The organism is Microbispora sp. CSR-4, assembly GCF_008033685.1.
Classification (GTDB): domain Bacteria; phylum Actinomycetota; class Actinomycetes; order Streptosporangiales; family Streptosporangiaceae; genus Microbispora.
This window is the reverse complement of record NZ_VJVX01000065.1, coordinates 1-44,425: the sequence shown is the minus strand read 5'-3', so window position 1 is coordinate 44,425 and position 44,425 is coordinate 1. Positions and strand designations below refer to the sequence as shown.

Genomic DNA, 44,425 nt, shown 5'->3' with positions numbered 1-44,425 from the left:
GGACCAGCCCACTCGGACACCCCTACCGCAGCCCACTCCCGAAGATCATCCAGCCCGTCCCCGACCCCCAGCCCCGCACCTGGCCCGACGCCCCACCCGAACGCCTCCCCGGAGCACCAGACACGACCATGGCCGCACCATGCCCTCCCCCATCCCCAACGGCAGAAGGCCCGACACGACCAGCGACCAGGCAGACAACAAAGCAGACAGCCGACGCGGGCAGCCGCGGCAGGGAAGCACAGGACAACGGCACATCACAGGACGAATCGGGAGCAAGTCTCATCCTGCGCGACCTCGAGACACCGCCCTTTTGACGACTTGAGGGCGCTTCGGCCCTGGCACCGTTCAAGGGAGAAACCGTTCCCCGCATCCCGTTCAGGCACCCCACCCGCCGCCGCGCCGCTGAGCCCACGTCCGGCGCCGCACGCGGCACGGGCCCAAGCGGCACTGGCCCAAATGTCACTGGCCCGCGCGGTGCTGGCCTGGCCGCGCGGTGGCGAGCTACGGGAGGGTGGGCTGCGCTGTGGTGGGCTGCGCCGTGCTAGACGCCCGGTGGACTACGCCGTGCTGGACTACGCCGTGCTGGACCGCGCCGTGGTGGACGCCCGGTCGTGGACTGCGCTACGCCGAACTGCGCTATGCCGAACTGCGCGCTGCGCTGAACTGCGCGCTGCGCTGAACTGCGCCCTGCGCTGAACTGCGCGCTGCGGTGAACTGCGCGGCGCTGGCCCGCATGGCGCCGGCCTTGATGCGGGCCTGGCCCGAACGACTGTACGTAAGCGATCACAGCCCTTGTGAAACGGAAAGTGCTCTACAAGGTGCCGGCCATCGGCACATTCGTCAGCGAGCCGAAGGGATCAGTCGAGCCAGATCACGATGCCGGTCATGCCGTTGAGCACGGCCGCGGCACCCGCCCGGATCGCGCGCGCGGCGCGCTCGGGGGTGAAGCTCGCGGCGTCGTACGTGGAGGACATGCCGAGCCCCTCGCCCCGGAAAGACGCACCGGCCCAGTCGGCGGCGGTGACGTTCTCCGTGGGCTCGGCCAGTTCCGCGCCGACCACAAGGAACTGCTGGCCGAGGTGGTTGGCGGTGACCAGGGCCAGGGGGTCGATGAGGGCGTCGCCCGCGCTCACGATGAGGTCGGGCTTCATGCCGATCGCCTCGGTGATGGTCGCGATGTACCGGTCCGGCCGGGTGTCCGTGAGGGTTCTGAGGCTGACGCCTTCCTCGTCGGCCCACGCCTTCACCGCGTTCGCCAGCGTCGTGGTCTGGCGGTCCTCCCCCGCGGTGAGCAGCACCACGCGGTAGCCCTCCGGCGGATGCACCCCGTTCCAGGAGCCGGGCCGGGGCGTGATCGTGGCCTCCGGGGCGGGGGACGCGGACGGGAAGAAGCCCGGGCCGGGGGTGCCGACAGGTGTGGGCTTCGCGTGCGGCCGGGACCAGTCGTCGCCGGAGCCGCATCCGCCGGCCAGCAGGGCGGTCGCGACTGCCGCGGCCAGTGTGCAGGCAGGCAGAAGCCGAGAGCGCATGGGGATCGTCCTTCGGAGCGCCGGGAAGTGCGCCTACTTCCTACCGCATGATTCGCGGCCTTCCGGTGCCCGGGACGTCTCCGCCAGGCGTGGTTCCTCGACGGTTCTTTCACGAGATACCGCTCGTTCATTTCCATCGAGCAGATTTCGTACACCAAAGCCGAAAAGGAGCTATATGTCCCCCGCCGCTCGGCGTCGTGTCTGTGCTGTCCTCGCCGCCGCAGCCGTGGGCGTCCTGTTCAGCGCCCTCTCCACGCTGCTGGGCAGCGTGCCCGCCCTCGCTCACGGGTTCACCTCGACGGTGTACGTCAACCTCGTCTCGCCCCAGGCCGGGCACGTGCGCACCGAACTCGACCTGGAGTATGACCTGCTCGTCGTCTCCGCCGCCGACTACGAGAAGGACGACCCGCTCTTCAAGGAGGGCACCGCGGCGTTCGACGCCGACGACGCGGCACAGCAGGCCGCCGCGCTCGAGGCCCACTCGCGCTCGGTCGTCGCGTACGTCACCCAGCGCTTCGGCGTCACCGCCGGGGGCACGGCGTGCACTCCCGTCAAGGACGGCGGCTTCATGATCGGGCGGCGCGAGGGCGTCCCGTACGCCCGGCTGGTCCTCGACTACCGGTGCCCGGAGTCCGCCGACGCGCACGAGGTGCGCAGCGCGCTGTTCGCCGGCTCCGAGGGGTACGTGCGCGACAGCAAGACGATCGTCACCTACGACCTCGACCTGACGTCCGGAAGCACGGCCCTCGACGCCCAGCACCGGTCGTTCTCCACGCAGCAGTCCTGGTTCGAGCGGTTCTGGCAGTTCTTCCGGCTCGGCGCCGAGCACCTGCTCGGCGGGCTCGACCACATCCTGTTCCTGCTGGCGCTCATCGCGGGGTCACGCCGCCTGCGCGAGATCGTGCTCGCGGCGACCACCTTCACGCTGGCCCACTCGGTGACCTTCGTCTTCGCCGCCCTCGGCCTGGTGGAGGTGCCCGCGTCGTTCGTCGAGCCCGTCATCGCCCTCTCGATCGCGGTCGTCGCGGGCTGGCACCTGTGGCGCCTCTGGCGGCGCCGGTCGCACGCCACCGACCTGGAGACGGCAGGTCACGGCCACTTCAACCTCGACCGCGCGGGCTGGACCCGGCTCGCGGTGGTCTTCTGCTTCGGCCTCGTGCACGGCCTGGGGTTCGCCTCGGCGCTGGGCATCCAGCAGGCCTGGTCGTGGACGCTCCTGTGGTCGCTGCTCGTCTTCAACGTGGGCATCGAGGTCGTCCAGCTGACGATCATTGTGGCGGTCTTCCCGCTGCTCGCCGTACTGCGTCGCCGCCGGCCGATCGCCGGACTGTGGACGACCGGGGCGATCGCGGCGGGCGTGTCCGCGATGGGCCTGGTCTGGTTCGTGCAACGCGTTCTCGGAACCTGAGATCGCATCACATCTTCGATCAGGCGCAACGGTTCGCCCGCCCCGCGTTCACCAGCGCGACACCCAATCTCGCAATCGTGCAAATCGCTCGAATTCCCCCACACGGATGGAAAAGCATGAAGCTCGACAAGGGGACCAACAACCCCGGGCTCGTCCTCCGCCGGGCGGCCGTCACCGCCGCCGCGGCGGCCCTGAGCGCCACCGCCGTGCTCGGCGGCGGCCTCGTGACCGCGGCCCACGCCGACCCCACCACGACGGTCAGCGGCATCGTCCTCGGCGTGGGCGCCGACCAGGCGCAGCGGGTCGTGTCGTGGTACGCCTCGGAGGGCACCGCCCAGGTGGTCCAGGTCGCGCCGACCAAGAACCTCGTGCGCGGCGAGTTCCCCAAGAACTCCGTCACCTTCCCGGCCACCGTGACGGCGAACACCGTCAACGGCGGCTACAACGGGCACGCCACGATCGACGGCCTGAAGCAGAACACGGAGTACTCCTACCGCGTCGGCACCCCGGGCGCCTGGTCCCCGACGTACTCCTTCACGACCCAGAACTTCAACGGCAACGACTTCGACTTCCTGTTCTTCGGCGACCCGCAGATCGGCTCGTCGGGCAACACGGCGAAGGACGGCGCCGGCTGGGCCGACACCCTGAACGTCGCCCTCTCCGCCAACCCGAAGGCCGAGCTGCTGGTCTCGGGCGGCGACCAGATCGAGAGCGCCAACAACGAGACGCAGTGGAACGCGTTCCTCGCCCCCGACAAGCTTCGCCAGTATCCGTGGGTCGCCACCATCGGCAACCACGACGTCGGCGGCAAGGCGTACGAGCAGCACTTCTGGACGCCGAACACCGACCGTTCCACGCCGTACTACAACGGCGACGCGGCCACCCGCTCGGGCGGCGACTACTGGTTCACGTACAAGAACATCCTGTTCATCGACCTGAACAGCAACGCGTACGCCAACGGGTCCGACGCCGCGCACATCAACTACGTCACCGACGTGGTCAACAAGCACGGCCGCGACGCCAAGCACATCGTGCTGATCTACCACCACTCGATCTACTCGCCGGCCGACCACGCCAACGACGGTGACAACCAGCAGCGCCGTAAGGACTTCCCGACGGCCTTCTCGAACCTCGGCGTCGACCTGGTCCTGCAGGGTCACGACCACAGCTACTCCCGCAGCTACGTGATCAAGAACGGCCAGAAGGCGAACCCGGACGAGCGCCCCGGCGACACCGAGGTGTTCAAGGGCCCGGGCGGCGTCATCTACGTGACGGCGAACTCGGCGTCGGGGTCGAAGTACTACGACCTCACCGCTCCGAACACGACCAAGGACCCGAACTACGGTCCCGACCCGCTGAACCCCAAGAACCACTGGGCCAACTCGGTCGAGAACCAGGAGCACGTCCGCACGTACGTGCGGGTCCAGGTGCGCGGCGACAAGCTCGTCGTCGAGAACCTCCGCAGCGGCACCTGCGCCGCCCCCAACGCCGCGGTGGAGCTCGGCAACGTGGAGTGGTGCGGCCCGGACAACGGCGCGAGCGCCGCTCCCGGGGTCGGCTCCCTCGTCGACAAGGTCGTGATCCACACGAACGGCAAGCCCGAGCCCGGCAAGCCCGGACCCGGCAAGCCCGAGCCCGGCAAGCCCGAGCCCGGCAAGCCCGGACCCGGCAAGCCCGAGCCCGGCAAGCCCGAGCCCGGCAAGCCCGAGCCCGGCAAGCCCGGACCCGGCAAGCCCGGACCCGGCAAGCCCGAGCCCGGCAAGCCCGAGCCCGGAAAGCCCGGCCCCGGGGCCGACTGGCTCCAGTAGTAGACGACGACCGGGGGCGACGCGGGGGCCCGACGCGATGAGCGGACGGCCCCGCTCCCGGGTGGGTGGGCACCGAGCAGGTGCCCACCCCACGACCCATCGCCCTCTCCGCCGCTTCCCCAACCCATCCGAGGATCGATCTGATGCAGCCGTCACGACCCCGTACGACAACCGCAGCACGCTCCATCGCCCGGGCCGTCGTCGTGGCGCTGCTCGCCGCGTCCGGCCTGTTCGCAGCGGGGACGGGCCCCGCCGCGGCGGCGGACGGCGAGGTCTCCTGGACCGTCGCGACGGCGTCCAACGACTTCGGATCCGACCGGCCCGACTACAGCTACACGCTCGACCCGGGCGGGCGGCTCGACGACGGGATCGTCGTCGCCAACAACGGCACGACGCCGCTCCACCTCGACGTGTACGCCGCGGACGCGTTCACCACCGGGCAGGGCCGGCTCGACCTGCGCGGCAAGGACGCGAAGCAGACCGGCGTGGGCGCGTGGATCCGCACGGACCGCCCCGACGTCACCATTCCTCCCGGTAAGACCGCCGAGGTGCCGTTCACGGTCGCGCTCCCCGGCGACGCCGCGCCCGGCGAATACATGGGCGGCATCGTCACCTCACCGGCCGACGCCGGAGCGGCGGCCGGGCAGCGTCTCGGCATCCGGATCCGCCTGCGCGTGGGCGGAGAGCTGCACCCGAGCCTGTCGGTGGAGAACCTGCAGGTGCGCTATTCCGGCACGTCCAATCCGCTCGACACGGGCGACGCCACCGTCACCTACACGATCCGCAACACCGGCAACAGCATCCTCGCCGCTCGTCAGACGGTGTCCGTGGCCGGACCGTTCGGGCACTGGGAGGCCCGCGCGGGACACATCGACGACTCGCCCCAGTTGCTCCCGGGCGACACCTGGAAGGTCTCCGTGCCGGTGAAGGGGGTGACTCCCGCGCTGCGGCTGACCGGAACGGTCACCCTCGTCCCCCTGCTCACCGACGCGGCGGGATCGATCGCCCCGCTCGCCGCCGTGGACGGCACCGCGGGCGTGTGGACGCTGCCGTGGGCGCCGCTGCTCGCTCTCCTGGTCGTCTGCGGGCTCGTCGTCGCGGCCCTGGCCGTACGGCGCCGCCGGAGGACCGCACTCCCCCACGGGCCGGCGCACTCCGCCACACCGCTCACGCAGGAATAGACCGCTCACACAGCAATAGACCGCTCACGCAGGAACAGCCGGCGAGGCGTCTCAGAGCGGTTCCGCGGCGGCCTCGCGCAGAGGTGTGGCCGTCCTCTCCGGTGACAGGCCGGTGTGTTCGGCGGCGAAGGCCAGGATGTCCGCGCTCAGGGCGCGTTCCTTGCTCGCGGGCGCGGCGGCGTGGGCGGTGTCGGGTTCCCGGCGCATGAGGATCGGCCGGTCGCCGCCGGTGGCGTGCTGGAGGGCCGCGCACATCTTGGTGACATGGGCCTCCCCCGTCTGCAGATCGGTCACCGCGCCGGTGAAGAGGAAGGCCGGATAGCGGACTCCGGGCCTGACGTGGTGGTACGGCGAGTACGCCAGAAGCCATTCGAGCTGCTCGGGCCGCGCGGCGCTGCCGAACTCGTCGGTCCACGTGCAGCCCAGGCCCCATCGTTCGTAGCGCACCATGTCGCAGAGCGGGCCTTCCGCGACGACCGCGGCGTACAGGTCCGGTCGCCGTACGGCGGCGGCGGTGACCAGGAGACCACCGGCCGACTGCCCGTATATCGCCAGTTGGCCGGGGGTGGTCATGCCGGTCTCGACAAGCCAGGCCGCGGCGTCGTTGAAGTCGCTTATCGCGCGGTGCTTGTGCGGCCCGCGCCCGGCGTCGTGCCAGCGCCGGCCCTCCTCGCCGCCTCCGCGTACGCACGCGACCGCGTACGTGCCGCCCGCGCCGACCCACGCGGCCGCCAGGGGGAAGAACCACGGGCGCATCGGCATGCCGAAGCTGCCGTAGCCGTACAGGAGGGTGGGCCGCGGCCCCTGGTGCTCCTCCTCCGGTGTGAACAGGAACAGCGTGATCTCGGTGCCGTCCGCGGCGCGGCAGCGCACGTCGCGGCTGCGGATCCCGGGCGTACGCCCCGCCGTGGCGGCGCCCGTCTCCGGCTCCGTCACCCCGCGTACGGCGTCGTGGCGATAGACGACGGGCGGCGTGGTCGCGTCGCAGTAGGTGAACCACGCCCGATGGCCGTGGGGGACGCTCGTGCGCAGGGACGACACCACGCCCGCGCCCGGCACGGGCAGCCGGGCGAGCTGCCTGCCGTCGGCCAGGTCGTGCAGCGTCAGGGCCGAGATGCCGTGGCGGGCGCGCGCCACCAGCAGGAGGGGCCGCGCGAGCGCCGGGCCGTCCAGCACGACGCACTCGTCGAGGGGAGCCTCGGGGTCCTCGGCTATCAGCGTGCGCCAGGCGTCCGGGCCGTGGTCGTGCCGGTCCGCCACGCAGACGCGGCCGCACGGAGCCGCGTAGTCGGTGACGAGCAGCAGGGCGCCGCCCGGGAGGAAGCGGGGAAGGACGCGGGCACCGATGGCCTGGCCGTCCACGACCCTGACGAAACGCGGGGCCGCCGGGTCGGCGAGCTCCGCCACGTACACGTCGTTGTGCGCGGCGGGCCCGGCCGTCGCGGTGACGGCCAGATGACGTCCGTCCGTGCTGACCGTGAGCCCGTAATAGTGGTCGGGGGCGTCCTCGCCGCCGAACACCACCGTGTCGTCCTGCCAGGGCGTACCGATCCGGTGCAACCGCACCCGCCGGTGCAGCCGCAGGTCGCCGGGGGCGAGCTCCTCGTCGGGCACCCGGCTGACGTAGTAGAAGGCGTCCCCTCCCGGCAGCCAGGCGAGCGAGGTGTTGCGGGCGCGCGGCAACGGCCCGTCCACCACGTCGCCGGACCGTACGTCCAGCACGATGATGTCGCTGCCGGGTTGCTCGGCGACCTCCATCTGGACGGCGACGCGTTCGCCCTCGCGGGACGGCCACCAGGCGTACAGCCCGGTGTGGCCGGACGGATCGACGTCCGCCGGATCGACCAGCACCCGCCTGCCGCCCTTGCCGTCGACGACGAGCAGGCGCCGCTGCTCGTCCCCGCGGAGTTGCTCGGCGAGGAACATGAGCGAGCCCCGCACGATCGGAGGCTCCGACACCCCGAAGGAGGACACCTGGTCCATCAGAGACGCCCATGATCGCCTGTCACGCCATTGCTCGCGGCACGCCAGGAACAGGCGATCCTGGGCCGCCGCCCAGTCGCGTACGCGGGCGTCGTCGCCGTTTTCCAGCCACCGATAAGGGTCGGACACCGGGATTCCGAACAGATTCTCCACGAGGTCGCTGCGCCGAGCGGCAGGGTAGAACAATCGCGCCATGAAATCCCCCCGCCTTCAATGGATGCCGCCTTCAACGTGGGTTCCGCCTTCAATAGGTGCCGTGACAGGTCGAGGCACTGCGGCCCGTTCACGCCGCAGCACCTCGATTCACTCGGTTACGACTCGCCGCGGAGAATGTCCGCCTGCCAGCCGCGTACGCCGCCGATCCGGGCAGCGGGAGCGCCATCGCGATACGGCAGGTATCCAGTCATGTCGACCTCCTGGATCCGTCGACTCGCCCGATATAGGCGATTACGAGGGCAACCGTCCCCGTGCCCGGGATCGATAAACGCGAGCGCCGAATCCCGGCCTCCCACCACTGGGAATCGAAGAGCCGTCAATCATTTCGCCGTTAAATTCCCCGAAAGAAACGAAAGCCGCACGGGAATGCCCGTGGAGATCGGAGCCGTCCAAGATAGATCCCGGGCACGGCGACACCCGGGTGTGGCTTGGCCGGCACGGCCCGTCGCGAACCGTGGTCCCCGGTCAGAGCGCCCGGACGGCGGGTGAAAGGCTGGAAAGGTCCATCCGCCGGCGGAACGGGGCCAGCACCATGAGGGATATCCGCACGGAGAGCCGTCGCGGCGGGACCGAAGACCTCGACGAGGCGGCGGCCACCTTCGAGGGCCTGCGGCCACGCCTGTTCGGCATCGCCTACCGCATCCTGAGCAGCGCCACCGAGGCCGAAGATCTGTTACAGGACGTCTGGCTGCGCTGGCAGGCGTACGACCGCGACACCGTGGCCGATCCGGGGGCGTTCCTGGCGACCGTGACCACGCGCCTGGCCATCAACGCCCTCCAGTCGGCTCGCGTTCGCCGCGAGACGTACGTCGGCCCGTGGCTCCCCGAACCCGTCGACACCGGCAACGATCCCCACCTCGGCGCCGAGCGGGGCGAAGCCCTGAGCTTCGCGGTCCTGCTCCTGCTGGAGAAGCTCTCGCCCACAGAACGCGCGGCGTACGTGTTGCGAGAGGCGTTCGACTATCCCTACCGGCGGATCGCCGAGATCATCGAGGCGAGCGAGGCCGCGGTGCGGCAGCTCGTCAGCAGGGCGCGCAAACGCATCGTCTCCGAGCGCCGGAACCCGGTGACCCGGGACGAACAGCGCAGACTGCTCACCGCCTTCGTCGCCGCCGCCCGCGTCGGCGACCTCGCCAAGCTGGAAGAGCTCCTCGCCGCGGACGTGATCAGCTACTCCGACGGCGGCGGCGCCGTACGGGCCGCGCGCTTCCCGGTGGTCGGCGCGTTCCGGGTCGCGAAGTTCATCAGGGCGTTCGCGAGCCGGTTCTGGGCCGGGGTCGAAGTGGAATGGGCCGACGTCAACGGGCAGCCGGCGGCTCTGCTGCGCCACGACGGCGAGCTGTTCACGGTCCTCACCGTGAACGCCTCCGAGGAGGGCATCGACCAGGTGCTGTGGCTGATGAACCCCGCCAAGATCGCCCCGTTGTCCGCCGCGAGCTGACCGCCCGTCTCGTCGCGGGCGCGTACGCCGGCCCGCGCTCAGGTGGGGAACTCGACGTGGGCCAGTTGCTCGGAGACGGTCCACAGCCGGGCCGCGTCGCGCTCGACCTGGACCGATTTGTAGGGGGGCAGCTCCGTCGGCCCGCCGGTGAACTGGCCGAAGCCGTCGGGGCCGTAGAACCGGCCGCCCCGCGCCTGCGGGCTCGTGGCCGCGTACAGGGCCGGTCGCAGCCCGGCGTCGACCGTCTGCACGAACAGGCCCAGCCGGAGGAGCAGCTTCATGAGCCTCTCGTAGGGCGCGGGGCGGGTGCGGCCCAGGTTGGGGCCGGACGCGTAGAGATTGGTCAGGGTCGTGCCGGGGTGCGCGACGTTGCTGACGATGCCCCATCCGCCGGCCTTGCTCCGCCGGTCGAGTTCGAGCCCGAAGAGGAGATTGGCCAGCTTCGACTGCCCGTACGAGCGGACCGGCGAGTATTTCCGTTCGCTCTGCAGGTCGGCCCAGTCGACGGCGGCGGAGCGGGCGGCGCTGCTGGACATCGTGGTGACCCGGGCCCCGCGCAGGCGCAGCAGCGGCAGGAGCCGTGCCACCAGCGCCATGTGGCCGATGTGGTTGGTGCCGAACTGCAACTCCAGGCCGTCCACGGTCGTCTGCCGGGCGGCGGGGGCCATCACTCCGGCGTTGTTGATCAGAATGTCGATCGGGCGGGCCTCGCGCCGAAGGGTGGCGGCGAGTGCCGCAATCGATTCCAGCGAGGCCAGGTCGAGCTCACGCGTGGAGACGGTGGCCTCCGGCACCACCTCATTGATCTTCTTGACGGCGGCGGTGCCCTTGTCGGGATTTCGGACCGGCAGCACGACCTCGGCCCCGGCTTGGGCCAGTTTCATGGCCAAGCCGAGACCAAGCCCGTCGCTGCCGCCCGTCACCACGGCCACCTTGCCCGCCAAGTCGGGCACTCTCGCGGCATCCACTACGCACCTCCTGGTCAACAGAGAGTTCCGGTCCGCCGACAAGACAGGACAGAAACGTCATCTGTGACACGCCGCGAGCCGGCGGCAGAGGGTGGGGCCGGTGCCGGCTACTCCGCCGGCGCGCCGAAGACGTAGGTGCCGGGAGCGTCCGGGTTGCCCCCCGCCCAGTACGCCGTCCATGTTGCCGGGCGTCACCGTTGGTGACCATATGCACCAGGTGACCGATTCGCTACTGATCGTGTCCGGCCGACGAGGAACACAAGCGGAGTCCATGAACGGCCCAAACTAACGGCCGGGCAGGCGACCCGGGCGCGTCGCCGTACGGCGCCGAAAAGTTCACTGACTAGATTCACACCGCGGGCCCGCCGGGAGACCGCATGAGCGGCCCGGGGAGATTCCATGATCGCGCACGCGCGCATTCCCTTGCCCAGGAAGATCCGGTGGTCGTCACCGGCGCAGCAGGCCCAGTGCCGATGAGAGAGGCCATATGAAGCACATCCGGCTCACCAGGTCGCGCCCGCCCTATGCGCTCGCTCGCGCCCTACTGACGATCATGCTCGTCGGCGTCACGGCGTTTCCGACCGGCGCGAACGCGCTCGCGGACGGCGGCAGCAAATCGGACATCCGCGTCATGACGCAGAACATGTATGTGGGTGCCGACCTGCTGCCTCTTGCCCAAGCACAGACACTGGACCAGTTCAAAGCGGCGGTGACACTGGCGTACCGGCAGATCCTGGCGTCCCAACCGGCTGAGCGCGCCGCCGCGGTGGCCCGGGAGATCGCCCGGGACAAGCCCGACCTCGTCGCCCTGCAAGAGGCCGACATCATACGCACCGGGAGTCCGCCCGCGACGAATGTCAGCTCGGACCAGCTCAAGTCGCTCCTCGCCGCGCTCGACCGGCTCGGGCTGCACTACGAGGCCATGGCGATCATGCCCGAGCAGGACGCCGAGGCCCCGACCACCCTCGGTTTCGACGTACGCATCAGCGTGCGCGACCTGATCATCGCCAGGGTCGACCCGGGCAGGCCGGTCAAGGTGTCGAACATCCAGGTGCAGCCGTACGTGGTCGACCGGGTGTTCCCGACGCCCCTCGGCCCCTTCGCCAGCCGTAGCGGCTGGGCGTCGGTCGACGCCACCATCGGCGGCCGCACCTTCCGGTTCGTCACGACGCACCTCGAACCGACACCGCCGTTCATCACGCAGCGCACGCAGGCGCAGGAGCTGATCGCGGCCGCGACGAACACGAAGCTTCCGGTGGTGCTCGCCGGTGACTTCAACACCACGGCCAACGACCCGCAGAACCCGACGTTCCCGACGTACCAGTTCCTGCTCGATTCGGGGTTCACCGACGCCTGGCGCGTGAAGCACCCCACCGATTCCGGCCCCACCTGCTGTCAGGCGCCCGACCTGCGCAACCCGGCTTCCTCCCTGACCTTCCGCATCGACCTGGTCCTGTTCCGCGGGGACTTCCGCGTGAAGGACATCCACCGTGTCGGTGAGGAGCAGAGGGACCGTACGCCGTCGGGGCTGTGGCCGTCCGACCACGCGGGCGTCGTCGCGACGCTCCAGTTGCCGCACCCGCGTTCCCGCTAGAACGGCGACCCGGATCCCCGCGACGATCGTCGCGGGGATCCGGGGCTTTCAGCCTTCTGCCGGGAGGGCCGGGGACTGCTCGTGGGGCAGCAGGTAGCGCCACGAGAGCACGAAGATCTTCCCCGAGCCGGTCGTGAAGAGCGACCGGCCGTACTCCTGCCCGGCGGGAACCGCCTTGGTGATCGCGCTCGCCGCCGCGCCCTCGACGTCCTTCTGCCAGACCGGGTCGATCGTGCCCGAAGGCTCCGGAACGCCCTGGGGCCACGGCGACGGCTTGCCCTCCGCCGACTCGGCCCCTTCGGCGACCACCCGGACGCGGGTGCCGGCGTAGTCGGCGCCCTCCTCGGCGGCCCGGGTCGCCAGGTCCTCCATCGTCTTCTTCGCGTCCATCAGCTCTTTGGGGTAGAAGTCCGCGAGCTGCTGCAGAGCCGGAACCCGGACCTCCAGCATCTTCCCGTCCTTCCCCCGTACGCCGAGGACGGTGTCCGGCAGGTCCGTCACCGACGGCGCACCCGGCTTCGGCGTCGCGGTCGGCGGCTGCCCGGCCAGGTCATTCTCCAGCCGCGTGACCACCTCGCCCGCCTCGGCATCCGTGAGCGTCATCTGCTTGCTCGCGTCAACGATCACCAGCCCGTCGCCGTACAACACCACCCTCGGCGGACGCAGCACGTTCATGGTCGCGGTGACGAACCCGCCTTCCGCGCCCAACACGGCGACCGGCTGCGCCGGCCCGTCGTCGGCCACGGCGGCCGCCGACGTGTCCGGTTCCACTCCTCCACAGGCCGCGGTCAGCGCCATCACCGCCAGCAGCAGAATCATTCTCAGTCTCATGCTTCACACCACGTAAGGGCCCTCACCTTGGTTCATCCTCGCGGTGTCCCCGTTCCGGACCGCTCCCCGACATGCCCGCGTACGGGGTTTCTCGAGAGAATGGCGCGGGAACCACGTCGCGGCGTGTAGTGTCGGAGTACAGGTTGTGTCGAAGTCCCAGTATGCGTTGAAGCGCTTGCTGAGTTACTGACAGCGAGCGTTACCGTACGGAGCCGAGGCTTTCCCAAGGCGGTCGGTCGCAGCAGCCCGAGGACCACACCCGTGGCTCTCGAGATCGTCTAATCAAGGAGAAAGCAGCATGGCTCAGGGAACCGTGAAGTGGTTCAACGCCGAAAAGGGCTTCGGCTTCATCGCCCCCGACGACGGCTCCGCGGACGTCTTCGTCCACTACTCGGCCATCGACGCCGGCGGCTACCGCTCGCTGGACGAGAACCAGCGGGTCGAGTACACCGCTGGCCAGGGCGCCAAGGGCCCGCAGGCCGAGCAGGTCCGGCCCATCTGAGCGACGCTTCACACCGCCACCGCCGGGCACGCCGAGGCGTGGCCCGTGCTCTGACGGCATCCGGCCCCGGGCTCCTCACGGAGCCCGGGGCTTCGTCATGCGGACTCACGATCTTTTCGGCTCTGGACGTTCGGGCCAGCGCCGCTGTCATTTCGCCATGATCGCCCACGGGTCCGAGTCCCCCTGTACGAGGCCGACGGCGTCGAAGACGGCTGCGGTCACGGCTTCGGGCTGGGACGCCCCGACGGCGTGGGAGGCACCCTCGATCTCATGGGTTCCGCGCGAGCCGGCGCGTTCGGCCATGAACCTCAGCGCCCCGGCCGGGATGTTGAGATCGCGATCACCGTGGACGAACCAGGACGGCTTGGCACGCCAGCCCGGCTCGCTCACCGTCAGCCTGTCGGTCAGCGCCCGTTCGGTTACCGGCCGCTGGGTCGCCGCCATCAGGGCGGCCTCGTCGGCGTCGTTGCCGGACGCCACCTGGCTGATCACCATGCCGCCATAGGAATGGCCGACCAGGACGACCGGCCGTCCGATGCCGGCGATCACGTCGCGCACGTAGGCGGCGTCTCCCTCCACGCTGCGCAGCGGGTTGCCCGCCGCGACAGTGGTCAGCCCGCGGCCGTGCAGACGCTGGATAACGCGGTTCCAGCTCGCCGACTCGGCGAAGGCACCGTGGACGAGGACGACGACGGGCTGTTCTGTGGTGGTCATGGGTTCGCCTTTCCGTAGGTCAGGGCGGCCTCGAGGAGCATCATGAAGTCGTGCGGGGCCGCGTGCCGGTTCAGCGGGCGGACGTGGCGGCGGCGATGACGCTCACCACGGCCTGTGGCCGGGACAACATCGACAGGTGGGACAGCCGTCACATGCGACTGTGGTGGCGACGCCGTCCATGGCCAGCCGGGTTGCTTCCTTGGTAAGGAACATGAGCGTGGGACGGCCCTGCTCGGCCGCGCCGAGCGCGACCAGGAACGCCACAGTGACCCGCTCAGGGTCCTCCAGTCCGGTTGTCAGGCTGATGACAGCTTTTCCGGCCATGATCTTCTTCTTGTCCTTCGTCGAGAGCATGTATCGGTGCCAGTGAGTCAGGGAGCGGGTAGCGGTCCACCACACCGTCGACGAACCTGCCCGCTCGGCGCTGGGGACGGTTGGTGGAGGTCATCGGGACATCCAGAGCGGATTGAGCTACGAGCCACCTGCGTCGCCCCGCTGGCGTGAAAAGGCCTCATCGGTTGCCCCGACGGCCGCACGGACACCTGGGGGCAGCTCGCGGAAGACCGGATCGGGGACGGCGCCGACCGCGGACAGGAGGCCGCTGAAGAACCGGCGCAGACAGACGGCGAGGACGATCTGGAAGATGTCGGCATCGGCCAGGCCGTGCCCGCGCAGGACCGCGATGTCCCCCTCAGTCACGCCGGCGGGATCGGCGGCGACGCGGTCCGCGAAGTCCATGGCCGCTACATCCACCGGCGGCAGCCCCGCATCGTGATGGTCAGCCATGATCGCCCGCAGGGCCACGTCATCGTAGAACCGCTCAAGCAGCGCGGCCGCGTGCGCGAGACCGCAGTACGTGGAACCGAGGCGGCGGGCGGCCGTCAGGGTGACCAGTTCGTACCGACGCGGATCCATACCGGCCCTGACCGCCTCCCCGAGCCGCAGCCATGCGTGATAGACCTCAGGCCGCAGCGCCAGCACCCTCAGATAGTTGGGCACGTATCCCAGGGCGGGCCGCTCAGCTTCGTAAAGGGGTGATTCGCCAGGCGTGCTGAGATAACTCATGTCTCCCCCTTGGGACGGCATCTCAGCGCAGAACGGTAGGTCCTCGCGACGATCCGCGATTGGGGAGAATTCCCTATTTTGCGGGCTTCCGGACTAGGTTCAGCCGGTGCGCCGCAGCAACCGCCTGACCCCGGTTGGCCACACCGAGCTTGTCCAGCACCGCGGAAACGTGGTGGTCGACGGTCTTGACCGACAACGACAGGCGCCCGGCTATCTCGGCATTCGACAGCCCTTCGGCCAGCAGCGCGAGCACCTCCGCCTGGCGCAGCGTAAGGCCGCCGGGGTTGGCGGCCGTCGTCCGGCGAGGGCCACGCGGCACGTGAGTGAAACCGCGCCTTCTCAGCTCCGCCCGCAACCGCACCGCCACCCGCGTGGCCCCCAGCTCGTCCAGGACTCGCAAGGCTTCGGCCGCAGCGCCCTGATCACCGCCCGCCAGTGCCTCGACACGCATATACGCGGCCCCGCGCCGCGCCCACTCCGCAGCCGCGCCGGCCCAGTCTTCGTCGATCATCATCTGGTACGGCCGGGCCCCCGCACCGGGCAGCCCGGTATCTCCGGCCCGCCACAACCGATAGGCCAGCTCCCCGATGTACACCGAATGGTTCGCCCTGACGGCCAGGTCCAGGCCGTGTCGGGCCTCCTCGGCGGCACGCTTGGCATCGCCGTACAGCAGGAAGTACTCCGAGCGGGCCGCCGCCACCGGGCAGACCCGCTGCACCTCACCGGTGCGTTCGGCCTGGCGGGCGGCCTCGTCGAGCGTGACCCGCGCCTCGCGTTCGCCACGGGCCGCCTGAATCCGGCCCCGCGCCAGCAGCGCGGGAACCACGGCGACCCCGGCTCGGACCTGCCGATCCAGTGCCGCGTCCGCATCGGCCAGAGCGCCTGCCCAGTCACACCGCACCAGCCGCACCCCCGCTCGCACCCCGAGCAGGTACTGGACGTAGCCGTCGAGGTCCTGTTGGGTGGCGTACGCCAGCGCATGTTCGACCGCCGGTGCGGCGGCTTCGTACTCGGCCAGTTGCACCAGCGAGGTCGCCAGGTTGACGAGTGCCCGGGCGGCGTGATCGGCCAGCCCGAGGGCTGAGGCGCGCTCGTGCACCTCCCCCAGCGCCGCGACCGCGGTTTCGTCACCGCCCGTGAGCCGGGCGGTGCTCACGTTGATCTCAGCGTGGACGGAGGTCTCTACATCCCCCAGCCGAACGGCCAGGGTTCGCGCCCGCTCTCCCCACGAGACCGCCGCCTCCCGCTCGCCCGCAAGCATGTGCAACTGGGACCGGTTGCTGTAGGCCATGGCCAGTTGCCGGCCCGGCAACTCGGTCTCGAGAACTGTGATCGCCCGCGCGGCCGCCTCCCAGGCCTGCCCCGCGTTCCCCGCCCACCAGGCCAACCGAGAGATCCAGCGCAGGTTCTCACCGACCTGCTCGGGTTGCCGCAGATTATCCCGTGCGGCCAGCGCCGCCCACCTGGCCCGCAATCCCTCCTCGGCCAGCCCGGCCAGGTACGCCTGGAACGCGTAGGCCTCCAGCAGCTCGGCCTGCTGCTGGGCCGGTAGCCGATCTGCGTACAGGGCCGCTGACCGATAGTGCGCCGTCGCCTCTCGATGGGCGCCCTGCCGGGCAGCGCCGGCCCCCGCCACCTGCCCGTACCGCAGGACCGCGGCCTCGTCCCCCGCTTGGGTAGCGTGGTGAACCAAGCGGCCCGGGTCGACCTCGGGGACCCCGGCCAGCACGCCCAGCACCCGCCGGTGCAGCGCGGCGCGGCGCGCGGGCGGCAGCGCGTCCTCCACCGCACTCCGCAGCAACTCGTGACGGTACGACACACCGACACCGGACGGCACGAGCACCCCGGCGTCGACGCATATGTCGACCAGGTCCGGCACTCCCGCCACGACAGCGGCGTCGGCGCGAGTCGGGATCACCGACACCAGATGGGCCAGCTCCCGGGCGGGCCGCGGCAACAGCCGCAGCCGGTCCAGGACAAAGTCCTGCACGGTGGCCGGCACCGCCCGCCCCTCCGCCTTCAACAGTTCGGTCACCAGCAACGGGTTGCCGCCGGACAACCGATAGACCAGCTCCGGATCCCGCCCGGTCCGGTATGCCTGATTCGCCACGCACTCCCGTGACAGCGGCGACAGTGACACGCGTCGCGTGATCGCGCCGGGCAGGGTCGCAAGGGCGCCCCGCAGCGGGTGCTCGACACCCACCTCATCGTCACGGTAGGTCACCACGAGCAGGACCGGGATTCGACCGATCCGTCGGCCCGACCAGATCAGCCAGTCGAGTGTGGCCTCGTCAGCCCAGTGGGCGTCCTCCACGACAACGACCGGGCGCGCGCGCTGCGGCGGACCGGAGATCTCGTCCAGAAACGCCGTGAAGAGCTCCTCCTGCGCGGCGCCGGCGTTCAGCCGCTTGGCCAGGACACCTCTGGTCTGGCGGCCGATGTCGTGCAGGGGACCAAGGGCCCGTGGAGTGATCAACCGGTCGCAGCCTCCCCAGAGCGCCCATGCCGCCGGCCCGCATCGCCGGACGAACTCGGTCACGAGCACGGACTTGCCGATCCCGGCCTCGCCGGCCACCACCGCCACGCGACCGCCGCGGGCGCTCTCACGCAGAAGGTCGCCGAGGAGATCCAGCGCCCCGGAACGCTCCCACAGCTCCATGCGAACGATAGTAAAGTCAAAAACGCCGCGGAGCGTGACCGCTCGGGACGTTTGGGCTGTTCAATGGTGCTGGTCAGGGGCAGGGTCGAACTGCCGGCCTTCCCCTTCTCACGTATAGCAGTCACCCAGCTCGCCGTCGCTCACATCAGGCTAGCCCGTACGCCCAGGCAAGCAGAGATCGTGCCGCTGGAAACTCTCGCCGGTCGGCGATCTGGATTCATATACGAGCGAGGCGGTGTCCGTGACCAAGACCCCGTTCGACCTCGATGACGAGGCTCTGACCGAGGCCGCGAAGCTGCTCGGCACTTCTTCCAAGAAAGACACGGTCAACGCCGCTCTACGAGAATTCGTCGACCGACGCAGACGTGCAGCCGCCATGGCTCGTACGCGCGAGATGGCGGCTTGATCATCAAATGCGGAGTTCGCCGCTCCGACATCACCTTGTCATGGCACGAAGCGAGAGAGAGCTATAGCATTTGAGGACGGCAGTTTTTCGTGACAGTTTATAATTACTGGCGCTTTGCGTAACGAATTCCAGGAAAGGGCTTATGACCGTTTCGTCGTTCGGTGATGAGCTACGTCGTCGCAGGATCCTCAGCGGGTTGTCCTTGACGGAACTCGCCACACGGACCGGATACAGCAAGAGCCACCTCTCCAAGATTGAATCCGGTCGCCAGCAGCCGACGCCTGGGCTCGCGCGCCGTTGCGATGCCGCGTTGAAGGCCGAGGGTGGACTCATCGCCCTCGCCGCGATGCCTGTGTCGTCCCGCTCGAACGACGCGGCTACGCCGCCTTTCGGACCGGAATGGGCGATCCGGTTCACCGCGGACGGCGACGGTGGGTTCGGGACGAACATGCCCGACGACTCGATCCGCCTGCGGTTAAAGGCCGTGCCCGGCTATCTGGAGGCCCCGGGTGACGTGGAAGCACAATCCGCGCTACTGGACGCGACCATGCGACTCGGGCAGACCACTTCCCCAGCGGCTGTCCTGCCAGTGGCGATCGCTCAGGTTCATACGCTGCGTGCCGCGCTGCCGCTGACTCGCGGACGGTCCCGCGCGGCCCTGCTCAGGCTGGCCGCGCGGACAGCCGAGTTCACCGGGTGGATGGCTCAGGAAGTGGGCGATGACAACGCGGCCCTCTGGTGGACCGATCGTGCGGTGGAACTCGCCGTGGAAGGCGAGGACCACGAGCTGGCCGAGTACGCCGATGTTCGACGCGCGCTCGTGACCCTCTACGAGGGGCAGCCGGGCGCGACCGTCAGGCTGGCCGCGCGTGTGCGCGCCGCGCACGACCTCTCCCCGCGCGTACGCTGGCTCGCGGCCCTGCGGGAGGCTCAAGGCTACGCGCTGGCAGGTGAGAACAACCGCTGCGCGGCGGCGCTCGATCATGCGGACATCCTGTGGGAGCGGGCCGGCCGCGAAGGTGTGGTGGACACCAGCCGGCCGCTCGGCACGTCGGTTTCCGTCGATCTCATGAATCACCTGATCCGTGGCTGGTGCCTGCACGACCTTGGCCGTCCCGAAGAGGCCGCGGAGCTCTTCGACCGGTCGAGCCCCGCGACGGCGGCCGGGCCCTCCCGCCGCTCCCGGGTCAGGTTCGCGGTTCGGCAGGCGCTCGCACTGGCCGACAGCGGCGCCACCACGCAGGCCTGCGCAGTGGTGGCCGGCGTGCTCCACGAGATCCGTATCGTCGACTCCGCGACCGTCAGGACCGACCTGAAGTCCTTCGTCTCCCTTATCCGACGCCGCCGGGCGCACTCGGCCGTAGCGGAACTCTGGTCGGAACTGCCATCCCTGCTGGAGCCCCGGTGAGCCGAGATCTGATCTTCATCAGTTTCCGCAACGGCGACGGCGACGTGCTCGCCGACCACATTGACGGGGAGCTCCGCAGACAGTTCGGAGACGACTACGTATTTCGTTCCGGACGGTCGATTCCCCCAGGAATGGCCTTCGACAAGGTCCTTTATGACGCGCTCAACCGGGCTTGCGTGCTGCTCGTGATCATCGGCCCGCGTTGGGCGGGCGTGACCGATTCCGGCGGGCGACGCATCGACGTGCCCGGTGACTGGGTGCGCACCGAGGTGGCGCTGTCGCTCGCCGCCGGGATCCGCGTGATCCCGATTCTGCTCAATAACACACCGTTACCCACCGCCGAGCAGTTGCCCGACGATCTGAAGGAACTGAGTAAACGCCAGACGATCCCTTATCGCACCAAATTCGGTCATCGAGACTGCGCCCACCTTGTCGACGAGCTACGCGAGATTTATGAGATCACCCGTGTTCAGCCGCAATCCGGGCCTGTTCAGTTGCCGTCGGGTACCTCACGAAGGTTGAATTTTCAGGTCCTCGACGACCTGTTGGCGTCCAGGCGCTGGGAGGAGGCCGACAGGGAGACCGCAAGCCTGCTCTGGGCTGCCGCGGGCGGTGATCCGAACACCTCACGTGCGCACTTGATCGAGCCGGACCAGGTCGACGGACTCGCCCGCGACGACGTCCGCTCGATCGACCTGCTCTGGAGACATCGCAGCGATGGACGATTCGGCTTTACTCCGCAGCGTGACGCACTCCGGCAGGCCGCCGGCGACCTGATCGCCTACGGCTCCGCAGTCGGCTGGCGGACGAATCGCTGGATCTTCTATGCCGAAGCGCAGTTCTCACTCGGGGCACCCCGCGGACATCTCCCGATCCTCGGCCCAATCGGCGGCATTCGACCTCCGTGGAAATTGCGTCAGATCCGCGACGGATACGGCTCGATGGGCCGGCTGCCGATCGATTTGGCGCGTTATCTGCGTGACCCGACGTGGGCCGAGCAGGTGCACGCCAGACCTGTGGACGAATCCTTCGGCTGGCAGGAGTACAGCGAGATGGCGTCGCTCGCCATGTTCGAGGTCTATGCGGATGCCGCGAAATTGCAGGGTCGTCGGCTGCGGAAAATACTAACGGAGGCGCCCGCTCGCAGGATGTTCGCGAACTACACCCAATTGATCTCCGTTGTGTGGGCAATCAATCGGCCCCGCCTGCTTGACCGGCTGGGCGGATGAAGCCACCTGGCCAGTATGCCGGACGAGGCCAGTCTCCGGCATCGGCCGATGAAGCACAAAAGCCCGCTCCGCTGGCGCGCGTGAGTCATCGAGCCCGACGCGCGCCGGCACCCCCGTTCCTACGCTGACTGCTATTCCTCATAAGCAGGGAAACCACGGAACTGTTCGAACCTCACCAGCTCGGCTACTTTGAAGATCGTGTAGAAGCGGATTAGGCGCGCCTTGTCGGACGAAGCGGTGCTGCCGACCGCCACGTGAAAAAGAACGGCATCCATGTTGTCGACGTCGGCTACCGAGGAGGTGCTGACGAACGCGTCAATCGCGTCGATGGCCGAATTGTCGTCCATCTTCAACCAGCGGTCCACGGTGACCATGTAGCTACCGGCTTGAAAAAGTTCACCTGCCGTCTGCAATATGCGCTGCCAGTCAGGCATGGTTTCCTTCAGTCGTCGAATTCGAAGCTCAGGCTCTCCACCGGCGTACGGCGCCTGGCATGGGAGGCATCGGCACCTGAATCAGGCCGGCGACTTCGCCTCCTGTCAGTTTGTGCTGTTCTTCTTGTTCTTGCTGGCGATCGCGGCGCTTGCGACGGCCGCCGCACCCAGAATGGCCGCGCTCCGCGTGATGGCACGGGACCGCCTGCGTGATGCATTCGCGTACTCGATGGCCTTCCACAGCCCGAAGATTCCGCTGATAATTGCGGAGAGGATCATTACGGCATCCATGGTGGAACCTTCTTTTCCGGATCGAGAGCGATCCTCTGGGATCACGGTACATCAGCAATAGTCGCGACGATCAGGGTGTCCGATCCAGAGGCGCACGGCCTCCACTTGCCATGAAACCGTGAAACACCTTCTCACCAGGCAGAGCGCGGTACTTCTTGTCTTACCAGGAGCCCAGGGGCGCGACTCAGTACGGCGAGGACCGCCATGACTCACAGACGATTGAAGATCCGACTGAAAGGCTTCCGTCGTCGACGTGATCGTCTCCACCGGTCACGAAAACGTTACGAGCTCGAGTAATGGCGTCTGGAATCTGACTCAGGAGACGCTTGCCATGGCGAGGGCGTCGCGGCGTTCCTGGAGATGGGCCCATCCCACGAGGCCGAACAGGACGGCGAGGAGGACGCGTTCGCGCAGGAGGTCGGGGTCGGCCCGGCCAGCAACTGTCAACGCCAAGGACGAGAGCCACATTGTCGTCAGTCTTGTCGTCAACGCTCAACAAGAACGCCCCGGCCGTGATGGGCTCGGGGCGTTTGGGCTGTTCAAAGATGGTGGTCAGGGGCAGGGTCGAACTGCCGACCTTCCGCTTTTCAGGCGGACGCTCGTACCAACTGAGCTACCTGACCTCCGGCGGCTGCCGCCGTACGCGGTCCTGACGGGTCTTGAACCCGCGACCTCCACCTTGACAGGGTGGCGAGCACTCCAAACTGCTCTACAGGACCTTTATGTCCGGGGGGCTTTCGCTTCCCCGTGTTGTTCGGCTCGCCTAGCTTACCAGCTTCCGGGAGGTCTTCGACCTTCCGTCATCCGGCGCGCCCGACGCGCTCCACGTGCCCCCAACGGGATTCGAACCCGTGCCGCCGCCTTGAAAGGGCGGTGTCCTAGGCCGCTAGACGATGGGGGCTCAAGGCTTCCGCCCTGTTCCGTGACGCCTTCCGTCGGAGACCCCTGAAGCATAGGGGACGTTTGCCCCTGATGCCAAAGCGACCGGCGACGGTGAGCCGCTGCCGGTTGCCGTCGGCGACGGCGGTGCCTGCGGTGACTCGGGAAAAATTGTACGACCAGGGTCCGGCTCGATATGACGCTCACACTGGATCCACTGCTCGCCCAGGCCGCCGACCGTGATGTCGTCCCAGGCCTCCAGGCGGTGGCTGCTCTTGTTGAAGTAGAGCACCGAGGCGGTCAGCGGGGTCGGCTCGTCGTGTTCAAGGCCGCGCAGGCCGGCGCCTCCGGTGGATCCCTGGATCATCAACCGGGTGCCCGAGGGCAGCAGCTCGGTGGACCGCGCGTGGACGTGCCCGCTCAGCACGAGCGGGACATACCCGGACAGGCCGCGGCCCACGGTCGGGTCATGGACGGCCGCGATGTCGGCGGCGATCTTGTCGGGGGCCGAGGTGGAGGCGGGCCGGGGCCACTCGCGCGGCGCCAGCTTGGCCGCGTTGGCCCGGCCGAGGTCGAGAAGGGTCTTGCTCTCGTCGCCCTCCGCCTGCACGGACTTGTCGGGGGTGAACCTCGGGTCGCCGATGCCGTAGACGGTCAGCCCCTTGACGGTGGCCGCGGCGCCGTCCAGCACGATCGCGTTCTTCTGCTTGGCGACCGCCCGCTGGGTCGTCAGGGAGTCGTGATTGCCGCGCACATAGACGTACGGCACGCCGAGCGTCCCGATCTCCTTCACGAACTCGTTCTCGGCCTTCGTCCCGTGGTCGCTGATGTCGCCGGTGTCCACGATGAAGTCGACCTTGAACTGGTCCTTCAGCGACTTGATCACGTTCCAGCCCAGCGGGTTGATGTGCAGGTCGGAGACGTGCAGCACGCGGATGGTGCCCGGGTCGGGATCGAAGATGGGCAGGGTCGACCCCGCCTCGTACAGCTGGGACACGTTGGTCACCAGCTTGGCGAGCTGGCCGCGATATTCGGAGAACTTGGTCACGATCGACTCGGCGCTGCCGACCAGGGACGGCACGCCCGTGAGCAGCCCGGTATACCGGGGCTCGGCGATCGAGCGGGGGTTGAAGGTCAGCGCGGAGACGCCGCCGAGGACGGCGACCATCACCAGCGAGCCCGCCGCGGTCCAGGCCGCCCGCGACAGCCGCCGGAAGACGACCAGGCCGGTGATGAACCCGAAGACGACGGCGAACAGCGCCGCGCGCACGACGAGGCTGCGCAGCCCGGCGATGACGTCGGCCTCGATGGTCGTCGGCAGCCGGTCGGCCCACCGGGGGTTCTTGAGGATCTCCTCCGCGACCTCCGGGTGGACCGCCTCGATCGTCAGGTCGAGCCGCAGCGGGGCGTCGTGGCTGTTGAAGCTGAGCGTCCCGAGAGGCCGTACGTCGATGACGGTCTCCCCGCTCCACGACGGAGCCAGGGACATCCCGACGTCGGCAGGCCCGACCGGTGTGTCCACCTTGGCGCCGAACGTCATCCCGAGCCATCCGCCGACCACCGCCACCAGCAGGACCGCGAGCACACGAGCGGACACCCGGGCGGGCCGGCTGCCGAAGGTCCTGCGGGCGTACGCCCTCAACCGCGAGTTCTCCATCCCTTCCTGACTACCCGAAGTTGCGACTGCTTTGGTTGCCAGGACTCGGCGTTCCGGTTACCGGGCCTCCAGGCGGGCCCGCATTCCGGACAGGATCAGCGCCATGCCGTGCTCGAAGGACGCGTCCGTCTGCGGGCCCTTGGTCTCGGCCATGACGGCGCGCACGTTCGGGTACGGCGCGAGGCCCTCCAATGCCTCCGCGAACAGGGCCGGATTCAGCATGCCCCGTTCCTGGTCGGCCTGCTCCTCCAGGACGAATCCGCCGAGGAAGCTCGCGAGCGTGCCGAGACCCCACATCGCGTCCGTACGGGTGAATCCCACGCGTTGCAGCGACTCCAGGATGGTCTCGACGGTCCGCAGCGTGGCCGTGCCGGGGTGGGTGCCGGCGGTGAGGCGCGCGGTGTCGCGGTGCGACTTGAACACGCGGCGCTGGCCCCTGCACCACTCCGCCAGCCATTCCTCCCACGACTCCCCCTCGGCGAGCGGCCGCAACGGCTCCTGTACGGAGATCGCCTCGGCCATCGCGTCCAGGAGCTCCTGTTTGTTCTTGAAGTGCCAATAGAGGGCGGGGGCCTGCACGCCCAGCTCGGTCGCGAGCCTGCGCAGGGTCAGCTTCTCCAGCCCCACCTCGTCGAGCAGCCGGATGGCGGTCCTGACGATCGTGTCGCGTTCGAGTGCCACGGTTGACAGCTTAACGGCGTTCAATGCATCCTTAACGTTGTTAAATTTAACTGCGTTAAGGAGATGCCGTGATCCATGCGGAAGGAGTACGCAAGCGGTTCGGCACCAGCGAGGCGCTGCGGGGCGTCGACCTCGACGTGCCGCGCGGCTCGGTGTGCGGCCTGCTCGGGCCCAACGGCGCCGGAAAGACGACGATGGTCCGCATCCTCACCACGCTCATGCGCCCGGACGGCGGCTCGGCCCGGGTGGCCGGCTGCGACGTGGTCGCGGACTCCGAACGGCTCCGCTACCGCATCGGCCTGGTGGGCCAGCACGCCGCGCTCGACGAGCTGCTGACCGGCCGCCGCAACCTGGAGCTGTTCGGCCGGCTCTATCACCTGCCCCGCCGTACGGCCCGGCAGAGGGCCGAGGAGCTGCTGGAGCGGTTCGGCCTGGCCGAGGCGGCGAACCGTCCGGTGCGGACCTATTCGGGCGGCATGCGCCGCAGGCTCGACCTGGCCGCCGGCCTGATCGTCAGCCCGCCGGTGCTGTTCATGGACGAGCCGACCACCGGCCTCGACCCGCGCAGCCGCCTCGCGCTGTGGGACATGCTGCGCGGGCTCGTCGCCGAGGGGACGACCCTGCTGCTCACCACGCAGTACCTCGACGAGGCCGACCACCTGGCCGACCGGATCGCCGTCATGGACGCCGGGCGGGTGGTCGCGGCCGGGTCGCCGTCCGAACTCAAGGCGAAGGTGGGCGGCGACCGGGTGAGCGTGGCCTTCCGCGAGGCCGCGGACCTGGCTCCCGGCGTCGAGGCCGTACGCGGCGTGCTGCCCGGCGAGCCCGAGATCGACGCCCCCGGACGGCGGCTCTCCGTGCCCGTCTCGGACGGCGCCGCCTCCCTGGTCAGGGTCGCCGCGGCCCTCGACGCCGCCGGTGTCGGCGTGGAGGACCTGGGGCTGCGCCGCCCGACGCTGGACGAGGTGTTCCTGGCGCTCACGGACGCGCCGGCCGGGCAGAAGGAGGCCTCCCTTGCCATCGAGGGCAGCCAGCGTGAGAGCCATCCCTGCCTCGTTCGCACACCCCGATCTTCTACACCAACCGGAGCGCGCTCGCACTCAAGAAGGTAGGGCGGCGTGATCACCGTGGAACCTCCCGCGACGAGTGGGCGACGGCTGCGCTGGGCCCTGAGCGACACGTTCGTCATCGCGGGGCGCAGCTTCTCCCAGCTACGCGCCCAGCCGGGCCAGATCGCCGCCGAGCTGGTCGCCCCGGTCATCATGACCATCCTGTTCGGGTACGTCTTCGGCAGCGCGATCAGCCTGCCCGGCGGTGGCGACTACCGCGACTATCTGATGCCCGGGATCTTCATGCAGGTCATGGCGTTGTCCGCGGTCGCCGCCGCCACGTCGGTCGCCGAGGACATGGCGCACGGCATCATCGACCGCTTCCGCGCCCAGCCCATCGCGCGCATGGCCGTACTGGCCGGGCGGAGCCTCGCGGACATGTCCAAGGACTGGCTGTCGCTCGCCACCATGAGCGTGTGCGGCCTGCTGATCGCGGGATGGCGTCCGCACGGCACCCCGCTGGGGACGCTCGCCGGTTTCGCCCTGCTCGCCCTGTTCGGGTACGCGATGGTCTGGCTGGGCACGTACATCGGGCTGCTGGTGAAGAGCGGCGCGCAGGCGGACGCCGCGACGTTCGGCTGGCTGTTCCCGATGACCTTCCTGGCCAACGCGTTCGTGCCGCTGGAGGGGCTGCCCGGGTGGCTGCGGGCGATCGCGGACTGGAACCCGATGAGCGCCGTCGTCTCGGCCGCGCGGATGCTGTTCGGCAATCCCGGCTCGGCCGCCGCCTCCTGGCCTCTGCAGCATCCGGTGACGGCGTCGCTGTGCTGGTCTCTGCTGATCATCGCGGTGTTCGCGCCGCTCGCCGTACGGCGCTATCGCACGGCCGCCCCGCGATGACACGATGAGACCGTGATCGACGTCCCGCTGAAGAGGTTCGAGGAGCTCGTGGCCGAGGCGCTCGACACGATCCCCTCGGACCTCGCCAAGGTCATGGACAACGTCGTGGTCGTGGTGGTGGACGACCCGCCCGAGCCCGGCCTGCTCGGGCTCTACACCGGCATCCCGCTGACCGAGCGGGGCGACTGGTATTCGGGGGTCCTCCCGGACCGCATCGAGATCTACCGGAATCCGACGCTGGAGATCTGCGAGACCGAGGACGACGTGGTCGCGGAGGTCCGGATCACCGTCGTCCACGAGATCGCCCACCACTTCGGCATCGACGACGAACGGCTGCACGAGCTCGGCTGGTGACGGCGTTCGTCGGCGTTTCCGCTCGTCAGGGCGGTGCTCGCCGTTCGCGGCGCGCGAAATGGGACCGTCAGCGGGTTGCAAAAGTCGCCTCCGGCAGGCACTGTAAGTGACATGTTGACCACGGGCTGTAAGATCCAGTCGCCGCGGCGGACACCTGCGGACACGGCCGGCGGAGCGACCTCTGCGGAGTGAGATGGCGGCCACCAAGCCCGGCAGGCTGTCCGGCCGGCACCGCCGTCCCCCCGAGGTGCGAACCACCTATCGGGAGGTCGCCGCGATCCCCGAGTTCCGGGCCCTGTGGCTCGGACAGGGCATGTCGCTCCTCGGCGACCAGCTCGCCCAGGTGGCGCTCGCGGTGCTCGTCTACAGCCGGACCGCTTCACCGCTGGCCACGGCCGCCGTCTACGCGCTGACCTACCTGCCGCCCATCGTCGGCGGGCCCCTCCTGTCCGGGCTCGCCGACCGATACCCGCGCAGGCGGGTCATGCTCTGGTGCGACGTGCTGCGCGCCCTGATGCTCGCCGTGATGGCCCTGCCCGCCACACCCTTTCCGGTGCTGTGCGCGCTGGTCTTCTTCGTTGTACTGCTCGGCGCGCCGTTCTCGGCCGCACGCGCGGCGCTGCTGCCCGAGGTGCTGGAAGGCGACCGGTACGTCGTGGGCTCGGCCCTGCAGAACGTGACCAACCAGGCCGTACAGATGCTGGGGTTCGCGGCCGGGGGCGCGGCGATCGCGGTGCTCGGGCCCTATCGGGCGCTGGCGCTCGACTGCGCGACGTTCCTCGGGTCGGCCCTGGTGATCGTCGCGGGGGTGCGACATCGCCCGGCGCCGCTGCGCGAGGACGACGAGCGGCCGTCCATGTGGCGGATGACGAGGTCCGGCGCGCGCCTGGTGTTCGGCGAACGGCGGCTGCGCACGCTCGTCCTGTTCGCCTGGCTGTGCGGGTTCTACGTGATCCCCGAGGGCCTCGCGGTGCCGTACGCCGCGGCGCTCGCCGACGGGAGACTGCCCGTTCCGGTGATCACGGGTCTGCTGATGGCGGCGATGCCGACCGGCACGGTCATCGGCGCGTTCTTCTTCGGGCGGTTCGTCACGCCGTCGGGGCGGCTGCGGGCCATGGGATGGCTCGCCATGCTGACCTGCGCGCCGCTCGTGCTGTGCGCGGTCCGGCCACCGCTGGAGGGCGTGCTCGCCCTGTGGGTGCTGTCCGGCGTCGGCGGGGCCTATCAGCTCGCGGCCAACGCGGCCTTCGTCCAGTGCGTGCCCGCCGCGGGGCGGGCGGCGGCGTTCGGGCTGGTGCAGTCGGGGCTGCTGGCCGCCCAGGGCGTCGGCATCCTCGTCGGAGGCGCCGCCGCCCAGCGACTCGGTCCAGAGGCCGTCGTGACGCTGGCGGGTGTGGCCGGGCTGTGCACCGCGGCCGTGCTCGCCATGCTCTGGACCGAGTCTCGCAGGGAGATCATCGCCAAGGTCCGGGCTGCCGCTACCTGAGTCAGGCCTGCGGACCCTGGTTCTGGGAGTCGCCGGTGGAGGGCCGGCCGTACGGGTGCTGCTCGTAGCTCGGGGCCTGGGGGGCCTGCGGGGGGTACGGGGTGCTGCTGGGGCGGCCCTGGTTCCAGCCCTGCTGGGCGTTGTCCCACTTGGCCTTGGCGTCCTGCCAGACCCGGCCGTCCTTGTTCTTGTCGATGAGGTCCTGGACGATGGAGGAGTTCTTGCCCTCCTCGGGGAGGAGGAGCCAGGCGACGGCGTAGATGCCGACGCCGAGGCCGCCGAAGAAGCTCGCGACGGCGAGCCCGAGGCGCAGGATGTTGGCGTCGATGCCGGTGTACTCGGAGACGCCCGAGCACACGCCGGCGATGATCCTGCCGTTCCGAGTGCGGTGGAGCTGCTTGACCGAACCGTTGGAGTTCATCTCGTTCATACCTCCACAGTGCCTTTCAGAGGGGTTGACGCACATCGGGATTCCCCCTGGCCCTACCCCGAGGGGGCCCGGATACCCTGACGCCATGGACGACCTTCTCGAACTCGACGACCAGCTCGACCCCGAGCACCGCATGATCAGGGACTCCGTAAGGGAACTGGTCTCCGACAAGGTCCTCCCCTACGTCGGCGAATGGTTCGAGCAGGGCACCTTCCCGGCCCGCGAACTCGCCCCGGCCCTGGGCTCGCTCGGTCTGCTCGGCATGCACCTGGAGGGATACGGCTGCGCCGGGCTCGACGCCGTCTCGTACGGCGTGGCCTGCCGGGAGCTGGAGGCGGGCGACTCGGGGCTGCGGTCGTTCGTGTCCGTGCAGGGGTCGCTGGCGATGTTCCCCATCTGGAAGTACGGCTCGGAGGAGCAGAAGGAGGAGTGGCTGCCCCGGCTGGCCTCAGGGGAGGCCATCGGCTGCTTCGGCCTGACCGAGCCCGACCACGGGTCGGACCCCGCCGGCATGCGCACCACCGCCAAGCAGGACCCGTCCGGTGACTGGATCCTCAACGGCGCCAAGATGTGGATCACCAACGGCTCGATCGCCGACGTCGCCGTCGTGTGGGCGCGGACCGATGAGGGCATCCGCGGCTTCGTCGTCCCCACCGCGACTCCCGGCTTCTCGTCCGCCGAGATCCACCGCAAGCTGTCGCTGCGGGCCTCGGTCACCGCCTCTCTCTATCTCGACGACGTACGGCTGCCCGCCTCCGCCGTGCTGCCGGGCGTCACAGGACTGAAGGGCCCGCTGTCGTGCCTCACCGAGGCGCGGTACGGCATCCTGTGGGGCGTCGTCGGAGCGGGCCGGGCCTGCCTGGAGGCGGCCGTCGACTACGCCACCACGCGCGTGCAGTTCGGCAAGCCGATCGGCGCCTTCCAGCTCACGCAGGAGAAGCTGGCCTGGATGGCCGTCGCGCTCGGCCAGGCCGGGCTCACCGCCCTCCACCTCGGCCGGCTCAAGGACGCCGGGAAGCTGAAGCCCACCCAGGTCAGCTTCGGCAAACTGGCCAACGTGCGGGCCGCTCTCGACATCGCCCGCGAGGCGCGTACGGTGCTCGGGGCCAACGGCGTCACGCTGGAGTATCCGGTCATCAGGCACATGACCAACCTGGAGTCCGTGCTCACGTACGAGGGCACCCAGGAGGTGCACCTGCTGACTTTGGGCAAGGCGCTCACGGGCCTCGACGCCTTCCGCTGACGCCCCCGTTCACCGCGATCGGGGACAATCACGGTCGCCGAAGACGCGGTACTCTCTGTACCCTGCAACGTGGGGAGTGTTCCACGGATCACAGCGCGACACGGGCCGGGGTCCGCGGGGCATGACCAAGGGGTGCTAGCTCAATGGCAGAGCTGCGGACTTTTAATCCGTCGGTTCAGGGTTCGAGTCCCTGGCGCCCCACCCTCATCGAACTGGGCAGACTCCCGAGTCTTGATCGTTCGGAAGCCTGCCCGGTTGCATTTCCGGTTGCAGTTGTGCAATCGCCGGTTCACTCGTCCCAGCACCGGCCAACCCGCGCTATGGCGTCATTGGTGTAGTGACCCCCTCCGGTCGTCTGCCGGTTCAGCCGGTCGTCGTCTCCGCTGCTCGAAGAAGTGCCGGGTCCACATCGGGGACGGCGAGCCTCGGGTTGTAACCCGCCGCGACGACCCTCATAACGAACCCGGCGGCCTCCTCCAGTTGCCGGGCGCCGCTGAGCCCACCGACCACCGCAGTCTGTCCGCCAAGATCCTGGATCAGTGCCGCAGCGCGATCGAGCGCACCCGGCTCGTCGCCGCAGATCGCCACAACCGGCGCCAGCTCCTGCGGGCCCACGTACGGCCACGAGGCTCCTGCGAACAGGTGGAGCGCCTTGACCACGTGGGCGCCGGGAGCCGTGTGAGCCACGAGTGCTGCTGCCGAGCCGGACACCGGCTTCAGTGCGCCGGTCGTGTAGTCGACCGGGTTGGTGCAGTCGATCACGGTCTTGCCGGCCAGCGCCCCCTGGGGGCCGCCGACGAGAGACAACGCCGCCTCCAGCCCTTCCCAAGCAACCGCGATCACGAGCACGTCGACCCGAGTCGCGAGGTCCGCGGGATCGACGGCCTCCGCCGCAGGGCCGATCTGCTGGACGGCACCGCCGGCGTGCAGCGGGTTACGCCCCGCCACCGACAGCGAGTGACCTGCCGCGGCCCAGGCTCGGCCAAGCGTCACGGCGAGCTTTCCGGTGCCCAGGATTCCCACGTTCACAGCAATCTCCTCTGTCTCGAAGGGGTCTCCTCTGCGACGCTACGAACGAGGCTCCTACCGTTTGGTAGGCGACCGATGCGACACTGGATTCCGTGATCGACGGGTCCTGCCAGACGTTCGTCTCCGACTGCCAGGTGCGCGCGGCGGCCGAACTCATCAACCACGCTTGGGATCCCGTCGTGCTCTCGGCCCTGCGCCTGGGGCCGACACGACGCAAGGAACTGCTGATGCGCATCGCGGGAGTCAGCGACAAGGTGCTGACTCAGGCGCTGCAACGTCTGCAAGCACGCGGACTCGTCGTGAAAGTCAGCAGCACCGACCAGGCGTCAGGGCGTGCAGGCGTGGTCTACCAGCTCTCCATGCTGGGCGAATCGTTCGCGAACGGACCCTTGGCGCAACTCGCGCAGTGGGCCGCCGACAACCAAGACGAGCTCGTCGGCAACGTCATGACCGACAACGCAGGTCATCGGCTGCGGGTCCTGGGATGCGGACGAGGGGCTGTGCGACCCTGAGAGCAACTGCCGGCCGAAACCCACCTCGTCGGAGGTCACACCCGTCATGACCAGCCCCGGGCAGCGCTCGCCCATGCTCGTGGCGCGGGCCTCGCGGAGCTGACCGCGTGCTGATCACCCGTCTGACCGTGCCGCCGCCTCATCCGCAGGGGTGGCCGTTCATCATTCCCGCCGTACGGCACCTCGCCGCGGGGCTCGACATCACCGCCCCCGTGACGTTCCTCGTCGGGGAGAACGGCTCGGGGAAGTCCACGCTTGTCGAGGCCGTCGCCGACGTGTGCGGCATCAACGCCGAAGGAGGCAAGGCCGGCACCCGGTATGCCTCCACCGGGGAGGCGACGCCGCTCGGCCGGGTGCTGCACGCCGAGTTCACCACCTCGGGGCTGCGCCTGGTCCGTGGCCCCCGTACGAAGCGGCGGGCGTTCTTCTTCCGCGCCGAGACGTTGTTCAACCTCGGGCAGAACGTGTCGGGCCTGCACGGCTTCTGGGAGGAGGACCTGACCGAGCAGTCGCACGGCGAGGGGTTCTTCACCGTGCTCGACCGCATGGTCGCCGGGCCGGGCCTCTACCTGATGGACGAGCCGGAGGCGGCGCTGTCGTTCACCTCCTGCCTGCGTCTGGTCGCGTTGATGGACCGCGTCGCCCGTGAGGGCGGGCAGATCATCTGTGCCACGCATTCGCCGGTCCTGGCGAGTCTCCCGGGCGCGCAGATCCTTGAGTTGGACGACGAGGGGATCCACCGTGTCGCCTGGAAGGAACTCCAGCTCGTGGACCATTGGCGGCGCTTCTTGGAGTCGCCCGAGGCTTACCTGCGGCATGTGCTCGGCCGCCGTACGGCACCGCCGTAGCGGGGACGAACCGCATATTGCCCCACTTCATGGCGGTTTGGTCGAGGTACATGGCTGGTAGGGGGTATGAAGCATAGGGATGCTTCCGGGGGAGCAAGCGATGGGCAGGTCGACCCTGCACGTACGGCTGGAGCGGGCAGGCCCGCGGAGAGAGGCCAGTCGTTGGTGGGACCTCGCCGCGATGCTGACCGCCGTGGTGGTGGGCCGGATGCTCGCCAGGCGACTGCTCGTCCGCCGGCTGCTGCGACGTCTCTATGCCATCTCCGGCAACCTCGCCGAGATCAACATCAGCGACGAACACGCCCAGATCGCCCAGCGACGTGACCCGCGGGAGCTGAAGCAGCTCATCGACAACATCAACGTGAGCCTGGACATGCTCGACCATGAGCGGCAGTTCGCCTCCAACATCGCCCACGAGATCCGGTCCCCGCTGGCCGGGATACGCGTCACGGTGGAGGAGGCGACCGCCCATCCCGGCGAAGCCGACTACCCACAGGTGCTTGAGGCCGTGCTCCGCGGAGTGGATCGGCTGGAGGCGCTGGCCACCGCGCTTCTCCTGGTCGCCCGTTCCCGCGCCGCCCAGGCCGACTGGGAACGTATCGACCTGTGCGAGCTGGTCAGGCAGGAGGTCGCGGACCGGAACGACCCCATCACGATCGAGATCATCTGCGCTCCCCATGTCGTGATCACGGCCATGCGTACGCGGATCTGCCAGATCATCACCAATCTGCTGGACAACGCTCAGCACCACGCGGTCAACCAGGTGCAGGTGCACGTCGGCCGCAGCGACGGCAACGCGCGCCTGGCGGTGTCGGACGACGGCCCCGGCGTGCCGGAGCAGGACAGGGAACGCATCTTCGACCGGATGTACCAGCTCAGGACCACCTGCCAGCGGGGCGGTCCCGGCATCGGCCTCGGCCTGTCCATCACCCGGGACATCGCGAAGGCCCACCACGGAGCCGTCTGGGTCGAATCCTCCCCGCTCGGCGGCGCCTGCTTCGTGCTTCAGATGCCCATCGCCGTTCCCTGAGCATGCTGCCAGGGATCTCCGGCGCCATTGGCGGCGAGGTGCCGTTCGTAGGCGTCCACCTTGCCGTCGATGAGGTCGAGACAGTCCCGTAGCCGGGCGAGTTGCGCGATGACGTGGCGCCGGTGCTCGCGCAGCACCTCGAGCCGCTCCGCTTCGTTGCCGCTGCCCTCGCGGACGAGCCGGGCCAGCCGGCTGATCGTGGCCAGCGGCATGCCGGAGGCCCGGAACTTCACGCAGTTGCCCAGCCATTCGACGTCCCAGGCGCTGTACACCCGCCGGCCTGCCTCGTCGCGCCGTACCTCGCTCGCGAGCAGCCCCGCACGCTCGTACAGCCGCAGCGTGTGCACGCTCAGCCCGGTGCGCCTGGCCACCTCGCCGATATGCAGAACTTCAGCCTTCATCGGCTCAAGGTAACCCGTTGACCTAGACCTCGGTCTAGCACCTAGCGTCTGCGGCATGAGCAGCGAAACGACCAGTGGCACAACGTCACGCGCGTACGGCACGGGCATCACCGCCGGTGAGGTCCTCGACAGGGGCGATCTCACCGGCAGGACGGCCGTTGTCACCGGCGGCTATTCCGGCCTGGGTCTCGCGGCCACCCGTGCGCTCGCCGACGCGGGCGCGCGAGTCGTCGTCCCGGCGCGCCGGCCCGAGACGGCGCGCCAGTCGCTCGCCGGTGTCCGAGGGGTCGAGATCGACCGGCTCGACCTCGCCGATCTGGATTCCGTACGAGCGTTCGCCGAGCGGTTCCTGCGCCGGGAGACCGGCCTCGACATCCTGATCGCCAACGCCGGGATCATGGCCTGCCCCGAGACCCGGGTGGGGCCCGGCTGGGAGGCGCAGTTCGCGACCAACCATCTCGGCCACTACGCGCTCACGCAGTTGCTGTGGCCCGCCCTCACCGCCGCCGGCGCGGCCCGCGTCGTCTCGGTCTCCTCCGGGTACGGCACGGACTGGCGCATCCGGTGGGACGACATTCACTTCACCCGCGGCTACGACAAGTGGGCCGCGTACGCGCAGTCCAAGCTCGCGAACATCCTGTTCGCCCGCCACCTCGATCGGCTGGGGGCGCCGTACGGGGTGCGTGCCTTCTCGGTCAACCCCGGCTGGATCCTCACTCCGCTGCAGCGGCATCTCACGACCGACGAGATGGTCTCCGCCGGATGGATCGACGCCGACGGCCATCCGGTGCCCAGCCTGTTCCGGACACCCGAACAGGGCGCGGCGACCCTGGTGTGGGCCGCGACGTCGCGCGAGCTCGACGGGCGCGGCGGCGACTACTGCGCCGACTGCCGCGTCACCGACGGCGGCCCGAAAGACGACGGCGAGGCGGCCCGTCTCTGGGCGCTCTCGGCCGACCTGACGGGCCTCGACATCATCCCCGTCATCCCCTGAGCCCGCGGCAGCCCCGAGCAGCGAGGCCACGGTCATGAACAGAGAGGGACATCGCATGGTCGCCAACCCGGTCATCCCGGGCTTTCACCCCGACCCGAGCGTCTGCCAGGTCGGCGACGACTACTTCCTGGCCTGCTCCAGCTTCAAGTAGTACCCGGGCGTGCCGATCTTCCACAGCCGCGACCTGACCACGTGGAACCAGATCGGCAACGTGCTCGACCGGCCGTCCCAGCTGCGTCTGCGCACCGCGCCGTCATCCGGCGGGATCTACGCGCCCACCCTGCGCCACCACGACGGCCTGTACATGCTGATCACGACCAACGTCTCCGACCGGGGCCACTTCATCGTGTCGGCCGAGGATCCGGCCGGGCCCTGGTCGGATCCGATCGTGGTCGACGGCCTGCCGGCGTCGATCCGGACCTCGCCTGGGATGAAGACGGCACCTGCTGGTGCATGTACGCCGCCTTCGGCGCCGAGGCCGGCACCATCATGCAGGTGCCCATCGACCCGCTGCGGGGCGAGATCCTCGACGCGCCCCGTCCGTTGTGGTCCGGCACCACATCCGGTGCCTGGCCCGGATCGGCCCGCTCGCGCAGTCGATCGCGACCCGCCCGGTCGAAGCCGGCGGTCCGATCGTGCTCGGCATCGACATCGACCCCGGACCGGCGTCGGACGCGGACCGGCGTCGGACGCGGACCGGCGTCGGACGCGGTCGGCACACCGCCCGACGTGGTACGGCTGGGCGTCGAGGAAGGCGGCCGCTTCGCGCCACTCGCCGAGCTCGACGGACGCTACCTGTCGACCGAAGTGGCGGGCGGCTACACCAGGCGGGTCATCGGCATGTACGCGGCCGAGGGCACCGTCGCCTTCGACTGGTACGAGTACACGGGGACGGCAGGCTAACGGGCCACCCCGCGTGGGCCGATCTTTTGGACCCCCGATTCCCGATACGTAAGGTAACTACCCTGTTCCGGTTTGGGGGTTTTCGCGAAGCTACAATGCCCAGTTTTACGGGATTCTCCAGATAAATACCGCCTATTGTGCCAGTCCTCCGGTTTTCCGGCACTTGTCTTCACGCGTTCGGCGGGTGATTCTCGTTCCAGCCGCCGAACGGCGGGAATTCCTGGAGAAGGGATCGCAAGCGTGACCACTCCGACCACGGGCCGGAAGATTCTCACCGCGGACGAATTCATCGAACTTGTCGTCGAATGGACCGAGGCCAACCAGGCCGCGATCGCCGCCGCGTGGGCCAATCCCGGCGAGGGCTGGGAGGACTGGATCAGAATCGAGATCACTCGATTCATCCAGGGCCGGTTCCTCGCCGCGGATCTGGGCCGGGAGCGCCACGTCTATACCGACACAAGCAAACAGTGCGACTTCGTCCTCAACGGCCAGGTGGCCCCCGACCCGGCAAGGCGGGTCGTCGTCGAGATCAAAACGCAGTCGCAAGGACGGCTGGCGCACTTCCGCGGAGATTTCAAGCAGGACCTCGAAAAGCTGGACGAATTGGCCGGCGAATATCGTTACGCGCAACGGCTGGCGATCGGGTTCTTCTTCACGAAGGACGCGGGAGCAGCCACGGGGAAGCTCTTCAGCCCAGTCGGCGCGCGCAATCTCGCGGAGTTCCTGAACGACTACCACCGCGTCTATTTCTCCAGCAAGTACAAGCCCTGGCGGATCGAGCCCGATGAGATGGCCGACGACCTGGTGAGCAGGGCGGGGAGCCCGAAGCTCGCCCAGGAGCGCGACGACGTGTTCGAGCTCGGCATGGTGTGGTGGCGCCTCGATCCGCTGGCCACGGCCGAGGAAGAGGAAGAGGAGGAGGACGACACGAACTCCAGCGTCGAGAGCTCGGACGAGAGCGACGCGGAGCAGAGCGACTCCACGAGCACCAGGACGAAACGGGGCGTCAAACGCAAGCGGGCGGACGACGACTCGGACGACCCGGATGACTCCGACGGCTCCGGCGGCTCGGACAGTCCGGACAGTTCGGACGACGAGAGCGACGCCATGAGCGACGACGAGAGCGACGACGGGGAAACCGCCTCTCCTCCACCCACGAAGAAGCCGAAAACCGGCAACACACGGCAGGGCTAGGGCGTCACCGACCTTCGGCCGGGTGATTGATCTCCCTGGGACGAACCCCGTCAGACGGGCTGCCTCGTCGCAAGCGGGGGCCGTCCACCGGCGATCAGTCCTGATGTGTCTGCCTGATCGCCACCGACGGTCCCCGCCGAAAGGGGTGTCGGGGCAGTCCACCTGGAGCCATGATCCGCTCGCCCTTGGCCGGGTGATCGATCTACTCTGGCCGTCATGGCCCATGGGAAGACCTCCTTCGTCTGCTTGCCGTGCCGCGCCTCGTACAAGCAGCCGTTTCCGGGCGTGGGCCTTGACGAGCGGCTCTGCCCGCGATGCGCTCAGCCGCTCGTCCATGTCGGCTCCGCCTTCGCGGCGCCGCGCCGCAGGGACACGGCGGCCTGGCGGACGCTCTCGGTGCTGCTGCACGCAGGTGTCCGCTTCCACAAGAGCTGCTGCGGAGGCCCCGGTTATCGGCCGCGCTCGCTCAGCGAGGTGCGCGCACGGATGACGTACGCCCGGAGGACCGGAGAGCCCTTCTCCAAGGCTCTGGTGCTTCGCGAACTGCCGTAGATTCGCCTGCCATGTCACACTTCGCTCCCCGCCGATCCTCCTAGGAGGCGTGGCCGTTCCCGCACGCGTGCAGCGGGGTGGAAACGGCGTCACCCACGTCGACAAGGAGCACTCGGCATGACCGTTCTCGTCACCGGAGCCACGGGCACCGTCGGCCGGCAGGTCGTCCACCATCTGTTGGAGCGCGGCGGCAAGGTGCGGGCGCTGACCCGGGACCCCGCCCGCGCCGCCCTGCCGTACGGCGTGGAGGTCGTGGCGGGTGATCTCACCGACGTCGCCGGCCTGGAGGCGGCCTTCGACGGCGTCACGGCCGTCCACCTGATCAACTTCGGCGTCGGCTATCGGCCTCTCGCGAACGGACGCGACATCGTCGCGCTCGCCGAACGGGCCGGGGTCGGCAGGGCCACCGTCCTGGGCGGCTGGCAGGAGGGCACGCTGGAGCCTGCCGTGAGGGCGAGCGGCCTGGAGTGGACGTTCTTGCAGCCGACGCAGTTCATGGCCAACTTCGTCAATGACTGGGGCGAGTCACTGCGGACCACCGGCCGGGTGCGTGAGCCGTACGGCGATCGGCAGAGCCCGCCGGTCGACGAACACGACATCGGCGCCGTCGCGGCGGCCGTGCTGACGCAGGGCGGTCACGGCGGCAGGTCCTATCACCTCACCGGCCCCGAGGTGCTGACCGCGCGGCGGATGGTCGCGATCCTCACCGAGGCGACCGGCCGCGACCTGCGGTTCGAGGAGCTCACTCCCGACGAGGTGCGCCGCGAGTGGAGCACGCCCGACCGGCGTCCGCCGCTGGCGCTCTTCCGCGCGTTCGCGGAGATCGAGGGAGCCGACGAGGCGGACATGGTGGAGAGCCTGCTGCGGATCTACGGCACGCCGAACCCGTTCGCCACCAGACTCACCGGTGACGTGGAGCAGGTCGTCGGCCGGCCACCGCGTACGTTCGCCCAATGGGCCGCCGAGCACGCCCCTCACTTCGTGCCCGCCGACGCGCGCTGAGGCGGCGACCATGATCCTCATCACCGGAGCGACCGGCGCCGTCGGACGTCTCGTCATTCAGCAGCTCGTCGCACAAGGCGCCCGCGTGCGCACCGTGAGCCGCTCCCCGCGCGACGCGGCCCTGCCGTACGGCGTGGAGGTCGTCCAGGGCGATCCGGCCCGGCCCGGCACGATGGCCGGCCACTTCGCCGGCGTCGAGGCGGTCTTCCTGCACCCGCGCACCTTCGGCGACTCCGCCGAGCGGCTCCTCGCCCTGGCTGCCGAACGGGGCGTACGCAGGGTGGTGGCCCTGTCGGCGATGAACATCGACGACCCGTTCGACCTGCAGCCGTCGCGATGGCGGGGCGACCGCAACAAGGAGGCCGAGGAGGCGGCCGTCGCCAGCGGCCTGGCCTGGACCAGCCTGCGCGCGAGCAGCTTCGCCGGCAACACCCTGCAGGCGTGGGGCGCGCAGATCCGCGCCGGAGACGTCGTGCGCTACGTGCACGCGGGGTTCCGGGAGTCCCTGCTCGACGAGCGCGATCTGGCCGAGGTCGCGGCCCGCGCGCTGCTCACCGACGAACTGCTCTCCGACGAACTGGCGGGCCGCCGGCTGGAGCTCACCGGGCCCGAGTCGCTGTCGCATGAGGAGACGGTGGCCGCCATCGCCGCCGCGCTCGGCAGGCCGCTGCGCTTCGAGGAGGTCCCGTCGCGGGCCGTCGCGGCGCACCTGATCGCCAACGGGCTGCCCGAGCCGTTCGTACGCACCCTGATGGCCCGGTATGACCACTACGCCGGCCACGAGCAGCATCCCGCGACGGCCGATGTCGAGAAGGTCCTCGGCCGTCCCGCACGGACGTACGCCGAGTGGGTGACTGACCACGTCGCCGCCTTCCGCAACGGCTGAGCCCGCGACGCCAAGGAGCCTATGATGCGTGAAAGTCCCCCGGCCGACGCGGCCGAGGTGTTCGCCGACCACCGCGAGCTGCTGTTCTCCATCGTCTACAACATGCTCGGCACGGTCGGCGACACCGACGACGTGCTCCAGGAGACCTGGCTCGCGTGGGCGGCGTGCGACGTGGCCGCCATCGGCAACCCCCGCGCCTACCTGGTGCGGGTCGCGGTCAACCAGGCCCTCGCCCATCAGAGCGCGTTGCGCAGGCGCAGGGAGACCTACCTGGGCCCGTGGCTGCCAGAACCGCTGGTCACGGGTCCCGACGCCGCCGAGCCCGCCGTACGCGCCGAGTCGGTGTCGATCGCGCTGCTGGTGATCCTGGAGACGCTCACGCCGCTGGAGCGGGCCGTGTTCGTCCTGCACGAGGTGTTCGCCTACCAGCACACCGAGATCGCCGACATGCTCGACCGCAGCCCGGCCGCGATCCGGCAGCTCGCCCATCGGGCCCGCGAACACGTGCAGGCGCGGCGTCCCCGCGCCCGGGTCGACCGGCGTACGCACCGGGAGGTGACCGAGCGCTTCATCGAGGCGGCGTTCGGCGGCGACCTGGCCGCGCTGATGGAGATGCTCGCGCCCGACGTCGTCCTGTGGCCCGACGGCGGGGGCAAGTCGACGGCGGGCGGGCCGCGTCCGATCCGCGGCCGCGACAAGGTCGCCCGCGTGGTCGTGGCCAACGCGCGCGGCGGCGTGGACGTCCGCTATCGCCAGGTCAACGGCGACCCCTCCGTGGTCATCTTCGAGGAGGACGCGCCCCTCGCGGTGATGGTGCTCGACCTCGACGCGGACGGGGAGCAGGTGCGCGCCATCTACGTGGTCAGCAACCCCGACAAGCTCGGCACCGCCTCCGGCGACACCCCGTGACACGGCAGAACGGGCCGGGCGCCCGGAGGACGCCCGGCCCGTCACCGGTTTATCCGATGCTCGACCAGGGACCGTTCGGGTCGCCCGGCTTCTGGTTGCGGGTCCACCACTTCGCCTGATAGACGACGCCCTGGTATTCCGCCCGGTCACCGGCGACGAAGATCCGCGACGGGGTCCAGACGGCGGTGCCGTCCGACGTGGACACGATCTCCTGCCACGGGCCGTACGGGTCGCCGGGGGCCTGGTTCTTCGTCCACCACGAGGCGCGCCAGACCGAGCCCTTGTACGACACCTGGTCACCGGTGTCGTACGTCGTGGTGGCGGCCCAGGCCGGCGGGTTGCCGATGACGAGGGAGACGGTCTGCTCGGTGGTCAGCCCGTTCGTGCCGACCGCGTCGATCTTGAGCTGATAGGTGCCGTTCGGATAGGCGGTGGTGTCGACGACGAGGTTGGGGTGGAGCCCGTCGTTGTGGCTGCCGGGCGCCTTGGTGTTGTCGGTCAGCCAGACACCGTCACGGTTGAGCTCGATGTAGGTGTACGAGATATCGGACGCGGCGCCGCCGAGGTCGACGGTGAAGGTCGCCGTGCCGGAGACGGTCGCGCCGTCGGCCACCGAGACACCCGTGATCGCCGGGTAGGGCGTGAGCGTCCAGAAGTGGTCGGGGACGGCGGCGTCACCGGTCGCGGGGGCCGGGCTGGCGACGAGGGTCGCGTTGCGCCCGTTGCCCGACGAGTCGGCGACGGCCGTTCCCGTGCTCTCGTCGAACGTGTAGCGCAGGACGTCGCCCGTGCCGGCCTGCCCGGTCGCCAGGGCGGACACCTCGGACGCGGTCAGCGCGCGGCTGTAGACGTTGAAGTCGTCCACCGCGGCGGCCAGGTAGGGGTCTCCCCCGTACTGTGAACGGCCGATCCAGTTCTGGGTGGTGTTGCCGAGGCTGGACGGGTGCAGGGTGATATTGGCGTTGGTGGCTACGGCCTTGTCGTTGACGTAGAGGGTGCCGGTGGTGCCGGACACGGTCACCGTCACCAGCGACCAGGTGTTGAGCGGCAGGGTCGTGGTGGAGCTGATGAGCTGCTCCCCGCCGGCGCCGCTGGTCGTGATGGCGAACCGGAGCCCGGAGCCGTTGGTGAGCGTCAGGAACATGTAGTTCGACGCGCCGGTGCCGAAGTCGAACACGCGCGACCACGTGGAGTTCTTCGTGGGGTTGACCCACGTCGAGACCGTGAAGTCGCCCGTGACGCCGCTCACCGCGCCGCGCGGCACGTTGACGTACTGGTTGGCGCCGGACAGCGCGACCGCCTTGCCGAGCTTGCCGGTCACCCGGGTGCCGCCGATGCCGGAGGAGGTGACGGTGGTGTCACTCCACTGCACGACCTGCGCGCCCGGGTCCTTGCTCATGCCGTCGACGGCGAGCACCAGGCCCGTGTCGTAGTTCACGAGCTGGTTGTGGCCCTTCCCGTCGGGCACGACCTGCCAGAGCTGCGTGTTGGCACCGGTGTCGGTCTCCACTACGGCGGACGCGCCGTTGCCGGACGAGGCGTCCTTCACCCCGAGCACGAGGCCGCCGGCCGCGTTGACCACCTTGTGGAGGCCGGAGCCGGCGGAGACCAGCTTCCAGCGCTGCGTGGCGCCGCCCGCGACGGCGGCCTGGTTCACCAGGGTCCCGGCCGACGTGCCCGCGTCGTGGGTGTCGAGCGCGAGCCCGCTGTTGAGGTTGGTGATCCGATAGGTGCTCTCGAGGTCGGTCGCCTCACCGTCGCCGCTGATCACCAGGTGGTAGGCGTCGGCGGAGCTCATCGCCACCGGCACCGTGATGGAGCCGTCGGTGACCTTGTAGACGGTGTCGGAGATGGTGATCGGGCCGGCGACGGGGTTGGTGCGCCCGTACGACGGGGTGTATTCGAGCTTGGCGTGGACGGTGTCGCCCGGGGTGTCGCCGAGGTCGAGCTTGTCCAGCCCGTCGACCTTGACGGCGGTGGCGCCGCTGCCGCCGCCGAAGACCACGCTGACCTGCTTCTTGTCGGCGGGCACGGCGGCGGCGCCGTCGAGGCCGGTCGTGGCGTTGGGCGGGGTGGTGGTGACCATGTCGCCGCTCATGTCGGCGTACCACTTGTAGAGCCAGTAGGCGCCGTTCGGCTTCCCGCCGGTGCCGGTCAGCAGGTCGCCGAGCGCGCCATAGCCGTTCCAGAACGCGAGCTCGGCGTCGTGGATGCCGTATCGCTCGAACTTGGCGATGTAGCCCACGAGCGCGCCGGGGATGCCGACCTCGGAGGGCGCGGCGTACTCCTCGATCGAGATCGGGCGGGGGCTGATGCCGAGGTCCTTCATGATGGCGTTGACCTTGGCGAGGTCGGTCACGATCTTGCCCGAGTTGATCAGCTCATGCCAGGAGATGATGTCGGGCACCGTGTCGGTCTCGACCGCGTTCCGGAGGAAGTTCTCCATGTCGTTGATGTTGTCGGAGAAGCTCGGGCCCTGGATCGGCGTGTCCGGGTCGAGCGAGCGCACCTGGCGGAAGGTCTTCGTCCAGAAGTCCTCGTAGGTGCCGTTGGACGCGAGCCAGGTGTTGTCCGACTCGTTCCACAGCTCCCACGCCGCCATGTTCGTCACTCCGGACGCCTGGACGGCCTTGACCTGCTGCTCCACGACGCCGGGCCAGGTGTCCCAGCTGAACCTGTACGGCCAGCCCGCGTAGTAGTCCGACAGGCGGTTGACGACCTTCGCGCCCGCTCTGGCCGCCTTGTCGGCGACCACCAGCACGTCGCCCTTGGCCTGCTGCTTGCCGCCCACGGCCATCTGCACGAACGTGTTCGGCTTGATGGCCTTGACCAGGTCGTCGGAGGGCGTCGCGTCGTCGGCGAGGCCGTACAGGGAGCCCGTCGCGACGTGCGTGACTGGGCGGAACGGCTGGTCTGCCTTCACCACGAGCGTCGCCGCGGGTGCAGGCGCGGCGGCCGGCGTGGGATCCGCGGATGCGGGCGTCGCGGAGAGGGCGGCTCCGGTGGCCGCGCTCGCCAGCGCGGCCACCACGGCTGCCGCGCGGCTCAGGAACCGGCCGCGGCCACGGGCTAACGGACTCCCCGGGGGAAATGCCGTTCGGGACATGGGTGCTACTCCTTTGTGTTGCGTGAACGCGGGGGCGTTCACCTTTCGCACGTCGTCTCACCAAGACGGTGTTAGCGCTAACATTTCGGCCGAGCCGTGGACGACGTCGTTCGTGCGGGTGCGGGACGCTTCCTCAGTCCTTGACGGCGCCGGCGGTGACCCCGGCGGCGACGTAACGCTGGGCGATGACGAGGAGCACGGTGGCCGGGATCGACGCGACGACCGCGGTCGCCATGATGGCGTTCCACTCCTGGTTGTTGTTGCCGATGTAGTGATAGATGCCGAGCGTGATCGGCTGGTGGCCGCCGCCCTGGTCGAGGGTGGAGGCGAAGACGAAGTCCGACCAGGCCCACAGGAACGCGAACAGCGACACCGTGATGACCGAGTTGCGGGAGACCGGCAGCACGACCGACCAGAACGTGCGCAGCGCGCCCGCGCCGTCCACCCGGGCCGCCTGCATCAGCTCCTCGGGAATGCCGGACATGAACGCCGTGAAGATCAGCACGGCGAACGGCACCGCGAGGGTGGAGTCGGCCACGATCAGCCCCGGCACGGTGTTCAACACCCCGGTGCTCAGGAAGATCGCGTAGAACCCCATCGCCATGATCACGCCGGGGATCATCTGGGCGATGAGCAGCACGAAGCTCAGCACGCCGCCGCCGCGCGGGCGCAGCTTGGCCAGCGAGTATGCCGCGGGCGCCGCGATCACCAGG

At 69.5% G+C, this 44,425-nt stretch carries 44 protein-coding genes, 4 tRNA genes and 1 pseudogene; 27 read left to right on the top strand and 22 right to left on the bottom strand.

Annotated features, from left to right (window positions below):
- Nucleotides 1-857: 857 nt before the first annotated feature.
- Nucleotides 858-1,529, bottom strand: coding sequence for a hypothetical protein (locus FLV34_RS33840; protein WP_187280802.1), 672 nt, complete (start codon nt 1,527-1,529; stop codon nt 858-860).
- Between the two features lie 175 nt (nt 1,530-1,704).
- Here FLV34_RS33840 and FLV34_RS33835 point away from each other — a divergent pair, with 175 nt between their 5' ends.
- The 3 genes from FLV34_RS33835 (at nt 1,705) to FLV34_RS33825 (ending at nt 5,926) form a co-directional block, all read left to right on the top strand.
- The gene (locus FLV34_RS33835) at nt 1,705-2,937 is read left to right on the top strand and encodes a HupE/UreJ family protein (protein ID WP_147945033.1); all 1,233 of its coding nucleotides are present in this window, start codon (nt 1,705-1,707) and stop codon (nt 2,935-2,937) included.
- Nucleotides 2,938-3,053: 116 nt separating this feature from the next.
- Nucleotides 3,054-4,745, top strand: a complete 1,692-nt coding sequence (locus FLV34_RS33830; RefSeq protein ID WP_222709719.1) for a metallophosphoesterase family protein — start codon at nt 3,054-3,056, stop codon at nt 4,743-4,745.
- A gap of 143 nt (nt 4,746-4,888) precedes the next feature.
- A complete protein-coding gene (locus tag FLV34_RS33825) occupies nt 4,889-5,926 on the top strand; it encodes a DUF916 domain-containing protein (protein ID WP_142652414.1) in 1,038 nt (345 codons plus the stop codon).
- A gap of 51 nt (nt 5,927-5,977) precedes the next feature.
- Here the strand turns inward: FLV34_RS33825 and FLV34_RS33820 are convergent, their stop codons facing one another.
- Complete coding sequence (locus FLV34_RS33820; protein WP_147945032.1) at nt 5,978-8,104, bottom strand: prolyl oligopeptidase family serine peptidase; 2,127 nt, start codon at nt 8,102-8,104, stop codon at nt 5,978-5,980.
- Nucleotides 8,105-8,657: 553 nt separating this feature from the next.
- On the opposite strand from FLV34_RS33820, the gene FLV34_RS33815 reads away from it, so the two are divergent.
- Nucleotides 8,658-9,566 carry an RNA polymerase sigma-70 factor gene (locus FLV34_RS33815; RefSeq protein WP_147945031.1) on the top strand — a complete coding sequence of 303 codons (909 nt, stop codon included), beginning with the start codon at nt 8,658-8,660 and terminating at the stop codon, nt 9,564-9,566.
- A gap of 38 nt (nt 9,567-9,604) precedes the next feature.
- Here FLV34_RS33815 and FLV34_RS33810 read toward each other — a convergent pair whose 3' ends face one another.
- Nucleotides 9,605-10,534, bottom strand: a complete 930-nt coding sequence (locus FLV34_RS33810) for an SDR family oxidoreductase (RefSeq protein ID WP_222709718.1) — start codon at nt 10,532-10,534, stop codon at nt 9,605-9,607.
- 487 nt (nt 10,535-11,021) lie between these two features.
- Between FLV34_RS33810 and FLV34_RS33805 the strand changes: the two genes are divergently transcribed.
- Complete coding sequence (locus tag FLV34_RS33805) at nt 11,022-12,128, top strand: endonuclease/exonuclease/phosphatase family protein (RefSeq protein ID WP_147945030.1); 1,107 nt, start codon at nt 11,022-11,024, stop codon at nt 12,126-12,128.
- A gap of 48 nt (nt 12,129-12,176) precedes the next feature.
- Here FLV34_RS33805 and FLV34_RS33800 read toward each other — a convergent pair whose 3' ends face one another.
- Nucleotides 12,177-12,959, bottom strand: a complete 783-nt coding sequence (locus FLV34_RS33800) for a hypothetical protein (protein ID WP_142652406.1) — start codon at nt 12,957-12,959, stop codon at nt 12,177-12,179.
- Nucleotides 12,960-13,257: 298 nt separating this feature from the next.
- Here FLV34_RS33800 and FLV34_RS33795 point away from each other — a divergent pair, with 298 nt between their 5' ends.
- Nucleotides 13,258-13,461, top strand: a complete 204-nt coding sequence (locus FLV34_RS33795; RefSeq protein WP_142652404.1) for a cold-shock protein — start codon at nt 13,258-13,260, stop codon at nt 13,459-13,461.
- Between the two features lie 147 nt (nt 13,462-13,608).
- On the opposite strand, the gene FLV34_RS33790 is transcribed toward FLV34_RS33795, so the two are convergent.
- The 4 genes from FLV34_RS33790 to FLV34_RS33775 form a co-directional block, all read right to left on the bottom strand.
- Nucleotides 13,609-14,175 carry an alpha/beta fold hydrolase gene (locus FLV34_RS33790; RefSeq protein WP_147945029.1) on the bottom strand — a complete coding sequence of 189 codons (567 nt, stop codon included), beginning with the start codon at nt 14,173-14,175 and terminating at the stop codon, nt 13,609-13,611.
- A gap of 102 nt (nt 14,176-14,277) precedes the next feature.
- Nucleotides 14,278-14,529, bottom strand: coding sequence for a hypothetical protein (locus FLV34_RS33785; protein ID WP_205831221.1), 252 nt, complete (start codon nt 14,527-14,529; stop codon nt 14,278-14,280).
- Between the two features lie 117 nt (nt 14,530-14,646).
- Nucleotides 14,647-15,240 carry a carboxymuconolactone decarboxylase family protein gene (locus FLV34_RS33780; RefSeq protein ID WP_147945028.1) on the bottom strand — a complete coding sequence of 198 codons (594 nt, stop codon included), beginning with the start codon at nt 15,238-15,240 and terminating at the stop codon, nt 14,647-14,649.
- Between the two features lie 73 nt (nt 15,241-15,313).
- Entirely contained in the window at nt 15,314-17,899 is a 2,586-nt protein-coding gene (locus FLV34_RS33775) for an AAA family ATPase (RefSeq protein WP_147945027.1), read from the bottom strand.
- A gap of 241 nt (nt 17,900-18,140) precedes the next feature.
- Here FLV34_RS33775 and FLV34_RS33770 point away from each other — a divergent pair, with 241 nt between their 5' ends.
- The 3 genes from FLV34_RS33770 (at nt 18,141) to FLV34_RS33760 (ending at nt 20,942) form a co-directional block, all read left to right on the top strand.
- Nucleotides 18,141-18,305: a type II toxin-antitoxin system VapB family antitoxin gene (locus FLV34_RS33770; RefSeq protein WP_147945026.1), complete on the top strand. Its 165-nt coding sequence runs from the start codon at nt 18,141-18,143 to the stop codon at nt 18,303-18,305.
- Nucleotides 18,306-18,447: 142 nt separating this feature from the next.
- Complete coding sequence (locus tag FLV34_RS33765; protein WP_142652394.1) at nt 18,448-19,713, top strand: helix-turn-helix transcriptional regulator; 1,266 nt, start codon at nt 18,448-18,450, stop codon at nt 19,711-19,713.
- A complete protein-coding gene (locus FLV34_RS33760) occupies nt 19,710-20,942 on the top strand; it encodes a GUN4 domain-containing protein (protein WP_142652392.1) in 1,233 nt (410 codons plus the stop codon). The genes FLV34_RS33765 and FLV34_RS33760 overlap by 4 nt, the downstream gene beginning before the upstream one ends.
- 131 nt (nt 20,943-21,073) lie before the next feature.
- Here the strand turns inward: FLV34_RS33760 and FLV34_RS33755 are convergent, their stop codons facing one another.
- The 8 genes from FLV34_RS33755 to FLV34_RS33725 all read right to left on the bottom strand — a co-directional run bounded on the left by FLV34_RS33755 (nt 21,074) and on the right by FLV34_RS33725 (nt 24,884).
- Nucleotides 21,074-21,376 (bottom strand): hypothetical protein, encoded by a 303-nt coding sequence (locus FLV34_RS33755; RefSeq protein ID WP_147945025.1) that lies wholly within the window; start codon nt 21,374-21,376, stop codon nt 21,074-21,076.
- A gap of 105 nt (nt 21,377-21,481) precedes the next feature.
- Nucleotides 21,482-21,667 (bottom strand): hypothetical protein, encoded by a 186-nt coding sequence (locus tag FLV34_RS33750; protein ID WP_142652388.1) that lies wholly within the window; start codon nt 21,665-21,667, stop codon nt 21,482-21,484.
- Nucleotides 21,668-21,982: 315 nt separating this feature from the next.
- Nucleotides 21,983-22,114 carry a hypothetical protein gene (locus FLV34_RS42865; protein ID WP_260617551.1) on the bottom strand — a complete coding sequence of 44 codons (132 nt, stop codon included), beginning with the start codon at nt 22,112-22,114 and terminating at the stop codon, nt 21,983-21,985.
- Between the two features lie 99 nt (nt 22,115-22,213).
- Nucleotides 22,214-22,290 (bottom strand) — tRNA-Phe (locus FLV34_RS33745).
- 21 nt (nt 22,291-22,311) lie between these two features.
- Nucleotides 22,312-22,386 (bottom strand) — tRNA-Asp (locus FLV34_RS33740).
- Nucleotides 22,387-22,495: 109 nt separating this feature from the next.
- Nucleotides 22,496-22,568 (bottom strand) — tRNA-Glu (locus tag FLV34_RS33735).
- Nucleotides 22,569-24,203, bottom strand: coding sequence for a metallophosphoesterase (locus FLV34_RS33730; protein WP_142652386.1), 1,635 nt, complete (start codon nt 24,201-24,203; stop codon nt 22,569-22,571).
- 57 nt (nt 24,204-24,260) lie between these two features.
- Nucleotides 24,261-24,884 carry a TetR/AcrR family transcriptional regulator C-terminal domain-containing protein gene (locus tag FLV34_RS33725; protein ID WP_187280801.1) on the bottom strand — a complete coding sequence of 208 codons (624 nt, stop codon included), beginning with the start codon at nt 24,882-24,884 and terminating at the stop codon, nt 24,261-24,263.
- 68 nt (nt 24,885-24,952) lie between these two features.
- Here FLV34_RS33725 and FLV34_RS33720 point away from each other — a divergent pair, with 68 nt between their 5' ends.
- From FLV34_RS33720 to FLV34_RS33705, 4 genes are all read left to right on the top strand, one after another.
- A complete protein-coding gene (locus FLV34_RS33720; RefSeq protein ID WP_147945023.1) occupies nt 24,953-25,996 on the top strand; it encodes an ATP-binding cassette domain-containing protein in 1,044 nt (347 codons plus the stop codon).
- A gap of 6 nt (nt 25,997-26,002) precedes the next feature.
- Nucleotides 26,003-26,833 carry an ABC transporter permease gene (locus FLV34_RS33715; RefSeq protein ID WP_261986000.1) on the top strand — a complete coding sequence of 277 codons (831 nt, stop codon included), beginning with the start codon at nt 26,003-26,005 and terminating at the stop codon, nt 26,831-26,833.
- 12 nt (nt 26,834-26,845) lie between these two features.
- Complete coding sequence (locus FLV34_RS33710; protein WP_142652497.1) at nt 26,846-27,187, top strand: metallopeptidase family protein; 342 nt, start codon at nt 26,846-26,848, stop codon at nt 27,185-27,187.
- 193 nt (nt 27,188-27,380) lie between these two features.
- The gene (locus tag FLV34_RS33705) at nt 27,381-28,673 is read left to right on the top strand and encodes an MFS transporter (RefSeq protein WP_142652498.1); all 1,293 of its coding nucleotides are present in this window, start codon (nt 27,381-27,383) and stop codon (nt 28,671-28,673) included.
- Between the two features lies 1 nt (nt 28,674).
- Here the strand turns inward: FLV34_RS33705 and FLV34_RS33700 are convergent, their stop codons facing one another.
- Nucleotides 28,675-29,103, bottom strand: a complete 429-nt coding sequence (locus tag FLV34_RS33700; protein WP_187280800.1) for a PspC domain-containing protein — start codon at nt 29,101-29,103, stop codon at nt 28,675-28,677.
- A gap of 85 nt (nt 29,104-29,188) precedes the next feature.
- Between FLV34_RS33700 and FLV34_RS33695 the strand changes: the two genes are divergently transcribed.
- Both FLV34_RS33695 and FLV34_RS33690 read left to right on the top strand, forming a co-directional pair.
- The gene (locus tag FLV34_RS33695) at nt 29,189-30,346 is read left to right on the top strand and encodes an acyl-CoA dehydrogenase family protein (protein WP_142652500.1); all 1,158 of its coding nucleotides are present in this window, start codon (nt 29,189-29,191) and stop codon (nt 30,344-30,346) included.
- A 129-nt stretch (nt 30,347-30,475) separates the two neighbouring features.
- Nucleotides 30,476-30,547: transfer RNA gene (locus FLV34_RS33690), tRNA-Lys, on the top strand.
- Nucleotides 30,548-30,709: 162 nt separating this feature from the next.
- Here FLV34_RS33690 and FLV34_RS33685 read toward each other — a convergent pair.
- Nucleotides 30,710-31,375, bottom strand: coding sequence for an NADPH-dependent F420 reductase (locus tag FLV34_RS33685; RefSeq protein WP_187280799.1), 666 nt, complete (start codon nt 31,373-31,375; stop codon nt 30,710-30,712).
- A 92-nt stretch (nt 31,376-31,467) separates the two neighbouring features.
- Here FLV34_RS33685 and FLV34_RS33680 point away from each other — a divergent pair, with 92 nt between their 5' ends.
- The 3 genes from FLV34_RS33680 to FLV34_RS33670 all read left to right on the top strand — a co-directional run bounded on the left by FLV34_RS33680 (nt 31,468) and on the right by FLV34_RS33670 (nt 33,765).
- Complete coding sequence (locus tag FLV34_RS33680; RefSeq protein WP_147945021.1) at nt 31,468-31,887, top strand: helix-turn-helix domain-containing protein; 420 nt, start codon at nt 31,468-31,470, stop codon at nt 31,885-31,887.
- Between the two features lie 107 nt (nt 31,888-31,994).
- Complete coding sequence (locus FLV34_RS33675; RefSeq protein WP_142652502.1) at nt 31,995-32,735, top strand: AAA family ATPase; 741 nt, start codon at nt 31,995-31,997, stop codon at nt 32,733-32,735.
- Between the two features lie 100 nt (nt 32,736-32,835).
- Complete coding sequence (locus tag FLV34_RS33670) at nt 32,836-33,765, top strand: HAMP domain-containing sensor histidine kinase (RefSeq protein WP_187280798.1); 930 nt, start codon at nt 32,836-32,838, stop codon at nt 33,763-33,765.
- Here FLV34_RS33670 and FLV34_RS33665 read toward each other — a convergent pair.
- Complete coding sequence (locus FLV34_RS33665; RefSeq protein ID WP_142652504.1) at nt 33,741-34,166, bottom strand: MerR family transcriptional regulator; 426 nt, start codon at nt 34,164-34,166, stop codon at nt 33,741-33,743. The two genes, FLV34_RS33670 and FLV34_RS33665, sit on opposite strands and share 25 nt — an antisense overlap.
- 55 nt (nt 34,167-34,221) lie before the next feature.
- Here FLV34_RS33665 and FLV34_RS33660 point away from each other — a divergent pair, with 55 nt between their 5' ends.
- Both FLV34_RS33660 and FLV34_RS41895 read left to right on the top strand, forming a co-directional pair.
- Nucleotides 34,222-35,160: an oxidoreductase gene (locus FLV34_RS33660; protein ID WP_142652505.1), complete on the top strand. Its 939-nt coding sequence runs from the start codon at nt 34,222-34,224 to the stop codon at nt 35,158-35,160.
- Nucleotides 35,161-35,194: 34 nt separating this feature from the next.
- On the top strand, nt 35,195-35,311 hold the full coding sequence (locus FLV34_RS41895) for a family 43 glycosylhydrolase (RefSeq protein WP_222709717.1): 117 nt from the start codon (nt 35,195-35,197) through the stop codon (nt 35,309-35,311).
- Here the strand turns inward: FLV34_RS41895 and FLV34_RS42860 are convergent.
- The gene (locus FLV34_RS42860) at nt 35,281-35,406 is read right to left on the bottom strand and encodes a hypothetical protein (RefSeq protein WP_261985999.1); all 126 of its coding nucleotides are present in this window, start codon (nt 35,404-35,406) and stop codon (nt 35,281-35,283) included. The genes FLV34_RS41895 and FLV34_RS42860 overlap by 31 nt on opposite strands.
- Here FLV34_RS42860 and FLV34_RS43490 point away from each other — a divergent pair.
- The 7 genes and pseudogenes from FLV34_RS43490 to sigJ form a co-directional block, all read left to right on the top strand.
- Nucleotides 35,372-35,494, top strand: a pseudogene (locus tag FLV34_RS43490) (hypothetical protein); the annotation flags it as partial. The gene FLV34_RS42860 and the pseudogene FLV34_RS43490 overlap by 35 nt on opposite strands.
- A gap of 119 nt (nt 35,495-35,613) precedes the next feature.
- Nucleotides 35,614-36,063: a hypothetical protein gene (locus tag FLV34_RS42855; RefSeq protein WP_261985998.1), complete on the top strand. Its 450-nt coding sequence runs from the start codon at nt 35,614-35,616 to the stop codon at nt 36,061-36,063.
- A gap of 240 nt (nt 36,064-36,303) precedes the next feature.
- Nucleotides 36,304-37,257 carry a hypothetical protein gene (locus FLV34_RS33650; RefSeq protein WP_142652506.1) on the top strand — a complete coding sequence of 318 codons (954 nt, stop codon included), beginning with the start codon at nt 36,304-36,306 and terminating at the stop codon, nt 37,255-37,257.
- A gap of 216 nt (nt 37,258-37,473) precedes the next feature.
- On the top strand, nt 37,474-37,809 hold the full coding sequence (locus FLV34_RS33645; protein ID WP_142652507.1) for a deoxyxylulose-5-phosphate synthase: 336 nt from the start codon (nt 37,474-37,476) through the stop codon (nt 37,807-37,809).
- Between the two features lie 117 nt (nt 37,810-37,926).
- Nucleotides 37,927-38,811 (top strand): NmrA family NAD(P)-binding protein, encoded by an 885-nt coding sequence (locus tag FLV34_RS33640; protein ID WP_147945019.1) that lies wholly within the window; start codon nt 37,927-37,929, stop codon nt 38,809-38,811.
- A gap of 10 nt (nt 38,812-38,821) precedes the next feature.
- Complete coding sequence (locus FLV34_RS33635) at nt 38,822-39,697, top strand: NAD(P)H-binding protein (protein WP_147945018.1); 876 nt, start codon at nt 38,822-38,824, stop codon at nt 39,695-39,697.
- 24 nt (nt 39,698-39,721) lie between these two features.
- Nucleotides 39,722-40,606, top strand: a complete 885-nt coding sequence (gene sigJ, locus FLV34_RS33630; protein WP_142652514.1) for an RNA polymerase sigma factor SigJ — start codon at nt 39,722-39,724, stop codon at nt 40,604-40,606.
- Between the two features lie 49 nt (nt 40,607-40,655).
- Here the strand turns inward: sigJ and FLV34_RS33625 are convergent, their stop codons facing one another.
- Together FLV34_RS33625 and FLV34_RS33620 are read right to left on the bottom strand one after the other, a co-directional pair.
- On the bottom strand, nt 40,656-43,712 hold the full coding sequence (locus tag FLV34_RS33625) for a LamG-like jellyroll fold domain-containing protein (RefSeq protein WP_147945017.1): 3,057 nt from the start codon (nt 43,710-43,712) through the stop codon (nt 40,656-40,658).
- A 133-nt stretch (nt 43,713-43,845) separates the two neighbouring features.
- On the bottom strand, nt 43,846-44,425 hold a 580-nt coding region (locus FLV34_RS33620), incomplete at its 5' end, for a carbohydrate ABC transporter permease (protein WP_147945016.1).

Bases quoted from the DNA above. Each gene is read 5' to 3' on its own strand.
- FLV34_RS33840 (WP_187280802.1), bottom strand. From the start codon at position 1,529: ATGCGCTCTCGGCTTCTGCCTGCCTGCACACTGGCCGCGGCAGTCGCG.
- FLV34_RS33835 (WP_147945033.1), top strand. From the start codon at position 1,705: ATGTCCCCCGCCGCTCGGCGTCGTGTCTGTGCTGTCCTCGCCGCCGCA.
- FLV34_RS33830 (WP_222709719.1), top strand. From the start codon at position 3,054: ATGAAGCTCGACAAGGGGACCAACAACCCCGGGCTCGTCCTCCGCCGG.
- FLV34_RS33825 (WP_142652414.1), top strand. From the start codon at position 4,889: ATGCAGCCGTCACGACCCCGTACGACAACCGCAGCACGCTCCATCGCC.
- FLV34_RS33820 (WP_147945032.1), bottom strand. From the start codon at position 8,104: ATGGCGCGATTGTTCTACCCTGCCGCTCGGCGCAGCGACCTCGTGGAG.
- FLV34_RS33815 (WP_147945031.1), top strand. From the start codon at position 8,658: ATGAGGGATATCCGCACGGAGAGCCGTCGCGGCGGGACCGAAGACCTC.
- FLV34_RS33805 (WP_147945030.1), top strand. From the start codon at position 11,022: ATGAAGCACATCCGGCTCACCAGGTCGCGCCCGCCCTATGCGCTCGCT.
- FLV34_RS33800 (WP_142652406.1), bottom strand. From the start codon at position 12,959: ATGAGACTGAGAATGATTCTGCTGCTGGCGGTGATGGCGCTGACCGCG.
- FLV34_RS33795 (WP_142652404.1), top strand. From the start codon at position 13,258: ATGGCTCAGGGAACCGTGAAGTGGTTCAACGCCGAAAAGGGCTTCGGC.
- FLV34_RS33790 (WP_147945029.1), bottom strand. From the start codon at position 14,175: ATGACCACCACAGAACAGCCCGTCGTCGTCCTCGTCCACGGTGCCTTC.
- FLV34_RS33785 (WP_205831221.1), bottom strand. From the start codon at position 14,529: ATGCTCTCGACGAAGGACAAGAAGAAGATCATGGCCGGAAAAGCTGTC.
- FLV34_RS33780 (WP_147945028.1), bottom strand. From the start codon at position 15,240: ATGAGTTATCTCAGCACGCCTGGCGAATCACCCCTTTACGAAGCTGAG.
- FLV34_RS33775 (WP_147945027.1), bottom strand. From the start codon at position 17,899: ATGGAGCTGTGGGAGCGTTCCGGGGCGCTGGATCTCCTCGGCGACCTT.
- FLV34_RS33765 (WP_142652394.1), top strand. From the start codon at position 18,448: ATGACCGTTTCGTCGTTCGGTGATGAGCTACGTCGTCGCAGGATCCTC.
- FLV34_RS33755 (WP_147945025.1), bottom strand. From the start codon at position 21,376: ATGCCTGACTGGCAGCGCATATTGCAGACGGCAGGTGAACTTTTTCAA.
- FLV34_RS33750 (WP_142652388.1), bottom strand. From the start codon at position 21,667: ATGGATGCCGTAATGATCCTCTCCGCAATTATCAGCGGAATCTTCGGG.
- FLV34_RS33730 (WP_142652386.1), bottom strand. From the start codon at position 24,203: ATGGAGAACTCGCGGTTGAGGGCGTACGCCCGCAGGACCTTCGGCAGC.
- FLV34_RS33705 (WP_142652498.1), top strand. From the start codon at position 27,381: ATGGCGGCCACCAAGCCCGGCAGGCTGTCCGGCCGGCACCGCCGTCCC.
- FLV34_RS33700 (WP_187280800.1), bottom strand. From the start codon at position 29,103: ATGAACGAGATGAACTCCAACGGTTCGGTCAAGCAGCTCCACCGCACT.
- FLV34_RS33695 (WP_142652500.1), top strand. From the start codon at position 29,189: ATGGACGACCTTCTCGAACTCGACGACCAGCTCGACCCCGAGCACCGC.
- FLV34_RS33670 (WP_187280798.1), top strand. From the start codon at position 32,836: ATGGGCAGGTCGACCCTGCACGTACGGCTGGAGCGGGCAGGCCCGCGG.
- FLV34_RS33665 (WP_142652504.1), bottom strand. From the start codon at position 34,166: ATGAAGGCTGAAGTTCTGCATATCGGCGAGGTGGCCAGGCGCACCGGG.
- FLV34_RS33660 (WP_142652505.1), top strand. From the start codon at position 34,222: ATGAGCAGCGAAACGACCAGTGGCACAACGTCACGCGCGTACGGCACG.
- FLV34_RS41895 (WP_222709717.1), top strand. From the start codon at position 35,195: ATGAACAGAGAGGGACATCGCATGGTCGCCAACCCGGTCATCCCGGGC.
- FLV34_RS42855 (WP_261985998.1), top strand. From the start codon at position 35,614: ATGTACGCCGCCTTCGGCGCCGAGGCCGGCACCATCATGCAGGTGCCC.
- FLV34_RS33645 (WP_142652507.1), top strand. From the start codon at position 37,474: ATGGCCCATGGGAAGACCTCCTTCGTCTGCTTGCCGTGCCGCGCCTCG.
- FLV34_RS33640 (WP_147945019.1), top strand. From the start codon at position 37,927: ATGACCGTTCTCGTCACCGGAGCCACGGGCACCGTCGGCCGGCAGGTC.
- FLV34_RS33635 (WP_147945018.1), top strand. From the start codon at position 38,822: ATGATCCTCATCACCGGAGCGACCGGCGCCGTCGGACGTCTCGTCATT.
- sigJ (WP_142652514.1), top strand. From the start codon at position 39,722: ATGCGTGAAAGTCCCCCGGCCGACGCGGCCGAGGTGTTCGCCGACCAC.
- FLV34_RS33625 (WP_147945017.1), bottom strand. From the start codon at position 43,712: ATGTCCCGAACGGCATTTCCCCCGGGGAGTCCGTTAGCCCGTGGCCGC.